The following is a 57,671-nucleotide window of genomic DNA, read 5'->3' as shown; positions in this document are numbered from 1 at the left end:
TACCTTTACCACGATAAAGATAAGCGGGCAAAAAGTGAAGCTGCAGATACACCTCCTGTGGTAGATCTCTTAAAAGCACGGTTGTTATACGACGGTGGATACTTAAATAAAGCCCTCCAAATATTGGATAATAAGAAAGCGGGCGATTTTGCTGCGGATAGAGATAAAACAGAATTCAGCTATCGTTTGGGGCGCATTTATGACGACCTGGGAAATGATGATCAGGCTTTAACCGCCTATCAGGCTGCCATTAATCAAGGCAAAGGGTTGAAATATTATTTTGCCGCTAATGCCGCACTGCAAATGGGCAAGATTTACGAGAAGAAAAAGAATGCAGCCAAAGCAAAAGAGGCTTTCAATACAGCTATTTCCATGAAAAATCACGAATTTGAAAGCAGTATCGAAAGCCAGGCCAAGGCCGGATTAAAAAGATTGTCTATTTAAAAACGGTACACAAAGGCATTGATGTGCATGCCCGCCCCTACCGAAGCAAATACCGCAACATCGCCCGCTTTAACTTTATAACCTTTAACTTCTTCTTTTAAAACCAGGTCTAACAGTGTTGGTACGGTTGCTACCGAGCTGTTTCCAAGCCAAGAGATGGTCATTGGTACTAAATTTTCGGGTACGGTATCTTTGCCGTATAACTTAAACAGTCTTTTCATTATGGCGGTATCCATTTTGCCGTTGGCCTGATGAACAAATACAATATTGATATCTTCTACGCCTAAGCCCGCTTTATCTATTGCCTTTTTAATTACCTGTGGTACTTGTACAACGGCAAACTCGTACAGCTTCCGTCCGTTCATTTTAAGGTAGAAATTTCCGCTGGTTTCGTCGGGATGCGATCCCTTGCCCATTGTTAACAGGTTGGCGTAATTCAGGGCGTGTGTTTCTGTTTTGTGGGCCAAAATCCCCTTTTTTTCTTCTTCGGCTTTGGCTTCAAAAATTACTGCTCCTGCACCGTCAGAAAAAATCATACTGTCGCGATCATGTGGATCGATAATGCGGCTTAAAGTTTCGGCACCAATTACCATAACACGTTTGGCATCGCCACTTTTGATGTAATAATCGGCCTGTATGGCACCCTGTACCCACCCCGGACAGCCAAAAATCAAATCGTAAGCCACGCAATCGGGGTTATGGATGCCCAGCTGCTGTTTTACTTTAGAAGCAAGCGAAGGTAAAATGTCGATCCGGTTACTGCCCAAAGGGATATCGCCAAAATTATGGCAAAATATAATATAGTCTAAGGTTTCCTTATCGATACCGGCATTTTCGATTGCCTTTTCTGCCGCTTTAGCCCCAATGTGGTTGCTCAGTTGCTCCGGACAGGCATATCGCCTTTCCACAATCTCTGTAATTTCCGAAAACTTATCAATAATCTCCGAATTTTCTTTCTCCAGGCGGTTTCCATTCTCAAAAAATGTCGAATTTAGAAACTCATTACCAGAAATAATATTCTGCGGAATATAACTTCCGGTACCGGCAATTACCGTATTTATTGCTTTGCTCATAATTATAATACCGCATACTAAAACGGTATGTAGTATAAAACTATCAATTATATTCGGTAATCGAAAATAAATTACATTTTAACGCAGCTTATTTTCGAAGGCAAATTTTAACAATCCTGCTTTTCCGGTTACGTTTAGCTTTTGTGCCATGTTTTTACGGTGCGTATCTACAGTATTTAAACTTATAAATAATTTTTCAGCAATCTGTTGTGAAGTATAGTCATCACTGATCAATTTTAGTATTTCCATTTCCCTTGTGGTTAAGTTATGGCTTTTTTGAAAATGATCGCTATCACTAAAAGCAGAAAAGGAATCTGCCGCTGGCTTAATTTTTTCGAAATACTTCTTCCCGTCCTGAATGCCGGTTATAATTTTAAACAAGGTATTGGCATCTGTATCCTTTTTAACAAAGGCCCTAACCCCTATTGTTTCGAGCTTGGTAAGCAGCTTGGTTGTATGGTACATGGATAAAACCATTATTTTTACCGATGGAAAGAACTGTCTTATTTTTTCGGAGGCTATTTCTCCATCCAGAACAGGCATATTCAGATCGATGATTAGAATATCGGGCTGCTGATGGTTTAACAGATGAAGCGTTTCTTTTCCATTTGCAGCCATCCCAATTACCTTAAAATTAGGCTGCTTAGAAAGGATTGCCGATAATCCTTCTGCAAATAGCTTATGGTCATCGGCTATGATTAAAGTGATCGGATTTTGAGTGCTGCTTTCCATTATTTTAGGGGTATATCTATTGTAGTTGTAGTACCGTTCTGGTTACTGTCTATCTGTATTTTGCCGTTCAGGTAATTTACCCGCGAAAGAATATTTTGCAGGCCAAGGCCCTTTTTATCGGTAACGGGATTAAAGCCAATGCCATTATCTTCAGCCATGATATTGATCCTTTCATCGAACGACAAGATCTGTATGGTTGCCTTCGATGCATATGCATGCCTTATAATGTTGTTTACCAGCTCGTTAACAATCCGGTAAATAGTAATTTCCATATTGCTATCAATGGGGTGCGCCAACTGAAATACAAAATCGAAAGCAATTTTGCCCGAATGGTTTAGGGATCTAAAATGCTCATTAAGGGTTTCAATTAAGCCTGTCTGCTCAAAGTTTTTGGGCATTAGGTTATGCGAAATTTCCCTCAAATCGGCGCAGGCTTTCTCAATCATACCAATGGTTTTATCGTAAAATATGCGCTCATCATCGTTTAATTTTAATGCCTTATGCTGGAAGGCCGTTATGTTGAGCTTAATGATCGAAAGTGTGCCGCCCAGGTCATCGTGCAGATCGCGGGCCAAGCGCGTTCTTTCATCTTCCTGGGCATGGAAAATACCATCGGCCAGATCTACCTGGTGCTTGCTCTTTTCTTCAAGTAAAATTTCTTTTTCCTTTTTTAAAAAGTTATACCGCTGGGTAAGAGCAAATGATAAAAATATAATCTCAGCGGTTAAGCCAACTACCAGGCCGTTGGGTTTTAGCAGGTTAAAGTTGGTAATGCCCAAGGTGTTGAAAACATAATTGAACACACCAAAAAGCAGCATCACCGTTGCAATAAAGTAATACCAGCCCAATTTATACCCTGCCCGTATCCGTTCTATTACGCAGATAATGATTACAATTACGGTTAACAGCGCTAAAAAGTTGTTGATGTAAAAAACTGTTTTTTCGAATATTATGAAGGATTTAAACAGCATGAGCACTGGAATTATGGCCATGGCCCAACAAAAGCGCTTGTAATAATTGGTAAACCTGTGCAGGCTGCTATTGGATGGGTTCTGATTAACAAAAAGCTGCATTACCTGTATCAGTAAACCACAACTTAAAGAGGCCATAATTAGCCTCATGTAATCTTGTAAGCCGGGTAAGTTTGGATAAAACCATTGAAAGGCCAAGCCTTCTTCTTCCAGGATAAAAATTAAGGTACAGAATATATAAATAGCGTAATATAGGTGGATAGTATCCCTGATCGATACAAAAAGCAGTAAATTAAATATCACCGCAAACACAAAAATGCCGGTGTAAAAACCAAAAAGGGTATGCTGGGGAATTTCGGCCTGAATGATATCAACATCGCGGCCTATAAACATGGGCATGTACATGTTCTGGCCCCTTTTATCGGCCCATAAGTAAAAGGAAGCTTTTTCGTGCGGTGAGAGTAAAATAGGATAAATGAAGCTCCGGTTGCGGTACGGACGCTGCTTAAACGGAAAATGATCGCCTGTTAAGCCTAAAGGATGTATTTTTCCTTGCTCATCTACCTTAAAAAGCTGGAGCCGGTTAATGCTCGAGCTCTGCTCTTTAAACATGAGGTGTACTGTATGGTTTAGCGTATTCTCCACGTCAAAAGCGATCCAATAATAAGATTGTGTGTAACCCTTACTAAAAACCTTACCTGGTATGAGCGGCGAAAGTTTATTGGCCTGTTTGTAGCGGATAACCGAATCGATAGTGAGGTTTAAATTCTGGTCTTCGTAAAAGTAGCCGTGTTTACTGATATTGAATTTAATGGCCGTATCTATTAATATGGGGTTATTGTGCTGCGCCGAGCAAATATTTGCATAGAAGCAAAAGAAGATCAAAATGCTGAATAAAATTTTATTCATTGTTGTGAGCGGTTTGATAGTAAAAATATCGATTAAAAAATGCTTTTGCCAATTCTGTTACAAAACTTTGGGCCCCATTATTCCCTTATCCGGAAAGTAGCTACATAGGCATAAAAGTAAGGGATAATGCAGGTAAAAAATATACCGCTTAGTAGGTATATAATGTGGTATGTGCAAGCGGTATTTTAGCAAAACCTTAGGCATTGCCATATCAAAGCCAGTAAGGAGAGTTTTTTAAAACCTATATTCGGAACAGCATATTAACAATTAACTGCTCTTATGAAAAATATTATTTTGCTGCTATGTACGGTTCTGGTAATTAACAGCGTGGTAAATGCACAGGGAACCGAAGATCCCATCCATCGTGTGGGGGCTATTCTTAATCAGGATTACTTTTTAAAATTTATCAACCCCAGCTTAAATCAAGATAGAAATTATACCATGGGCGCCGCCCTACCCGTTTTTCAGTACGCAAAAATGGGCGAAAAAGGCTGGGTATATGCGCCACATAGGTTCTTAGCCAAAGCGATCATAGGGAAATCGAAAGAGGATTACAAATTGATCGATGCGACAGTGATGCTTGCGAACACAACCTTTACCCCACTGTATCTTGGCAATCTTCATGATCCAGAAAGTGAGTATAAGCGCAAGAACGATAGGCCATTTGCCAGTTTAAATTTTATCGGTACAAGCTTAGGTCTGCAAAGCGAATCGGGCAACGAACTGTTAACCATCGGGATCAACATTGGTGCAATTGGACTAGATGTGTCCAAAGCAGTTCAAACAACAATTCACCGCGACCAATGGTTTGGCACCATTGCCCCAATTCCGTATGGCTGGGAAGACCAGATTTCTGATGGCGGCGAACCTACTTTATTGGTGTCGGGAAAGAAAGATTGGCTGCTTTTGGGTAAGGTAGATGGTATGAATAGCCGTAAATATTTTCAGTTAAGTGCTAATGCCGAACTCCGATTGGGCTATTATGTTAGTGGAGGTGTAGGCTTAAATACCAGGATCGGCCTTTTGGATAGCAGAAACTGGGGCATAAATGCTTTGCCCATGGCAAATGCCACGGGATTGATTGAAACAAAGAAAAATTTATTTGAGCTATTCCTGTTGGGTGGAATAAAAGGAAATGGCTGGCTGTACAATGCACTAATGATGGGACAGTTTAAAGACGGACCTTATCAGTTAAGTTTTAATCAGCTGAACAAAGGAACGCTCGATTGGAATTTAGGTATAGGAACAAAAATTCCGCTGTGTAAGAACCGCGCCATCAGAGCGTCTGTTATGGCTGTTGGCCGATCGCCAGAATTTAATACAGTTAAAGAATTCGAAAGGTGGCACTCATGGGCCGATATTCAACTGTATTACGAATGGTAATTAAGTAAAATCATCGATTAAAAACACAAATAGCTCCTTAGGACCATGCGCACCCAAAACCAGTGTTTTTTCAATATCGGCGGTTCTGCTCGGGCCGGTAATATTGCTGATCATGGAGGGGATCTGATTGCCATATTTGTTTTTCAGTAAGGCAAAGGCATCTTTCAAATCTAAAACCAACTGACTTGTTTTGGCAATTACAATATGGTGGTGCGGAAAAATACTCAACCTCCTGCCTGCTGCGCCCTGGTTGGTAACCATTACACTTCCGTTACGGGCAATTAATGCCTCGCAAAGGGTAATACCTACTTCAGCCTGTTCAAAATCTTTGTCTGTTTGGTAAAAAGGGAATTCGTATTTACTTAAAAATTGCTGCAGCTCAGGCTCCCAGCAATATATTTTGCGCCATTTAAACTTATCGGCAAGCTGTAACATGTTTTCAAAAAAATCTATCCCATCCTCGCAGAAGATAAAATTGCCAGAAATTGCTGTAAGCTGCTCGGCAAACAGCACTTCAAGCTCTTCTGTATTTTTTTTATACAGTATGCTTTCTTCTAAATTGGGATAAGGGTTTTCACGTTTTTCTAAAAGTGCTTTTCTTATCTTTTTTAGTATTTGTTCTTTCGCTGTCGTATTATCCTTCATTATAAAAAAAAAAAGCTACCCTAATGATGAACTAGGGTAGCAAATGTAATAATAGAAATTGTTTTTTATGCTTCTACAGGAGTAATATGTCCTGGAGTTCCGCTTTCTCCTTGGTTTTCGAATAAACGTTTTCCGAAAATCTCTTCTAAGTCATCCTTAAACAATACCTCTTTTTCAATTAAGATATCGGCCAATTGAACCAGTTTATCTTTGTTTTCTTCTAATAAATTAATGGCTCTTTGGTATTGTCCTTCAATTAACGAAGATATTTCTTTGTCAATCGTTAATGCAGTATCCTCAGAGTAGGGTTTAGAGAAATTATACTCATTCTGGCCTGACGAATCGTAATAGGTAATGTTACCTAATTTTTCGTTCAAACCGTAAATGGTAACCATGGCCCTTGCCTGTTTGTTTACTTTTTCAAGATCGCTCAGTGCTCCTGTTGAGATGGTATCGAACATTACCTTTTCGGCTGCCCTACCACCCATTGTGGCACACATTTCATCAAGCATTTGGTGCGGGCGAACAATTAAACGCTCTTCTGGTAAATACCAGGCTGCACCTAAGCTCTGTCCACGTGGCACAATAGTAACTTTAACTAAAGGTGCTGCATGCTCTAACAACCAGCTTACTGTAGCATGGCCAGCTTCGTGGATGGCAATAGCACGTTTTTCGCTTGGGGTAATGATTTTGTTTTTCTTTTCTAAACCACCCACAATCCGATCTACAGCATCCAAGAAATCTTGTTTATCAACTGCCGATTTGTTTTTACGGGCAGCAATTAAAGCGGCTTCATTACAAACATTGGCAATATCTGCACCAGAAAAACCCGGTGTTTGCTTGGCTAAAAATTCAGTGTCTAACTCTTCCGATTTTTTAAGTGGTGTAATGTGTACTTCGAAAATCTGTTTACGTTCAATAACATCTGGTAGGTCAACATAAATCTGTCTATCAAAACGGCCAGCCCTTAAAAGTGCTTTATCTAAAACATCAGCACGGTTGGTTGCAGCCAAAATAATAACGTGTGTATTGGTGCCAAAACCATCCATCTCAACCAGAAGTTGGTTCAGGGTGTTTTCGCGCTCATCGTTTCCGCCCATTACCCCGTTTTTACCACGCGCACGGCCAATCGCATCAATCTCATCAATAAAGATAATACAAGGCGATTTATCCTTAGCCTGTTTAAATAAATCCCGCACACGTGAAGCACCTACCCCAACAAACATTTCTACGAAATCAGATCCTGATAAAGAGAAAAATGGAACCTGTGCCTCGCCAGCAACAGCTTTGGCCAATAATGTTTTACCCGTACCCGGAGAGCCTACAAGTAATGCTCCTTTTGGTATTTTACCACCCAGATCGGTATATTTTTTTGGGTTTTTAAGGAAATCTACAATTTCCATTACCTCGGTTTTGGCTTCTTCTAAACCAGCCACATCGTTAAACGTAATGTTTACCTGGCTTTCTTTATCAAAAAGGGTTGCTTTCGATTTTCCGATACTGAAAATCTGTCCGCCACCGCCGGCACCGCCACCCATTCTGCGCATCATAAAAATCCAGAAACCGATTAAAAGCAATACCGGAAGGATAATGCTCAAGAACCAGCTTGCCAACGGATTGCTGCGGTTTTCAGAGCTGAAAGTAATTGCTTTTCTGCCTGCAGGCAATGCTTTTTGCGACTCGACCAAAGCAGCCCTTAAATCGGCAAACTTACCACCATAGGTAAAGTAAACCGTTGGTCCGTTTGATACGTTAAAAGAACTTGTGCTTTTGTATGCTTTATACTGAGGTTTGTTTAAGCTATCTTTTTTAATGTAAACTTCTGCCTTAACCAAATCTTCAGTTTGGTAAGCAACAATTTTATCTACATCACCAGTTAATAACATCTGGCTTTCGAAAGTATCGTATTTAACTTCTTTTCCACTATCGGTTGTAAATAGAAACTGGGCTGCAATAATGGCTATGATAATGGCAGCATAAACCCAAAAAATATTGAATTTTGAACCTTTTTGTGGTTTCTTGGGGATGTTGGGCAGTCTTTTTCCCTGCTTATTGTTTTCGTTGGTATTTTGATTGTCGTTCATTTGTCTTTGTCAAAATGGTTGTATAGGGTTATGCGCTCTGATAATTTGTGCTTTCGGCATCACCCCAAAGTTCTTCGATGCCATAAAAGTGGCGCTTTTCGGTTTTAAAAATGTGCACAACCACATCAAAATAATCGAGTATAATCCAATCGGCAGATTCAAAACCTTCTTTATGCCTTGGATCGGCCTGAGTGGCTTTATATATTTCTTTTTCTACACTATCTGCAATAGCTTTTACCTGCGTACCTGAATTGGCACTGGCAATAATAAAGTAATCTGCTACTGAGGAATGAATATTTCGAAGGTCTAACCGCACTATATCTTCTCCTTTTTTCTCCTGTATGCCATGCACGGCTAATTCAGAAAGGTATGTAGAAAGGGCTACTATTTTCTTTTTTACCATTAAAATGCTTTAATTTTGGAATTACAATATTATAAATTCAACACTTGCAAAATAACACTTTTTCGACACTATTTGTTGGTCAAAATTTAATCAAATTAAAAGAGGTTGATTCTACCAATAACTTTTTAAAAGATTTGGTGTCAAAATCCGAGCCATTAGCCGAAGGAACTGTAATTATGGCAGATAATCAGTTTGCCGGTAGGGGCCAGCAGCAAAGTGTTTGGCAAACACAGCCGGGTAAAAACATCAGTACCAGCATTTACCTAAAACCATCTTTTTTGCCGCTTGATAAACAGTTTTATTTAAATATAGCCGTTAGTTTAGCCGTTAGCGAAGCATTATCGTTTTTTGTACCCGCCGGAATACAGGTAAAATGGCCAAACGATATGTATTATTTAAGTAAAAAATTGGGTGGGATACTAATTGAGAACACACTGACAGGAAATTATATCAAATCATCGGTAATTGGCATTGGATTAAACATCAATCAGACTGAATTTGCTGAAGATATTAGCGAAAAAGCTACTTCGGTAATCCAAATTTTACATAGAGAAGTGTTTTTAATGGATATTATGGAGAAAATATTCATATTTATGGAAAAATACTACTTAATTTTGAAGGCAGGAAAGTACAGTATTTTACAAAAGGATTACCTAGCCAGACTATATAATTTTGATATTAAGGCTTTATATAAACAGGATGGAGAGATTTTTGAAGGTATAATAAAGGGTGTTGAAGAAAACGGAAGATTGATGGTAGCTACCACAAGCGGTTTAAGAACATTTAACTTTAAAGAAATAGAATTTACACACACAAAATAAACACATAATGAAAAAAATCAGTTTAATGCTGGCAATGGTGCTTTTTGCCGTTGTTGGTGCATTTGCGCAAATCGAAAAACCGGTTACCTGGTCTTATGGTGCTACAAAGATTAGTAAAACAGAAGCTATTTTATATTTAAAAGCTACTATTGAGGATAGATGGCATATCTATTCGCAAAATGTTAAAGATGGCGGACCGGTAAAAACAACATTCACCTTTGCACCATCCAAAGACTTTAGCCTGGTTGGAAAAACAATCGAACCAAAAGCAATTGTGAAATACGAAAGCACTTTTAAAATGAACGTAAGTTATTTTGAAAAGGTAGTTATCTTTCAGCAAAAAATTAAGCTCAACAGAAATACTACTGTTGTAAAGGGTAAAGTAGAATTTATGGTTTGTAACGATAAACAGTGCCTTCCGCCTGAAGAGGTTGAATTTAGTGTACCTGTTAAAGAAAAAAAATAATATTGAATTAAAAAGCTCTCAATTTGAGAGCTTTTTAATTATTCCATAATTATAGGATGCGTGTGCGATAAGTTAAATTATCCAAATGGGATAAAACAGCCGCTCCAGCCACCACCTGGACAAGAAGGATCCTCAACCCATTCACATCTTCCTTTTGCTTCTGCAGTTCCACACTCACTGCCTACAGCTAAACAAGTGCTTGAGCAAGCGCCGCTTCCCGTATCTCCACTCCCAGTACCACCCATTACTTTCTTTAATTGCGCTCTGGTTAACACTTCACCTTTATCAAAGGCATTAGGTTTTAAACTTAATTTTTTCATGTTTTGATTTTAAGATTTTGATAAATAATTGATTATAACTTGAAGTTGCGATTAGCCTCTCTTAAAATCAAACTTATTATGTAACCCCCCTCATTTTATTATTCAAACCCGATTAAGGAACTAATGTTAGCATTTTAAAATAAAACTAGGATACTGAAAGCGAAATTGAATTATAAGGGAATTATTCTTTTTAAAGTAAAATCTACGCGCGTTAGTGGTTTATAAAAAGCCGTTTATAAAATTATTCTTAATTTCACGGTTTCAAACACACACACACAATACACAAATGAAAAAGGTTTTATTATTGTTGCTAGCCGTTACAATGTTTATTGCATTGCCTGCGGTTAGAAGTTACGCCACAGTAACGCAAGATACCACAGCTACCGCCCCTCCTGAAGATATTGTTTTTACCGAAGTTGGCTCAGCGCAGGATAGCGCAGCAAACAGCGCCATCAAAGATTCGGTAAAGCAGGATACCGTTAAAGCAGATAAAGCTGCTGTTGTAGCTAAAAATGATGCGCCCAAACAATCGTTATGGGTTACTTTTGGTTTAGGCCTTTTGGCCGGTATTGCCGCATTCTTTCTTCCCTGTATATTTCCAATGGTTCCGCTTACTGTTGGTTTTTTTACCAAACGGGCCGAAAGCAGGGCTAAAGGAATTAGGAGCGCCATTATTTATGGCCTATCCATAATTGTGATTTATGTAGGGCTGGGTGTAATTATTACCTTAATCTGGGGCGCAAGCGCACTGAATGAAATATCAACTGATGGCTTCTTTAATATATTCATCTTCCTTATACTCATCGTTTTTGGGGTTTCTTTTCTGGGGGCTTTCGAAATTACGCTTCCGAGCTCTTTTGTAAACAAACTCGATGCAAAGTCGGATTCTAAAGGCTTAAGTGGCATTTTTTTTATGGCAGCTACTTTAGCTGTAGTATCATTCTCTTGTACAGGACCGCTCATCGGAACTTCGTTGGTTGCCATTAATACCGATCTGTTAACTCCTGTTGTGGTGATGTTCGGTTTTTCGTTATCGTTGGCCGTGATATTTACTTTGTTTGCCATTTTTCCAAGCTTGATGACAGGTTTGCCTAAATCGGGCGGATGGTTAAATTCGATCAAGGTTTTTCTGGGCTTTTTAGAATTGGGATTATCGCTTAAATTCCTTTCTACTGCCGATTTAGCTTACCATTGGGGAATATTAGACCGCGAAATTTTCTTGGCGATCTGGATTGTTTTGGCATTGATTCTTGGTGTTTACCTGTTAGGAAAGATCAAATTCTCTCACGATAGCGATCTTCCATATGTTTCTGTTCCAAGGTTATTTATTGCAACAGCAACTTTCGTATTTGCCATTTACCTGATACCGGGTTTGTGGGGAGCACCTTTAAAAGCTGTTAGTGCTTTGGTTCCGCCATTGTCTACACAAGATTTCGTTATTGGCCAGGATAGCGGATCAGGGTCAAATCAGGGTGCAGCTTCTGCCAGCCATTCGAAAAGAAAGTATGCCGATTTTCTGCACATCCCGCACAACATTGATGGTTTTTTCGATTATGAAGAAGCTTTAGCCTATGCCAAAGAAGTTAAAAAGCCTCTTTTCCTTGATTTTACAGGCCATGGCTGTGTAAATTGCCGCGAAATGGAAGCCAGGGTTTGGTCTGATCCACGGGTATTAAAAAAATTGAAAGAAGATTATATTGTGGTATCCCTTTACACCGATGATAAAACCGATCTGCCGGTTGCAGAGCAGTTTGAATCTAAAATACTGGGTACCAAAGTAAATACAGTAGGTAAAAAATTTAAACATTTACAAGCTGAAAGATTTAATACCATTTCGCAACCATATTATGTACTTTTGGGCACTGACGAAAAATTATTGGTTTCTCCACCAATTGGTGTAGAATTTAACATAGATACCTATTTGAAGTATCTCGATAATGGATTAGCAGAATTTGCCAAGAAACAAACAAATGAATAAGATTAAAAATATTGGTGTTTTAACCTCAGGTGGCGATTCGCCGGGTATGAACGCTGCAATCAGGGCTGTAGTTAGGGCCTCAATTTATTACGATATTGAAGTAACGGGGTTCATCCGCGGTTACGAAGGATTGATCAACAACGATTTTATCCCGATGGACCGTAAATCTGTAGCCAACATTGTACAACGTGGCGGTACCATTTTGAAAACTGCCCGTAGTGATGCTTTTAGAACTGTTGAAGGCCGCAAAACCGCCTATCATAACTTAAAGGATAAAAATATTGATGCTTTAATTGTAATTGGTGGAGACGGAACATTTACCGGCGCGAATATTTTTGCCAAAGAATTTGATTTCCCGATTGTGGGTTTGCCTGGAACAATTGACAACGACCTCGCCGGAACTGATTTTACCATCGGTTACGATTCGGCAATTAATACTGTTGTTGATGCTGTAGACAGGATCCGTGATACTGCCGAATCGCATGATAGGCTTTTTATTGTTGAGGTAATGGGCCGCGACTCTGGCTTAATTGCATTGAGAAGCGGTATTGGCGTGGGTGCAGAGGCTATTATGATTCCGGAAGCGAACATGAACGTAGATGATATCCTGCATAAACTAGAGCATAGCCGTAAAGACAAAGCCTCGAAAATTATTATTGTTGCCGAAGGCGATGATACGGGTGGCGCATTTAAGGTAGGCGAAATTTTACAGGAGCGGTACCCGCATTATGATACCAAAGTTTCGGTTTTAGGGCATATTCAGCGTGGTGGAAAACCAACCTGTATGGACCGCGTATTGGCCAGTCGCTTAGGTGTTGCTGCTGTAGAGGGTTTAATTAACGGAGAAGGCGGCGTAATGGCCGGCCAGGTAAACCGCGAAATAGTTTTTACACCTTTTGATCACGCCATAAAACATATCGATGCTGAAAAAGTGAGTTCTAAATGGCTAAAACTGATTGATATACTTTCGTTTTAAAAACACAATATAAAAAGAAAAGTCTTTCCCGCACCGGAAAGACTTTCTTGTTTTTGCTTAGTTTCGCTATAAGCAATTTCTTAATCTTCTAAAATTACGGCAGTGCCATTGGCGCTAACCATGAGCATGCTTCCGCCGCTGCCAACAGTTTCGTAATCTAAATCAACACCAACAATTGCATTTGCACCAAGGGCTGCTGCGTATTGTTGCATTTCATTAACAGCTGTATCTTTGCCTTCTCTTAAAACACGCTCGTACGAGCTCGATCGGCCTCCTACAATGTCTGTAATTCCTGCAAATAAATCTTTAAAAATATTTGCACCAATGATGGTTTCTCCGGTAACTAGACCAATATATTTTACAATTTTTCTGCCCTCAACAGTAGGCGTTGTGGTTACTAACATAGTTTCAGTTTTTTTATAATTAGAATACTATCTTTCTAAAATGTTACAGCTTTTTTTAACATTGGGCGCGTAAGGCTTTTTTAGCTTCAAAATAAATTTATGTAATTGTACAGGGTTTTGCATCACTATTAAAAATCAATAGTTATGAAACCATTTAAAACTTTGGCCCTCCCCTTTCTTTTGCTAATCACTCTTTTTGCTCAGGCGCAAATGCCTGTTCTTAAGGTTCAGCAGGCAGAAAACAATACACAAAGCGAGGCTGTAAAGCTTAAAAAGCTAAGCATTGATGTACAGATAACCGGAAATATTGCCACAACGGTAATGACCATGACTTTCTACAATAGTAGCAACCGCATTTTGGAGGGAGAGCTAACTTTTCCAATGCCAGAAGGTGTAAGTATTAGCCGCTATGCATTGGATATTAATGGCAAAATGCGGGAAGCCGTACCGGTAGAAAAAGCAAAGGCCACAGCGGTTTTCGAAAGTATTGAACGCCGGAGGGTTGACCCCGGTTTGATGGAAAAGGTAGAAGGAAATAATTTTAGGACCAGGATATACCCTTTGCCCGCCAACGGTAGCCGGACAATTGTTGTAGGATATGAAGAAGAGCTCAGCTTTAGCAATGGAAATGCACTCAGTTACCATTTGCCACTCGATTATAACCAGGCTATAGAAACCTTTGCATTAAAAACGACGGTTTACGAGAGTGTGCTTAAACCTGAACTTGCCGAGCAGCCCGATGGCAGTTTTGATTTTAAAGCCCGTGGCAACACCTATACAGGCGAAATAAATAGAACCGATTATTTACCAAAACATGGCCTAACCATCAAATTGCCTAAACGGAATGATCTGCCAGAAATACAGCTGCAAAAAGCATCAAGCGGCTATTATTTTCTGGTTAATCTTTTTCCTAAAAGCCAAAGCCGCGAAAAACAGTGGGGCAATAAAATCGGGTTGCTGTGGGATACCTCTTTAAGCGGTTTACAGCGAAATACCGAACAGGAAATGGAACTGTTGGATTTAATTATCAACCAAAAACAAAATTTAACCATCCAGTTGGGCCTGGTTAATCATACTTTTAAAAATGCAGGAACCTTTGTCATCTCAAACGGCAACTGGACCCAGCTAAAAGAGAAATTAAAAAACCTGGTATACGATGGTGGTACAAACCTGAGTGCCATAAATGCGAAAGCCATCCCTGCTGATGAATACCTTTTGTTCAGTGATGGCCTATCAACCTTCGGTAAAAATACAGTAAGCTTAAATAAGCCCGTTCATTGCGTTAATACCGCACTAAAAGCAGATTACAGTACTTTGAAATATGTTAGTTTAAAAACCGGCGGACAGTTTATAAACCTGAATGCACTTTCTGTTAAAGAGGCCTTTAATCAGTTAAATGTGCAGAACCTTCAGTTTCTGGGTATAAAAAATGGTGGCAATATCCGGCAAACTTACCCTGCAATGAAGGTAAATGTAAACGGTCATTTTTCTTTGGCAGGTATTATGAATGAGCTTAACACCGAATTTACCTTACAGTTCGGTTTTGGCAACACCGTTGTATCAGAACAGATAATCCGTTTAAATGCGAGAGAACATACGTTAAGCAGTATAGACGTAAGCCGGGTTTGGGCACAAAAGAAGATTGCCGAAATGGATATCCAGTACGAGGAGAATAAAGATGATATGGCTGTTTTGGGTAAACAGTTTGGTATTGTTACGCGCAATACGAGCCTCATCGTTTTAGAAAATCTGGATGATTATCTGCGCTATGATATTGCACCGCCCGTTGAACTGCAGCAGGCGTATAATTCGGTTTTAAAGCAACGAAGATTGGCTTTATTGGAGCAGAAGAAAAATTTATTGGATGCCGCTGTAGCCATGACCAAAGAACTGAAAACATGGTGGAATACTGATTTCAATTATAAAGAACCTGAAAAGAAAAAAGAAACTTATCCTGACCCTGGGCAAAGAGATGTTAAGGGAGATCCTACCGCAGATATTGCGATACCTGCTCCGGCTGGCCAGACCAGCAGAATAGAAATTGCAGCTAGTGAGGCCCGTGCACGGAGCCAGGCCAAATCGGTAAGCGAGGCGAGAGTGCCAGTACCCGCTGCCCGGCCGGACAGGGAAATGATTGGCAGCGGGAGCAATGCGCTAAATGAAGTTGTGGTAGTGGGCTATGGCACTCAAAAAAAACAAGTATTGGCAGGGGCAACGGTAACAATAAGCGGTAATGTTGCAAACAGTTTACAGGGCAGAGTTGCAGGTGTTGTAACTGGAAGTTCGGTAAGAACTGTTCGCCAACAGGCCGTCATTATTGTACCCGAATTTAAAAGCGATAAGGATTATATGAAAAGCCTGGTAGGAAAACCCGATAGTGCTTACCAGGCTTATTTAAAAATGAGGCCAAAATACATCACTACGCCAATGTTTTATTTTGATGTATCCAATTGGTTTTACCAGCAGAAAGATAGTGTAAGGGCCTTAACCATTTTAAGCAATATTGCCGATCTGGACTTAGAAAATGCAGATCTGTATAAAACGTTGGCCTATAAGCTAAAACAGGTGGGCAACTATGCAGATGAAATTTTTATTACCCAAAAGGTTGTACAGTGGAGGCCAATGGATGCACAAAGTTACCGCGATTATGCACTGGCCCTTGCCGATAATGGCCAATACCAGGCGGCGTTTGATAATTTGTATAAAGTGCTTACCCAAAGTTACAATGCGCAGATTTCAGATAGAGATGAGGGAATTGAAGAAATTGTAATTGCTGAAATGAATAACCTTATTACAAAACACCGCGATAAGCTGAGTACTAGAGGCATTGACCGCAGGTTGATACAACCATTGCCCGTGGATATACGCGTGGTGCTAAACTGGAACAAGAATGATACAGACATAGATTTGTGGTTAACCGACCCAACCGGGGAGAAAGGTTATTACGGCAATTCAAAGACTAAAATAGGCGGCAGGATCAGTAACGATTTTACTTCGGGCTATGGCCCTGAGCAGTTTATGATCAAGAAAGCCGCCAAGGGTAAATATAAAATCGAAGTTAATTATTATGGCGATAGGCAGATCAACATCAGCGGACCTACCACAGTAACCGCCGAAATTTACACACACTACGCCACAGACAAGCAGGAAAGAAAAATAATAGTACTGCCATTGGCTGCCGGATACTCTGGTGGCAATCTGGTTGGGGAGTTTAGTTTTTAAAAGATGATTACCCAAGATGAAAGGGTTACCCTGCTTGGGTAGTTCCATAATCTTAGCAATCGTCATTTCGACTGGATGGCAACGGAACGGAGAAATCTAATAAATGATTGAATTAGATTTCTCCGCTACGGTCGAAATGACGGCTCTCGGGCAACGTTGTTTTTTTAAATTACAGCAACAGCCCTGCTACCTCTTCCCAGGTGTTTACCCGTTCATAATCGGTAATTAAAAGGTTGTGCGGCGAAGTGAACAAAAGCGGCCGGCCTTTAAAATTGGCAAAGTTTTTAATCCTATCGTCGATCAGTATATCAACTTCAACAATTTTATTGCCGCAGAACATAATGTGCTGCCAATCGATAAAAGGAAAATGTTCGGCCAGCCAATCGTATTTATCGGTTAAGGAGTTGCGGAATTCCATTGCGGCCGAAACAATGTAAACATCGTATTTTTCCTGCAGCGCTTTAATTACGCGTTGGCTATCGCCAATTACTTCCAGATCGCGAAAAAAGCCGGGTTCGTTAATATATTCAAACCATTTCTGGTTGGCGTGCTGTGGTACATGGTGGTAAATTTCGTTCCCTGCATCTATTTTTAAATCGAGCGGAACACCGTAATCGCGGTTATAAAGTCTAATAAATTTTTCGAGGGCATCGGCAATTACCTCGTCCATATCAATGGCAATTCTCTTCATGCTGTATCTGCAAATATTTCGGCGCAAATATCCTGAAAACAAAGAAATTAAACTATGTTTTTAATTTACAGTATTTTAGTTATCTTTGCAGCCCCGCAGCATGAAGCTCCGGGAACTATGTTGAATACATAAATACGAAAAGAAATGGCAACTAAAATCAGATTGCAAAGATTCGGTAAAAAAGGAAAGCCTTTTTTCCACGTTGTGGTAGCAGATTCTCGCTCTCCACGTGATGGTAAATTTATTGAGCGTTTAGGTTCTTACAACCCAAACACCAATCCTGCAACCATCGAAATTAACTTCGAAAAAACTTTAGCTTGGGTAAACAATGGTGCACAACCAACTGATACAGCCCGTGCTATCCTATCTTACAAAGGTGTTTTATACAAAAAACACTTAGAAGGTGGTGTTAAAAAAGGTGCTTTAACTCAAGAGCAGGCTGACGAGAAATTTACAGCTTGGTTAGATGCTAAAGCAGGTAAAATCTCTGGTAAAACAGAAGGTTTAGCTACTTCTAAAGCAGATGCGCGTAAAGCAGCATTAGCAGCAGAAGCTAAGAAAAAAGAAGAAAGAGCAGCAGCTATCGCAGCTAAAAATGCACCAGTTGCAGAAGAAGTTGTTGAAGAAGAAGTTCCAGCTGTTGAAGCTGAGGCAACTGAAGAAGCTCCTGCAGCAGAAGCTACTAAAGAAGAAGGAGCAGAATAATTTTAATTATCCTGTTTTAAAAAATAGCGTTCCCATTTCCGGAACGCTATTTTTATTAATACCCCCTGCCCCTAAAGGGGGGTGTTAATAATTCCCCTTAGGGGATTTAGGGGGAATTATGAAACACGAAGAAGCATTTTACATAGGTTACGTTACCAAAACAAGGGGATTAAAAGGAGAGGTTCAGGTATTTTTCGAATTTGATGAATACGAACAGCTCGATTTTGATGTTGTTTTTGCAGATATGAACGGAAAACTGGTGCCCTACTTCGTGGCATCGGCAAAGTTACAGGCCAATAAAACAGGCTATTTTAATTTTGATGATGCCGATCATATTGATAAGGTACAGCCCTTATTAAAAAAGAAACTTTACCTCCCAATAGCGCAAATGCCTGAGCGTGATGAATCGGAGTTCTTTTATACCGATTTGAAAGGTTTTATGGCTGTTGATGAAACACTTGGCGAGCTGGGCGAAATTTTAGAGGTAAACGAGTACCCTCAACAGTTTGTAGCCACAGTGCATTATCAGGAAACCGAAATACTTTTTCCGCTAAACGAAGATTTCATAGTAGAAATTGATGATGAAGAAAAGGTTTTAACACTCAATCTTCCAGAGGGTTTGCTTGATGTTTATTTGGCATAATTTCTTTCAATATTTACCATGTTCATTTGATCAATATCCTACTGCTAAAAGTTAAAAGCGGTTTAATTATATTTTGTGAAATGCTTACTTTGCAAAGTAAACCTTCTGTTTGCAACATAGAAAGGAAAGAACAAGATCAATACTTTTAATAAGGGAAAAAAATGAAAAATCTATTAACAATCTCACTATCAATTTTTCTATTATCGGCAACTTCAGTTTATGCGCAAACATCTAAATTTTTTGGGACCTGGGAACTAATGAGACCACCCCTAACTGAAGAAAACAAAAACTTGATTTACCCAATACTTAGGAGTTATGATGAAAAAGGGAACTATACGCAGTTTGCAGTAACTAAGAATGGTACCTTTATTGAAGGCAAGGCAAGTTTTGAGCCCTTAACAGCGGATACAGTGAAAGAAGTAATTAATTTTGCTGCAAATGCGAGCCGCATTGGCAAAACCTTTACTTTTCATTATAAAATTGTAAATAATAATTCGTCACAATTTTTGATAACGGAAGGCAAGAAGAAAATAGTTGATGGCAAAGAAACTGTAGAGTGGCGGGAAGTTTGGAGAAAAGTTGAGGAGTTTAAAGGCAACTAATTTAAAGCCCTTATATTTGCGCATGCGTTTTGATATTATAACCGTTATTCCAGGCCTTTTAGAAAGTCCTTTTGCCCATTCTATTTTGCAAAGGGCCCAAAAAAAAGGCATTGCCGAAATTGTTGTCCATAATTTGAGGGATTATTCTACGCACAAGCAAAAAAGCGTTGATGATTATCAATATGGTGGCGGAAGCGGTATGGTAATGATGATCGAACCATTTGCCAACTGCATTGAGAAACTGCAATCGGAGCGTGAATATGATGAAATTATATTTATGAGCCCTGATGGCATAACACTCAACCAGAGCATCGCGAACGAATTATCCATTAAAAAGAATATCATCATTTTATGTGGTCACTATAAAGGCATAGATCAGCGTATACGCGATATCTATGTTACCCGGGAACTATCAGTTGGCGATTATGTTTTAAGCGGCGGAGAGCTTCCTGCGGCCATTGTGGTGGATGCCGTTGTACGTTTAATTCCCGGTGTTTTGAACGATGAAACCTCTGCCCTATCCGATAGCTTTCAGGGCGAGCTTTTAGATGCACCTGTTTATACCAGGCCAGCTGATTGGCGTGGCCACAAAGTACCCGATGTTTTACTAAGCGGGCATGAGGCAAAAGTGAACGAATGGAGGCACGAACAGGCGCTGGAACGCACCAAGGCCCGCAGGCCCGATCTTTTGGAATAAGAATCCCCTTGTTAATGATCAAGGTAAACCTTACTTTAGGAGAAACGTTCCAAGTTACAACCTTATGCCCAAACAGATCGTTATTTGCGACGACCATTTACTTTTTTTAAATGGCATTTCTGAATTGCTCAAAAATACCGGAAATAAGTATTTAATTACGAAATTTAGCAACGCACACTCGTGTAGGCAGCACCTGATGGAAAATAAAGCAGATGTGTTTATCTGCGATTTAAATATCAATAACTTCGATGGCTTCCTGTTGCTCGAAGAGCTAAAACCACAATTAAAGAACACCAAAACAATCATCCTCACCGCTTACTATGAGGATTTTCTGATTCAGAAGGCGAAAAGAATTGGTGTAAATGCATTCTTAAAAAAAGAAACTACCGCCGAAGAGCTTGTAGATGTAATAGAATCAGGATTAAATAAAGAGTTTTATACCAATAAAAGTTATAAAAAAGATGCTGGGGCCTACAGTAGCATTGATGATCAGATCATCAATAAATTCAGGATTTCTAAGCAGGAAAAGGAAATTATTAGATTGATTATTAAAGGTTTAACCAGTCAGGAAATAGCAGATACCTTATTTATCAGCAAAACAACAGTTACTACTCACCGGAAAAATATCCATAGGAAGCTGGAAATTAGCAACAGCAGTTCGCTTATCAAATTTGCCCATGAGAATAACCTGCTTCATTAGTTTTCTGCTACTGCCTTATTTTTTACATGCGCGGGTAATCAACAAACCGCCAAAGGTTACATCCAGTTATGCTATCGATACCCATTCCGGCTGGCATCTGGCCGATCTGAAACAGCAAAAATTCCTGTCATTTAAAGAAAATGATGATGTTAATATTGGTTACAACAAAGATGCTGCGGTATGGTGCGCCATCAAAGTTAAAAACACAGATCCATCGGAAAGCTTAAAAACATGGCTTTGCTTTAATAATAACCATATTGATAGCCTTACTTTTTACGACGGGGAAATCCTTAAAACAATCGGGGATAGAACTGTTGGCAAAAGCCCTTTTATTGAAACATTGGCGTTTGAGCTGAGTTTAGCGCCCGGCGAGGAAAGGCAGTTGTGGGTTAGGGTAAAGAAACAAACCTCCTACCTCTCTTTTTCCTACAGCCTCGAAAATACCGCATACCTTGAGGCCCGGTCTTCTCAAAAAACTGCTTTGGTTGCCTTTTTTATCGGCATCGTTTTTTTACTCTTAATGATTAACGGCATATTGTTTTTTATGACCGGCAATAGGTTGTACGTATACTATATCGCCTATTCCGTTCTGACCACTTTTTATGTCGCCATCAGCACCAATTTTGCCAAACATGTGCTTTTTCCCGGATTTAGGTTTTTTAGCGAAGGAAGGATTTATACAGGTGCGCTATGGTACATCGCATTAAGTTATTTTTTAAGTTTTTTTTTAAAACTGGCACACAATCAGCCCTTAAAATACCGGGCGATCAACTTTCTCAACGGTATAAATCTGGCAATTTTTTTAATGTCGATGTTCTTTCTGTTTTTCAATAAAGAATTTGATTTTAGGTACTTTTTTATCTTTGGTTATATTGTTTTTCTGATTTCTATCGTAACGCTTTTTTGGGCTTCTTTTACGCATTTAAAAATAGAGCGTACACAGGGCATTTATGCATTGTTTGCATTTGCGCCACAGCTTTTTTGGGGTGCCTGCCTAATTCTAAAAACCTTCGAAATTATTCCAAAATCGCTTGATGATAACTGGATGATGATGATAAGCCTTTACGAGGTGTTTTTGTTCGGCTATGTGCTCTCTAGAAACTACATACAGATTTTCGTCAAGAACAACGAGCTGATGCAGGAGGTAATTGCCGAAAAGGAAACCACGCTTATTGCCATCAGTGAAGTTCAGCTAAGGGAGCGGAGAAATATTGCCAATATTATTCACGACAATGTGGGCAGTAAAATAGCCCATATCCTTCATCTCTTTGATCTGAAAAATGCCGATCTGGCCAAGCAGCGAATGAGTGAGCTTGCAGAAGATATCAGGGAGATTTCTCATAAAATACTGCCTAAGGCGCTTGATGAGGGCGCATTGGAATCGAGCATACGCAGTCAGATCACCAACCTGAACGCGGGTTTTAAAGAGGCTGAAATCGAATTGTTTAATTACGGTTTTCCTGATCGGATAAACGAACCATGGATTTACGATGTATACCTCATTACCCTCGAAGTAATTAATAATGCCATTAAACATGGAAAACCGAAGCTCATCACCATCGAGCTGTATCAATACGATTCGCATTATCATTTTCAGTTTATTGATGATGGGAGCGGTTTCGATACTGGGCACACCAAAAAGGGTTTTGGGCTCGAGAACATGGAGAAGAGGGTAGCGTATTATGGCGGTAGTTTCGAAATCAGCAGTGCAAAAAATCAAGGTACCGTTGTTCAGATCAATATTCCCTCAAAACTTAAAACTTCTCACCATTTTTGTATTTGAAAATATACCCTTTATTGGGTATTTCTCTATGCATTTGTTTACTATAATTTAGGGTAGAAAATTGCCCGTTCTCTAAATTAAGGAATCAAACAAAATCGATATGAAAAATTTAATTGTACTACTTGTATTATTACAGGGATATTTCGCATTTGGTCAAACAAGTTTTGAAAACAAAAAATTAGCCCTTATCAACGATATTTTTTATAAAACAACAAGGCAGGATATCAATTCCTTTATGAAAGATAAGGGTTTCAAAAATGGAGAAGTTGTTGAAGGGGAAGGTGATGTTAAAGAAATATTGCCCTTTAATTCTCAGTTTGATATGATGGAGATCTCGTACGGAAAAGACAATAAAATTTCGAGCATATTATGCATTTTCGCTGGTGCGGTAAATACGGCATTTATTGAAATGGAAATAAAAAATAAAGGCTATAGCGCTAAACTGGTTAAGGAAATAATAGGTGGACAGCCGGTAAATAAGAATGTCTGGAGTAAATCAGGCAATAAGTTCAATTTTGTAACCTATGCCGATGAAAAAGAAAAAATTGGGGTTGTAGGCTATGGTGTGTTTTAAGATAGGGTATTGGGCCAACCTGTTTAATTAAAAAAATGAAACTCAAGGGCGCAGAAAAACATTTTTGGTGGCATTTTAGGCAAATTACCGATTCGAAGAACATTCCGGTAGAATTACCAGGCTTTACGAGTATAGATTCGGAAGTTGACGATGAGTTTATCGCGATGCTGGTGGCAAAAGTTTCGATTATACCCAGCATTTATTTGAAAGAAACCCAAATAACAGATGAAGGTGTAAAATTGATCAGCAATGTGAAGCAGCTAAAAGATTTAACCTTGATGAAGCATGAAAACATTACCAAAGAATGCCTCCCCTACCTCAACAAATTAACCGACCTGGAATACCTGGATGTTTGGAGAACCAAAATCAGGCTGGAAGATCTTGGTGCTTTAACCGACCTTAAAAATTTAAAAGAGCTTTACGTATCGGCCACTGATGATGACGATGAGTCAGATCGGGACGCGATTTTGGAGAAAATAATCAAAGCAGAAGAAACCTTGCCCGGATGCGCCATCCGCACTCATTATGTGTAGCGGAAGAAATAATTTTCGTGAAAATTTGGCGTTTAAATTGGAGGATAAGTGCGATCCTGATGTTTTGGAACATAAGCATTTAGATTCTCTCAATGTGGATTTCTAAAAGATTGTGGAAAAAATAAAAAAGGTTTTTTTAATTCAAAAAAAATCCCTAATATTGCAATCCGAATTTCACGGGTTGAAATATCGATTTAATAGCTTAAAATCATGGATTTAGTAAAATTTGTTGAAGAGCAGGCCATCGCGAAAAAAGATTTTCCTGCGTTCAAGTCTGGCGATACAGTGAGCGTACACTATAAAATTCGCGAAGGTAATAAAGAACGTATTCAAATTTACCAAGGTGTTGTTATACAACGCAACAGTGCAGGTGCTAACGAAACTTTCACAGTTCGTAAAATTAGCAACGGTGTTGGTGTTGAGCGTATTTTCCCTTTTAGTTCTCCAAACATCGAGAAAGTAGAAGTGAATAGCTATGGTAAAGTTCGTAGAGCGAAATTATTCTACTTACGTGCTTTAACTGGTAAAGCTGCTCGTATCAAATCTTTGAGAAAATAATATTCTTTATTATAAGATATAGCCTTCACGATTAATTTCGTGGAGGTTTTTTTGTTTATACCTTTGCTAAATGTTAGATTCTGCTTTTTTCGACCAGGTTTTTTGGGGTAATACTGTAAAAGCCTACTGCCTATTTGGGGGCATTCTTTTTCTGGGCCTCATATTTAAAAGAATTGTATCAAAGCTACTGAGCAAGCTTTTGTTCAAGCTTTTTAGAAACTTCTCCAGTCAATCGCACGATGAGGCTTTTGTTGCACTCCTGCTTAAGCCAATAGAGGTTTTTATCCTTTTCACCACACTTTATCTATCCATTAACCAGCTTAAACACCCCTTAGAGGTTGCTGTTTTTCATTACACCAAATTGGTCGGCAAGGTTAAGGAATCTATCCCTGTAAGTATCGGAGATTGTATAGACCGCATTTTCCTGTTTCTCATTATCCTCTCGTTTTTCTGGATCGTTTTAAGAATAATCGATTTCATCAGTCATGTGCTGCTGTATAAAGCCTCCTTAACCGAAAATAAGGCCGACGATCAGCTTGTGCCCTTTTTAAAGGAGCTGTTTAAAACCATTGTAATTTTTATCGGTTTCTTTACGCTTTTGGGCTTCGTTTTTGAAGTTAATGTTTTAACCCTAATTACAGGTTTGGGTATTGGCGGTATTGCCATTGCGCTGGCGGCTAAAGAGAGTTTAGAGAACCTGATAGGCTCCTTTACCATCTTTTTAGATAAGCCTTTTACCGTTGGCGATCTGGTAAAGGTTGATGGCGTTGAAGGAACTGTAGAAAAGGTTGGTTTTAGAAGTACCAGGATCCGTACATCTGAAAAAACGATGGCTACTATTCCAAACAGGGGGATGATCGATGGTGTGCTCGAAAACCTATCGCTCAGAAATTCGCGTAAGGTATCTTTTATCATTGGCCTTACCTACGAAACCAATTCAGGATCGCTGCGTAAAATTATTAGCGAAATAGAAAGTTATATCAATAACCACCAAGGCACCAGCGATGATGGGAATGCGTCGTTTAAAAGCTTTGGCGATTCGGGATTGAATGTGGAGGTTAACTATTTTGTAACCGTACTCAATTATGCCGAATTCCTTAAAATCAGGCAGGAAATTAACCTAGAGATCATGGATATTGTGATCCGTAATAAATCTGATTTTGCCTACCCTACGCAGCGTTTAATTAGCGATAGGCCGTTGGCAGCAGGTGATAAGGAAGAGGTAGGTAACGATACGACCGATTAAGCCTTAATCGTGATAAAACAAAAAAGCCTGCTTAGTTGATGCTAAACAGGCTTTTTTTATAATTTTATATGGCTTAGCTTAAAGTGGCCAGCGTGGTTATTCCGCCCTTTACAACCTGGTTAAGTTCTACGTTAACCTTTGTGCCTACAGGTAAGAAAACATCTACCCTTGAGCCAAATTTAATGAAACCGAACTGCTCGGTTTGCACTACCTGATCTCCTTCTTTTACATACCATACAATTCTGCGGGCCAAAGCGCCGGCAATTTGACGGAATAAAACGGGAGTACCGTTTTTGTGTTCAACCACAGTTGTGGTACGTTCGTTTTCTGTAGAAGATTTAGGGTTCCAGGCAGCAAGATATTTACCTGGGTGATATTTAAAGAATTTTACCACGCCAGAGATCGGGTTGCGGTTAATGTGAACATTGATCGGCGACATAAAAATCGACACCTGTAAACGTTTATCTTTAAAATATTCGCCTTCTTCCGTTTCTTCAATTACCACTACCTTCCCATCAGCCGGACATATTACCAGATTTTCGCCAGCAGCGAAACTACGGGTCGGATTGCGGAAAAACTGCAGTACGATAATAAACAGCGCAGCTGAAAAGATGTAGATAAACCAGCGCAGCCAGGTTATATCATGGTATTTATAATCAACTACTGCGTTGATCACAAAAATAAACAATATGCTCAAGGCAATAGTGGTGTAGCCTTCCTTATGTATGGTCATTGTGTTCGTAATTATTGGGCAAAGGTGCGAAAAATAAATTAATACAATCTAAAAATTATACCGCAGTTGCTCTATAAATATCGGTCAGGTTTCTGCCAAGGCCATTGTAATCCAGTCCGTAGCCTACAACAAACTCGTTGGGTATTTCAAAGCCCACATATTCAAGCTCTTCTATTTCGTGCTGTAGGGCGCTTGGTTTCAATAAAAGTGTACTTACTTTAATCGATGCTGGTTTCTTTTCTTTAATGGTTTTTAAAATGTGGCTAAGGGTTAGGCCGGTATCTACAATATCTTCTACAACAATAATATCCCTACCTTCAATATTTTCGGGCAATCCTATCAGTTCTTTTACCTTTCCGGTGCTGGCGGTACCCTCGTAAGAAGCTACCCGCATAAAAGCCACTTCGCAGGGCACATTAATTTCTTTAATTAAATCGGCCATAAAAAGAAAACTGCCATTCAATACGCCGATAAATAGCGGACATTTTTTCTCGTAATCTACATTCATCTGGATGCCGAGCAAACGGATTCTTTTGTTTAACGTATCGTTTTCCAAAAAAATCTCGAATTCTTTATCCTCTACCTGTATTTTGTGCATACTGCTTTGTTGTTGTTAGAAAAATGTTTTAATGTTGGAAGGCTGTAATGTTGTTACTGGTCATCGCTTTATTGTTCGATTGTTAGCAGAAATGGTTAATCGTATAAATTAGGTAACGGGTTAACTGTTTTAAGCAACTGTTAATTGTAAACTGTAAACCGGCCTCCCAACCCCAGCTCAAAACTACTGCCCCTGGCTTTTCTCCAGTTCCTTTTGCCTTCTCCGCTCTTCCCTCCGCTCCTGCCTCAACTGTTTTTTCGATTTTGTGGTATCTGTTGGCGTTGTGGTTTGCTTGCTGGAAGTATCTTTTTTAGAACCTCCGCCAAAAATACGGTCAAATAGACTTTTGTTTTTATCCTGCATGATTACCGGTGGCATGCCATCTTCATCATCATCAAAAGCAGCAGTATCAATTACAGCGGTATCAGGCGCCAGGTATTGGCGTAATCCTTCCCTTAAACGAACGTTATAAAAACCATAACCAGAGGTATCGCTAGGTGTTAGTCCCCTTCTGGCCATAATGTTGCCCATAAACCTAAAATAGTTAAACATGTATGGTTTTAAACTTCCATCGGCCATAAATTTGTACATAGATGCTTTTGGCTTGGGTACAATGCTGGCTAAAAACAAGCCATCGCCAATGGTTAAATCGGCTGGTTGCTTGCCAAAGTAATACCTCGAAGCCTCGCCAATACCATAAATGTTCTGGCCGAGTTCCATAATATTAAAATAGACCTCGAGCATCCGGTTTTTACTTACCAAATGGTTGTGCTCAATAAGCCACACAATTAAAATTTCTTCGGCTTTACGGGCCAAGGTTTTTTGACGGCTTAAATAAACGTTTTTAACCAACTGCATGCTAATGGTACTCCCGCCACGTTTAAATTTCTTCTCCTTAAAATTTACGGCAATTGATTTGCGGATGGATTCTTCTACAAAGCCGTTATGCGTAAAAAACGACGGATCTTCGGCCGTTAAAACCGCATTTATAAAGTTTTTAGAGATCGCCGTTAAGGGCGTAAAGTTCGGGTTTGACGGGCCAATGGTAATGTCGCGCATCGGTTTTCCGTACTCGTAAGGTGTGTATATAAAGGGGCTGTTAATTTTTTGAAGGTTGGTTTTGCCCCACTGCAGAATCTTAAAATCAACTGGGGTAAGGGTTGAGCTAAACCTTACGCTATCGGGTACTTTGGTATCCAGATAGAAATTAAGGTTGTATTTTACCTTACCCTGTACCTTTAAGCCTTCTAAAGATTCGAATAAGCCCTGTGGAAAAGCATTTAAAACAGATTGTGCATCTTGTTCCTCCGCATTTAATTTCAGCTCATAAATTTTATTTTTGCCCAGTGTATATTTAACATAGGGATGGATCTGCGCATTTTTTAAATAAGCAGTAGAGGTACTGTCTAAGGCAATGTAGTTAGGCCCGACTAAAATATCGGCATCTAGTTTAGCGCTTTGTACAATAATATCGTTCGATGCAATTCGCGGCTGGTTGATGAGCATATTCTTAACGGACCACGATCCCGAAATCTTATAATCATCGCCGCTATATTTTGCATTTTTAAGCTCAGTTTGCAGCGTATCGAAACTCAGTTTGGCATGCAGTTTATTGTTCAGGTAGGGTAACTCCAGTTTTTTCCCATCGGCATATGCCGTAAAGCTTAATTCTTTGCTGCCTGGATTTACATAGCCATCAACATGCCAGGTAGATTCGCCATTATTTACATTGATCCTCGATTTGAGGTCGCCCCCATCAATGGTAGCTTCCGTTGCGAAGCTTAATCTTGCCGTATCATGGTCGTTAAATTTAAACACCATGTTCTTTACGTCCATATCATCGGGTATTTTATACAGTACCTGATTTAGGATATTGCTGGCAATTTCTGAAAGATTAACCTTGTTTTTGTTCTCCGTGCTGTCTTTTTTCTTTCTTTTTAAGATAAAATCGATGTTTGTAGTCGAATCTTTAAGCACTACACTAACAAAACCATTATTTAACTTTACTTCCGAAAGTTTTACATTGCCAAATATGAGCGGGAATAATTTTACGCCCACGCTAAGTTCGCCAATGTTCGAAAGCGTGTCCCTATCTTTTGGAACCACAGAAATAGCGGTCATTTTTACTGTACTTAAGCCGGTAAAGCCTGCCGATCCAATTTTTACCGATAAACCATAATCTTTATCTGCCTTGGCTATTGCTTTGGCAACCATCTTTTTAAGGAGGGCTTCGCGTTTACTATACGCTACCGCACCCAAACCAATACAAACAACTAAAAAAACACCTAAAACCCAGGCTCCGATTTTTAAATATTTTTTGGGGATCTTAATTTTTGGTATTCGCATATAGTCGTAAAAATGGTTAATTGCTTAAACGTAACAATTAAATGTTTATTTCGTGTTAAAATTACAGTTAAAAAGGCTAAATAAAAGTATTTATGGCTATGTTTTGTTAATTTTGAATTTAAATTAATACGATGCAGATTAGCCCGCAACAAGTTTTAGATGCGCTTAAAAATGTTGAGGATCCCGATCTTAAAAAAGATCTGGTTACCTTGAACATGATAAAAGATTTACAGATCACGGATAACCAGGTCAATTTTACCTTGGAGCTTACTACGCCAGCATGCCCGATGAAGGATATGCTCAAAAATGCCTGCACAAATGCCATTAAGCATTTTGTATCGGCAACGGCAGAAGTAAACATCAATGTAACTTCGAGGGTTACCCAACCAACCAATTCATCATCATTGGATAACATCAAAAACATCATTTTGGTTTCATCAGGAAAAGGCGGTGTCGGAAAATCTACTGTATCGAGCAATCTGGCGGTTGTATTAGCAAAAGATGGTGCCAAAGTTGGTTTGATTGATGCTGATATTTATGGTCCATCAGTACCAACCATGTTTGATCTGGTTGATGCAAAACCTGGTGCAGAGGAAACGGCAGATGGAAAAACCAAAATTTTGCCGATTGAGAAGTATGGCATTAAATTGCTTTCTCTTGGCTTTTTTGCCGATCCGGGACAGCCTGTGCCTTGGCGTGGGCCGATGGCTTCGAATGCGGTAAAGCAGCTTTTTAACGATACGAATTGGGGCGAACTTGATTATCTGATTGTAGATCTTCCACCGGGAACGGGCGATATCCACATTACGATTACGCAGAGTTTCCCGATTTCGGGAGCGGTTGTAGTTACCACACCCCAACAGGTAGCCCTTGCCGATACCCACAAAGGTTTGGCAATGTTCAGGATGCCCGGAATTAATATCCCTATTTTAGGAGTTATTGAAAACATGTCGTATTTTACACCTGCAGAACTGCCAGAAAATAAGTATTACATTTTCGGAAAAGGTGGTGGAACTGAACTGGCGCAGCGTTTTGATGTGCCGTTTTTGGGCGAGATTCCGATTGTTCAAAGCATTTCGGAAGCAGGAGATCAGGGGAAACCCGTGGCTTTAAACCAAAATCCTTTGTTGGATGCTATATTTGGAGACATTGCAAGTAAAATTGCACAACAGATATCCATCAACAATGCGCAAATGGCGAATTGCTAAAAAATTACTATTTTTATACTTTAAAAAACATATAATGAATTTAACAGAGCAAGTAGAACAGGCATTGGAAACTATCAGACCGTATTTGAAGGCTGATGGAGGTGATGTTTCTGTTGAAGAAATTACATCTGACGGAACGGTTAAGCTTAAGCTATTGGGTAACTGTGGTTCTTGTCCTATGAGTTTCATGACCATGAAATCGGGCATTGAGCAGGCTATTATGAAAGCTGTACCACAAATTACATCGGTAGTTGCTGTAAACATGGCCGAGCAAGATTCACTTTAACACTATTTAACAAGGAAGTTTTATTAATAAAATTACTTTTGTCTTAATGAGATATTGTGTTGCCCTAATCTGTTTAATTTTTTCTGTTACCGCTTTTGCACAACAAAAGCCGGCACAGGATAAACTCATCCAGTTTTCTGGGATTATTACCGATATCGATAGTTCAAATGTAATTCCTTACGTTACCATAACCAACCTATCGGCCAAAAGCAAGCGTGTGGCGGCCGATTACAGGGGTTATTTTACTTTTATTGTAAACCCTGGCGATACCATTTTATTTACCGCCATAGGGTATAAAAAGTTTTCCACCGTAATTCCCGAAGGCACACCCGATAGTAAATATACCATTATGGTTAAGTTGAAATCGAATGTGATCGATCTGCCATCGGTACGCGTTTTCCCTTGGGCAACCACCGAAGAATTTACCCGCGAGTTTCTATCGATGAAACTGGCCGATGATGATATGGCCATTGCCAAAAAGAACCTTTCGCGTTCATCTATTGATGGCCTGATCCAAACGCTGCCACGCGATGGACAGGAAATAGGTAGCCAGAATTACCGCTATAATTTTGATAGGATGATCAATAAAAATATGGTGCAAACCAATCCCCTGCTCAATCCTTTCGCTTGGGGTAAGCTAATGCAGCAAATCTTTGACGGGGATAAAAGCCGTACCAATTAATTTAGAATCCTAAGTTCAGTACCTCTCGTCTAATTGGGTTTTTCGTTTGAATGACCATAACAAGCTTCGTTTCTTATACCTCTGCTTATGTGCTTTGTGCTTAAAAAAAGAGCAGATCTAAAGCATTTGTAAAAACTATAAATAAATAAAAATAAATAGTTTTTAACTATAAGGGTTTGTTTCCGCGCTTAAAAATCCCCTCAAAATGTTATGCTCCACCAATAGCGTAACGCGCAGATGTACCGCGTAATTTTATTTTTTTATTTGCATTCGGAATATAATCCTATATATTTACAAAAAACTTTAGGGGTGCCTAGTGCTGAGAAATACCCTTTGAACCTGATGCAGTTAGTACTGCCGAAGGGAAAAGTGAGCGCAATACCATTGCTGTCTTTTCATACTCCGTTACGGGGCAATCGCTATAGTTTTTCCAAATTTTTAACCTATGGAAGTAACTATAAACAACCAACCTTACCTGCTTGATGAAGCCAGTTCCATCGAACTGATGCTTGCTAAAGTTTCTGTTGCCGAAACCACTGGCCTTGCCATTGCGGTAAACCAAACCATTATTCCCAAATCGGGCTGGTCTACACATCCGCTGCAGCAGGGCGATCAGATTATACTCATCAAAGCCACTCAGGGTGGGTAACAAATACTTAAATGGTTGGATTTTGAATAACTGAATGGGATATGTAGTCCGATCATTCTTTCCTTCAATAATTCCTTCCCCCCACTCATTCAATCTATCATTTACTCAATCTACCATTCAATCATTTTAAATATGAAACAAGAAAAAACCCCAAATGCTGGAGTCATCAGCCGTAGCCCTTTTCCGGCATCGAGCAAAATTTTTGTGCCTGGCAAAATCCACAACATTCAGGTGGCCATGCGGGCAATTACCCTAACCGATACTAAAATCCACAACGGTTTCGGATTAACTGAACCAAATCCTCCGGTAACAGTGTACGATACCAGCGGACCATACACCGATCCAAATGCTGTTATTGATGTTAAAAAAGGGCTGCCGCGCCTACGCGAAAAATGGATAACCGACCGCGAGGATGTAGTGCAGCTCGATCAGTTATCATCGGCCTATGGCCAACAGCGTCTGGCAGATAGCAAACTCGATAACCTAAGGTTTAACCACATTAACAAGCCTTTCAAGGCAGAGCCGGGTGCAAACGTATCGCAGATGCACTATGCCAAAAAAGGCATTATAACCGCCGAAATGGAATACATTGCCATTAGGGAAAACCAACAGATAGAACTTTTAAACGAACAGCTGGGCAATCAGCATACGGTAATGAACCACCAGCATCAGGGCAATAGCTTTGGCGCCAATACCCCAAAAGGATATATCACCCCCGAATTTGTACGTGCAGAAGTAGCTGCAGGCAGGGCTGTAATTCCCTGCAACATTAACCACCCGGAACTCGAACCCATGATCATCGGGCGTAATTTTCTGGTTAAAATTAATGCTAATATTGGTAATTCGACTGTTACCTCAACCATAGAAGAGGAAGTAGAAAAAGCCGTTTGGGCCTGCCGTTGGGGTGCCGATACCATTATGGACTTATCTACAGGGAAAAACATCCACGAAACGCGCGAATGGATTATCCGCAATTCGCCAGTGCCGATTGGTACGGTACCTATTTACCAGGCACTCGAAAAAGTAAACGGTAAAGCTGAAGACCTTACCTGGGAGATTTTTCGCGATACCCTGATTGAGCAGGCAGAGCAAGGAGTTGATTATTTTACCATCCATGCCGGAGTATTGCTCCGTTATGTGCCATTAACTGCCAAAAGGATTACGGGTATTGTTTCCCGCGGGGGATCAATTATGGCCAAATGGTGCCTGGCCCACCACAAAGAAAATTTCCTGTATACCCATTTTGAAGAAATATGCGAAATTATGAAAGCTTACGATGTGGCTTTCTCTTTAGGTGATGGCTTGAGGCCGGGCTGTATTGCCGATGCCAATGATGCTGCACAGTTTTCGGAACTGGAAACACTCGGCGAGCTGACCAAAATAGCCTGGAAACACGATGTACAGACCATTATAGAAGGACCAGGCCATGTGCCCATGCACCTGATTAAAGCCAATATGGAAAAACAGCTGGAGCATTGTGCCGAAGCTCCATTTTATACCTTAGGGCCGCTAACTACCGATATTGCGCCGGGTTACGATCACATTACCTCGGCCATAGGTGCGGCAATGATTGGCTGGTTCGGAACGGCCATGCTTTGTTATGTTACACCCAAAGAACATTTAGGCCTGCCGAATAAGAAAGACGTAAAAGATGGGGTAATTACCTATAAAATTGCGGCACATGCAGCCGATCTGGCTAAAGGGCATCCGGGTGCACAGTATAGAGACAACGCGTTGAGTAAGGCCCGGTTCGAATTTAGATGGGAAGACCAGTTTAACCTTTCGCTGGATCCGGATACCGCTAAGGAATTCCATGATGAAACACTTCCGGCGGAGGGCGCCAAAATTGCCCATTTCTGTTCGATGTGCGGACCAAATTTCTGCTCGATGAAAATTACCCATGATGTACGCGAATATGCCGCACAGCAGGGATTGGAAACTGAAGATGCGCTCAGTAAGGGTATGGAGGAAAAATCGAAAGAGTTTACCGAAAAAGGAAGCGAAATTTATTCTTAAACCCTATGGAACTGATTGTAATTGCTAAGCCCAAAAGTTTTAATGGCGAAACCCAGATTGTAAATCAGCTTTTCGAAGCGGGCTTACAGGTTTTTCACCTGCGCAAAGAAATCAACGAACGCAGCACTTACCAAAAGTTCCTGGCGGGTATTTTACCCGAATATCACCATCGGATTGCGTTGCACCATTTCCATGAACTCGCCGGCGATTACGGGATCAAAAGAATCCACCACACCGAAAATTGTAGAAAGCGCAATGCAGGTATGGATTTTTCGGGGAACAGGATATTCAGTACTTCTATCCATCGGGTTGAAGATATTCCGTACATCGGCCAGTACCATTATAGTTTCCTTAGCCCGATATTCGACAGTATTTCTAAACCCGGCTATATGGGTATTATAACGCCAAAGTTCATGCTCAAGAAAACTCATCACACCAAACTGATTGCTCTTGGCGGTATTGGTTTAAACGAGGTGGCGCTTGTAAAAGATATGGATTTTGATGGACTTGCTCTTTTGGGAAGTATCTGGAAAGAGCCAGCACAAGCATTAACAAACTTTAAGCAAATACAATCCAAATGCGAATTTATAACCTAGCAAAATGATTAACCCATTACAATATATATCACAAAAGCCGCAAACCGGCACACACATAGATGCCATTGAACAAGTGCTCAAAGCCGGAGGAAAATGGATTCAGCTCCGTATTAAAAATCTGCCCGAATGTGAGATTTTGCCTTTCGCACAGGCCGCTCAGCAGCTCTGCAAAAGCTATGGCGCCCAATTGATTATCAATGATTTTCCACATCTTGCCAAAGCGGTTGGCAGTTATGGGGTACATTTGGGCTTACAGGATATGCCCATTGCCGAAGCCCGTAAAATAATCGGTCCTGATCAGATTATTGGTGGTACGGCCAACACTTTCGAACATATTCTTCAACGCGTTGCCGAAGGTGCAGATTACATAGGTCTTGGCCCGTTCAGGTTTACGCGGACCAAAGAAAACCTAAGTCCTATTGTAGGCTTGGAGGGCTATCAAAAGTTAATGGAAAAGGTAAAAAAGGCAGGGATAACTACGCCAATAATTGCCATTGGGGGCATTGAAGCTGCAGATATCTCTTCTATCCTCGAAACAGGTATTTATGGCGTAGCGGTATCAGCAGCGCTAACCAACCAAACGCAAACAGAGGCCATCCTCAGCCAGATCAACGATAAACTAAGTATCAACTCTATTCAAAACTAGTATGTTAACCATAGCCAATCAAACCTTTAGCTCTCGCCTTTTTACCGGAACAGGAAAATTCAGTTCGGCAAAAGAAATGGAGAGTGCCTTAATTGCCTCGGCTTCCGAGCTCGTTACGGTGGCACTTAAACGTGTTGATTTAAAAGGTAAAGACGACGATATCCTGCAGCACCTTAAATATCCGCACATTAACCTCCTGCCCAATACATCGGGCGTGCGCAATGCCAAAGAAGCCGTTTTTGCTGCACAGCTGGCACGCGAAGCTTTAGAAACGAATTGGATCAAGCTCGAAATCCATCCTGATCCTAAATACTTAATGCCCGACCCCATTGAAACCTTAAAAGCAACAGAAGAACTGGTTAAATTGGGCTTTGTGGTGCTGCCTTATATCCACGCCGACCCTGTATTGTGCAAGCGGCTGGAAGATGTGGGCACTGCAGCGGTAATGCCATTGGGTTCGCCCATAGGCAGCAATAAAGGATTAAAAACGATCGACTTTTTAGAAATTATCATCAGCCAGAGCAGTGTTCCGGTAATTATCGATGCTGGTATCGGCGCTCCATCTGATGCAGCAAAGGCGATGGAAATCGGTGCTGATGCTGTTTTGGTGAACACGGCCATTGCCATTTCTAAAAATCCCACGCAAATGGCTGCCGCATTTAAACTGGCCGTAGAGGCTGGTCGGATGGCCTTCGAATCGAAACTTGGCGCTCAACAACATTATGCCGCAGCAAGCAGTCCACTAACCTCATTTCTTGATGAACAGTTTTAACCAGGTATTCGAATCGCACAATTGGGACGATACCAAAGCCAGTATTTACGATAAAACAAGTGCCGATGTGGAAAATGCATTAGGCGCTCAAAACCGCAGCCTCGAAGATTTTAAGGCGCTTATTTCTCCCGCAGCTTTGCCCTATCTTGAAGATATGGCGCAGATTAGTCAGCGTTTAACCCTCGACCGTTTTGGCCGTACCATACAGATGTACATTCCGCTGTACCTTTCTAACGAGTGCAGTAATATTTGTACCTATTGCGGTTTCAGCTACGACAATAAAGTAAGAAGGAGAACGCTTACACCAATTGAAATTATGCAGGAGGTTGCGGTAATTAAAGGCATGGGCTACGATCATGTGCTGTTGGTTACCGGCGAAGCCAATCAAAGTGTACATACCGATTATTTTAAAAAGGTACTGGATCTGATCAGTCCACATTTTTCGCACATTTCTATGGAAGTGCAGCCCTTGGATGTAGCAGATTACGAAACCTTGATCCCGCATGGCTTAAACACTGTTTTGGTTTATCAGGAAACTTACCATCAGGACGATTACCGCAAACATCATCCCAAAGGGAAAAAATCGAACTTTTTATACCGTTTGGAAACTCCCGACCGATTGGGGCAGGCTGGCATCCATAAAATGGGATTGGGCGTGTTAATTGGTTTGGAAGACTGGAGAACCGACTCGTTTTTTACCGCTCTTCACCTCTCTTACCTAGAAAAGCAATACTGGCAGAGTAAATTCAGCATATCTTTTCCACGGTTGCGCCCTTTTAGCGGTGGTTTAGAGCCCAAAGTAGCCATGAACGATAAGGAACTTGTTCAGCTGATCTGTGCCTATCGCCTATTTAACAGCGAAGTGGAACTTTCTATCTCAACCCGCGAAACCGTTGCTTTTAGAAACCAGGTGATTAAACTGGGTATAACGGCCATTAGTGCAGGCTCAAAAACCAATCCGGGAGGCTATCACGTAGAGCCACAATCGTTAGAGCAGTTCGAGATATCCGATGAGCGTTCGGCGCAGGAAATTGCCGCAATGATTAGAAAACAGGGTTACGAACCCATCTGGAAAGATTGGGATATGGCTTTAATCCGCAAATCATGTTAGCAAAAGAAGAAATTGGCCGTTACAACAGGCAGATGATATTGCCTGAAATTGGCCTTTTGGGACAGCAGAAATTAAAGGCAGCAAGGGTATTGGTAATTGGTGCGGGTGGCTTGGGTTGCCCCGTGCTGCAATATCTTGCTGCTGCCGGCATTGGAGAGATTGGAATTGTAGACGACGATTTGGTGGCCTTAAGCAATCTGCACAGGCAAATTCTTTACCATATGGCCGATATTGGCAAACCTAAGGCAACCATAGCCAAAGAAAAACTGCTACAGCTTAACCCACAGCTCAGTGTAAATAGCTTTAACGAAAGGTTTACGGATACAAGGGCTACAGAAATTTGCCAGCAGTATGATCTGGTAATCGATTGCTCTGATAATTTTGATACGCGGTATCTGGTAAACGATACCTGTGTAGCCTTGGGCAAAACCTTGGTTTTTGGCTCTATTTTGAAGTTTGAAGGTCAGATAGCTGTTTTTAACCACCAAGGTTGTGCAAATTACAGAAACCTTTACCCTGAGCCGCCCACCGAAAACATCAGTTGCATTGAAGGTGGCGTTATTGGCATTTTACCGGGACTTATCGGCTTATATATGGCCAACGAAACCATTAAGCTTATCTGTGGAATCGGCGAAACCCTGGCTGGTAAATTAATGACGGTTGATGCACTAAACAATACCCATTATGTGTTTCAGATTAAACGGGAAAAACCTGTTGAAAAACCAGTAGTCCAGGCCTTAAAAAATAGTATATCGATAAAGGAAATCGACCAGCAAACCCTTTCCCTATGGATAAGCGAAAGTGCAGAAACTGTTTTTCTGATTGATGTACGCGAAGATTATGAACATGAAGAGCATCATATTGGCGGGATTAATATTTCGCTCTATAATTTAGCTGAATCGGTTGCCCTTATTCCAGAAAACAAGAAAGTGGTATTTTATTGCCAAACTGGGCAAAGGAGCCAAATGGCAGCTCAGCTATTACTTCCAATTTATGTTGGAGAGGTGTATAGCTTAAAAGGTGGATTAAGCACGGCGCGAAAAATTTAACTACAACAGCCCACTGCGTTTTGTACTGAGCATCACTTGCTGAATTAATCAACCGCTTTGGTTTCTCTGTGCCTTTTCTTTGTGCTCTTTGTGGTTAATGTGAAATGCTCATTCGATAATGACCATTTCAAGGCTGACGTTTTAATTAAATGTTTCGTTAAGCTGAATAGCATGAGATAAAAACAAAAAAGGGAAAACGTTTCCATTTTCCCTTTTACATCTTCCATCCAAGCCTATCTTTTCTTGCTTTTGTTCGGAAACTTCATTTTGTAATCTGTTTTGATATTTCCTTTCGAAATCGCATCCAGTTTACTTTTTAGCATCGTTTTGCGGAGTACGCTAACTTTATCGGTAAATAATTTTCCTTCAATATGGTCGTATTCGTGCTGAATAACGCGTGCAGGCATTCCATCCACATCATCCGTATGCTCTACCCAGTTCTCATCGAAATAGGTAATTTTAATATTTGGCTTGCGCGAAATATTTTCGCGGATATCGGGAATACTTAAACAGCCCTCGTTAAAAAACCATGGTTCGCCGGTTTCTTCTAAAATTTCTGCATTGATAAAAACTTTCTTGTATCCTGGCTTACCATCTTCATCTTCGCCGGTATCAACAATAAACAAACGTATTGGAAGGCCTATTTGCGGTGCAGCCAGTCCAACGCCATTTGCATGGTACATGGTATCGAACATGTCGCTGATCAGTTGCTTTAATTCTGGATAATCTTTATCGATATCGGTACCTACCTTTTTTAAAACAGGATCGCCGTAAGCTACTATTGGTAATTTCATTGTATTGTATTTTTTTTCAGATCTGGATCTGAATTTGTTAGTGTGGGCAAATTGTTATTCTGAATGCAATGAAGAATCTTCTTTTTAGCATTATCGAACAAGTTACCACTGTATTTAATAGAACTGCTGATCGAAATGAGATGCTTTGTTCCTCGGTATGACAGCAAATTCTTTACAAAAATAAGAATTATTCCTCTATTGGGCAGAAAGTAAAGATATTCAGTTGATCGATCGCTAACACTTCTTGTACCACATCGGCCATCTGAGCAGTATTAACGGCATTAATTTTCTCAAAAACAGTCTCCAGTGAATCTATTTTATCATGATCGATGAGGCTCTTGGCCATGGAAATGATTAAACCGATCCTGTTTTCTTCGCCGAGCGCTATCTGGCCTATAAATTTATTTTTGGCCTTTTGCAGCTGCAGTTCATTAAGCGGGTTTTCTTTAAGCTTTTTGATTTCCTTAAAGATCAACGAAAGTGCTTTTGCCTGCTTTTCCTTATCTGTACCAAAGTAGATCGAAAAGATGCCGGTATCGCTCAACGGCGAAAAATTAGATTCTATGGTGTAAGCAATGCCATATTTTTCTCTAATCTGCAGGTTCAATACAGAGCTCATTCCGTTGCCGCCGAAATAATTATTCAACAACATTAAAGGCACCTTCTGGTTTTCGTGTGTAGAGTAAGCCTGTGTGCCCAAAATACAGTGTGCCTGCATAATGGGTTTGTAAATGGTAGTGTTGGTTTGTGGCAAAATGCCCGGTTTAATCCTTTCTTTTGGCGGATTATTTTCTTCAACCCCAGCAAAATGCTTGCTCCCTTTATTTACGAAACTATTAAAAGTATAATTGCCTAAAACAGCAACCACGATTTCGCTGGTGCGGTAATTCGCCTTTCTGAAATTGATCACATCCTCGCGGGTAAATCCCTGAACAGAGGCTATTGTGCCCAAAATATTATTGCCCAGCGCATGACCAGCAAAAAGCATATCTTCAAAGTCATCGTTTATGGCTTCTTCAGGTTGATCGAGGTAGGAAGCAATCTCATCTAAAATAACACTTTTCTCTTTGTCCATTTCCTCCTCTGGAAAAGTAGAATGGAAAATAATATCGTTAAAAAGATCTAAGGTTCTATCTAAATACGGGTTTAAAAAAGAAGCATGTACGCAGGTGTATTCCTTGGTTGTATAGGCATTTAAATCGGCCCCAACACTTTCCAATCGGTTTAAAATCTGGTTGGTGCTCCGCTTTTCGGTACGTTTAAAAATCAGGTGCTCTATAAAATGTGCTAATCCAGCTTTATGAATGGGCTCATCGCGGGAGCCTGTATTGATAATGATGCAAGCATGAGATATTGCCGAAGCCGAAGGCACATGCAGTAAGCGTATGCCGTTTGGCAAAGTGTGAACATTGTATTCCATTGGTGGGCAAAGATAAGGCTAATTGCTTACAATGCCTCTGTATCTGGATATTGCAATTGTAAAGCGGATATCAATTTATCTTTGGTTGGCCTGTTGAGTACCATAAAAACGAAATTGCCGAGTGCAAAGATCAGGAAAAATGAATTGTGGGTAATAAAAAAGCCTACCAGGTTAAAAAGTGCACCTGCTTCCAATAATGCCGAACTGATGATAAACGCACTTTGATAAAGATTAATTTTTACATCAGCTGTAGCGGTTTTATCAATTTTTGAAAGGGTGTTTCTGAATAAAAAAATAGCCGAAGAGATAGTGATCAATCCCATGATCGGAAATATAGGGTTAAAAGGCGAAGTGGTTTTGGGATTGGCATCAAAAAACATGATTTCGCGGTTTAGGAATATGGTTACGAGTGCAAAAAGGAAAACGCCAGCGCATAAAGCCAGGTGAATAGTTTGAAGTGTTTTTAATTTAGTGTTCATTATATAGTTTAAAAAGTTTTATTGTTTGGTTTAAAAAGGTCCGTCATCTCGACCGTAGCGGAGAGATCTTTTTAGATTTATACTCGAAGATCTAGCTTTGCTGAGCACTTGGTGGTTCTCGACTTTGTTTCACCCGATAGCTATCGGGTCCGCTCGAAATGACGATCCTGATAAATTTATTTCTCAATCCCCTCCAATGCAAATAAAAAGGCCCATCTCAACGAAACATCTTTTAAGTAATCGAAGCGGCCAGAGGCACCGCCATGGCCAAATTCCATATTGGTTTTTAGCAAAAGCACGTTTTTATCTGTTTTGGTTGCCCTAAGTTTGGCCACCCATTTGGCTGGCTCGAAATACTGTACCTGACTATCGTGCAGGCCAGTGGTAACCAGGATATTTGGATAGGCTTTTTTCGCTACGTTTTCGTATGGCGAGTAGCTTTTCATGTATTCGTAAGCTGCCTTTTGCTTCGGGTTTCCCCATTCATCAAATTCATTGGTAGTTAATGGAATGCTTTCATCGAGCATGGTATTCACTACATCAACAAAAGGAACATCGGCAATAACACCGTTCCATAAATCGGGGGCAAGGTTCACAATAGCGCCCATTAAAAGTCCACCAGCACTTCCGCCGTGTGCATATAAATGCCCTTTCGAAGTGTATTTCTGATCGATCAGGTATTCGCCAGCCGCAATAAAATCGGTAAAAGTATTTTTCTTTTTCATCAGTTTACCATCTTCATACCACTGGCGGCCCATTTCCTGTCCACCACGGATATTGGCAATGGCAAAGGCAAACCCCCTATCCAACAGGCTCAGCCTTTGTGAAGAAAAATAAACATCAGAATTTGCGCCGTAAGAGCCATAACCATAAAGTAGCAGAGGTGATTTTCCATTCTTCTCGAAACCCTTTTTATATACCAAAGCAATAGGAACCTTGATGCCATCTTTAGCCGTGGCAAAAACACGCTCAGTAACGTAATCTTTAGGGTTATAACCGCCTAAAACCTCTTGCTGTTTCATCAGCTTTTGGTCTTTTTTAACCAGGTTATAATCGTAAATTGAATTTGGTGTGGTTAGCGATGTATAAGAGTAACGCAATGTACTGCTGTTATATTCCGGATTTGAACCTACACCGGCGTCGTAAACAGGTTCATCAAACTTGATATAATAATCGCTGCCATCTTTTTTTAATACCCTTAGCTCGGTAAGGCCGTTTTTGCGTTCAGATAAAACGGTATAATCTTTAAATTCTTCAGCACCTTCAAGCAAAACATCGGCGCGGTGTGCAATTACCTCTTTCCAGTTTTCTTTGTCGGTTTTATCTAATGGGCATTCCATTAAACGGAAGTTTTTGGCGTTCCAGTTGGTTAATATTAAAAATTTATCGTCAACAGCCATTACATCATACAAAACATCTTTAGCACGGGCTGCAAAAACCTTAAACGGTGTTTCTGGATGGTCGGCATCGATCAGTTTGTATTCAGACGTTAGTGTACCCTGCGATACGATAAAAATATACCTGCCGTTTTTGGATTTACCCACCCCGATGTAATTCGTATTGTCTTTCTCATCGTAGGCTACCACATCAGTTTTGGCATCAGCACCAAGCGTATGTTTTTTAATTTTTTCGCTTAATAAAGTTACCGGGTTTTTAGAGGTATAAAAGAAAGTCTTGTTATCGTTTGCCCAAGCTACAGCGCCTTCGGTATTGGCAATGGCATCTTTTAAAATTTCTCCTGTTTCTAAATTCTTGATGTTAATGGTATACTGGCGGCGCGATACCTGATCTACACCAAAGGCCAGTAACTTATTATCAGGACTAATGCTAAAACCTGTTGTACTGTAGTAGGCATGTCCTTCGGCAAGCTTATCTACATCCAAAAGTATTTCTTCGGGTGCAGTTAGGCTACCCTTTTTACGGCAATATTTAAAATACTGTTTTCCATCTTCCGTTCTGGAATAATAAAAGTATCCGTTTTTGAAAACCGGAACAGATTCGTCTTTTTCTTTAATCCGGCTTTTCATTTCTTTAAACAGATCGGCCTGAAACTGATCTGTACTTTTCATCATGGTACTGAGGTAGGTGTTTTCTGCTTTCAGGTAATCTACAACCTTTGTACTATCCGGACCTTTTTTAAAATAATCAATCATCCAGTAATAGTTATCTACAACAGTATCGCCGTGTATAACTCTTTTGTGTGGAATTACTTCGGCTACGGGCGCTTTGGCATCAGGCCATTTTATTGGTTTCATTTCTTCTTTTTGTGGTTGGTTACAAGCCGTAACTGCACTGAGCAATATAAGGGCAGGTAAGATACGTTTCATAGTGGTGGGATTTAGGTTCAATGCAATTTAATTAATTTTTTTGGTTCATTAGTTCATTGGGGGTTAATCAGATTGTTTGATTGTTGAATGGTTAAATTGTTGCTTGTAAATTGTTAATGGGGTTAATTGTTTAAATCGGTTAACTGTCTAAGGTATCCCGGGCTTCAACGCCAAACGCTTATCGCCATGCACCAAACCAAATTATCATTTTCGTAAAAATCCATTATGCCCATAGATAAATATCTTAATTATAAAAATTGATGGTAAATTGCCGCATCAAATTGCTTTTTAGGATAAAAATGAAACCGGGGTATAAAAAAATAGTTGTAAAGGTTGGTTCGAATGTAATTACGCAAGAAAATGGATTGCCTGATGAAGCGAGGATTAAACACCTTGTCAATCAACTGGCTGATATTAAACAACAGGGTATTGAAGTTATTTTGGTTTCTTCGGGGGCAGTGGCATCGGGCAGAAGCTTAATTAAAGTATCCGAAAAGCAGGATGCTGTAACTACCCGGCAACTACTGGCAGCCATTGGTCAGGTAAAACTGATTAATACCTATGCCAATTTCTTTGCAGCACATCGCATACAATGCGCACAGGTTTTAGTAACGAAAGAAGATTTCCGCGACCGTGCCCATTATTTAAACATGAAAAACTGCCTGCAGATTTTACTTCAGAACGAGGTAATTCCTGTGGTAAATGAAAATGATGTGGTTTCGGTAACAGAGCTGATGTTTACCGATAACGATGAACTGGCGGGCTTAATTGCTTCGATGTTAAATGCCGATGCCTTGATTATTTTATCGAATGTTAACGGAATCTACAACGGCGATCCGAAAATTGAAGGCTCAGAAGTGATCCAGGAAATTAATGGTTCGGTTGCTAGTTTGGCTTCGTTTATACAAACCGGTAAATCGCAGTTTGGACGTGGCGGCATGATCACCAAGTCTACCATGGCCCAAAAGGTGGCCAAACTGGGTATTACGGTTCACATTGCAAACGGCACACAGGATAGTGTACTTCTTTCTTTGCTCGATAACCAACTGGTGCACACCCGTTTTGTGCCCGAAAAAATTAAATCGGGTAAGAAAAAATGGATTGCCCATTCGGAAACCTCTGCTACTGGCATTGTTAAACTGAACGATGGTGCGAAAACAGTATTAACCTCAGGTAAGGCGACCAGTTTATTGCCTGTGGGGATTATCGAAATCCAAAGCGATTTTTTAAAAGGCGACATCATTAAAATTGTTGATGAAAAAAATAACCTGATCGGATTGGGAATTGCTGAATACGGATCGGATAAAGCCAGAGAACGTATTGGCCAGAAGAAACAGAAAGCTTTGGTGCATTACGATTATTTTTTTTCAGCTATTTAGGCTTACCAGTTCGTCATCCTGAACTTGTTTCAGGATCTTAAAACCAGATGCTGAACTAAATTCAGCATGACGGATCTTAAACTACTAAAATGGATTACAAACAATACTTCGAAAAGGCACAACAAGCTAGCCGAACCATGGTTAGCCTGGCTAAAGAAACCATCAACACGGTTTTAACAGATGTGGCTGCTGCTTTGGTGGCCAATGCTGATGAAATTCTGACTGAAAACGTTAAGGATTTAGCCAGAATGCCTATCGAAGACCCCAAATACGACCGGTTAAAGCTAAGTAAAGATCGCATCGCGGATATTGCAAACGATCTTAAAAACGTTGCGGGTTTAAATAGTCCGTTAGGTAAAATCCTTTCCGATAAAACGTTGGATAATCAACTGCATATTCAAAAAGTTAGTGTGCCGCTAGGCGTTGTGGGTGTAATTTACGAAGCGCGCCCAAACGTTACTGCCGATGTATTTTCACTATGCTTTAAAACGGGAAACGTAGCTGTTTTAAAAGGCGGTAGTGATGCAGAATTATCTAATTTAGCCATTACCAAGGTTATTCATGGCGTATTAAAAAAACATGGCATTAACCCTGATGTGTTGACTTTATTGCCGGCAGATAGGGCTGCTACCGAGGCTTTATTAAACGCAAGGGGCTTTGTTGATGTTTTAATCCCAAGGGGAAGTCAATCGTTAATTAATTACGTGCGCGAAAACAGTAAAATTCCGGTAATTGAAACCGGTGCAGGAATTGTACACACCTATTTTGATGAATCGGGCGATCTGGAGAAAGGTAAAGCCATTATTTTCAATGCAAAAACCCGAAGGGTAAGTGTTTGTAATTCTTTAGATTGTGTACTTATTCATGCAAACAGACTGACTGATCTTCCTGCACTTTTATCTCCACTGGCTAAAGGGGATGTGGAGCTTTATGCCGATGAGCAAAGCTATGGGGTTTTAAAAGCGACCTACCCTGCTAAACTGTTAAACCCAGCTAAACCCGAACATTTTGGCACAGAATTTTTATCCCTTAAATTGGCGGTTAAGGTTGTAGAAGATCTGACAGCAGCATTAAACCACATTGCTGATTATAGTTCAAAGCATAGCGAAGCGATTATTTCGGAAGATGTGGCCAATATTGCTCAGTTTTTAAATGAAGTAGATGCCGCTGCGGTATATGCCAATGCCTCTACCGGATTTACAGATGGCGCACAGTTTGGCCTCGGTGCCGAAATTGGCATTAGCACACAAAAGCTCCATGCCCGCGGGCCCATGGGACTGGAAGAACTAACCAGCTACAAATGGGTGGTAAGGGGCAATGGACAGGTGAGAAGATGAAAGATTGAAGATGTAAAATGGAGTTGAATAACCAATGATCAATTTTCAATAACCAATAGCTAAGCCATTAAGACCTTAATATTCTTAATTTCTTAATGGTCATAGGGTAGACGATTTAAAATGGAATTGAATAATCAATAATCAATTTTCAATAACCAATAGCTAAGCCATTAAAATCTTAATGTTCTTAATTTCTTAATGGTCATAAGATGTATGATGGAATTGGATAATCAATTTTCAACGACCAATAGCTACCATTTGACAACCTATCTATTACAGTTCAAAAACCTCGCCCCTTTCCGGCACTTCAACATGAAAACCATCTTCCTGCAATGCCAACGATAAACTTTGTAGGCTTTTATCTTCACCATGCACCAAGAAAACCTTTTTAGGCTGGCCCGTTTGTTTCACTGTTTTAACCAAGTCGTTATGATCGCCGTGACCACTTAATAAATCAGTTTGACGGATGGTAGCATACACCATCATTTCGCGGTCTTTGATGCGTACAATCGGCGCCCCGCTTAACAATTTATAGCCAAGTGTACCTTTGGCGCAATAACCAATAAAAAGAATGGTGCAGTAGTAGTTTTGGATGTTGTAATACAGGTGATCTTGTATCCTGCCCCCTTCGAGCATACCTGCCGAAGAAATAATAATGCAGGGATCGAAATAATTAGAAACATCTTTACTCTCTTTCATGGTTTGAACGTAAGCCAGGTGCTCAAATTCAAATTCATCCCCCATGGTCTGGTAAAAGTCTTTAGCTTCTTGGTTAACCAGATTGTGGTGCTTGCGGTAAACATCAGTAGCTTGTATAGCCATGGGGCTATCTACAAATATCTGTACAGGAGGAAGCAGTTTTTTGGTAAATATCTGGTTGAGTGCAAATACCAGCGATTGTGTCCGGCCGATACTGAATGCTGGGATAATTAAGCGCCCGGGTGTTTTAATGCAGGCTTCGGTTATTTCCTCTACCAGTCTTTCCTCTAGGGTTTTATCTTTGGTGTGCATCCTTCCGCCATACGTGGCCTCACTTACCAAATAATCCACTTCGGGCAATGGTTCGGGGTTTACCAGTACTGGGTAGTTCTCACGGCCTATATCTCCGGTAAATGCAATTTTCTTTTCTTCGCCATTATCATTTATGGTTAAAACTGCAGCTGCAGCACCCAATAAATGCCCCACAGGTATAAATGTTAAACTAATGTCGCCATTAATTTTAAAAGGTTTATTAAAAGCAATGGTTACAAACCGATCGATGGTATCCATTACGTGTTTGTGCAGGTACAAAGGTTTTGGTCCGCTAAAATTGCCTCTTTTAGTGCGCGGTTTACGACTTTGCTTGCGTAAAAAAAGCTCAACGGAATCAAATAACAATATAGAAGTTAAATCGGCAGTTGGTGGGGTACAAAGTACTTGCCCATCGAAACCAATGCGTACCAGTGTAGGTAAATTACCTGAATGATCGATGTGTGCATGTGTTAAAATAACCAGGTTAATTGTGGCCGGATCGAATGGAAAGTGTTGGTTTTCTTCCTGATAGGTTTCCTTTTCGTAATCCAATCCACAATCTATCAATATTTTATAATGCCCAACTTCGAGCAGGTGCATACTTCCTGTTACCTGTTGTGCAGCACCCCAAAACGTTAACTTCATCTTCTTTTCTTTCGCGTAAGTTCTTTAGGCGTAAAGTAATATAATTGATGGGATTTTTTAAACAATGTGAAGTAATTTTTTGAACGACATATTTTATCATCATCAGGGAGATAGTTTATCTTTGCAAGAAAACAGCAAACATGCAAGAACCTTTTGACATAGAAATCGGAACAGTTAACTATTCAGTTTTTCCGGAACGAAATGATTCGTATACCATTTTTAAGGATGGAAAAGAATATATTCAGATTCAAAAAGATACTTCATCTATCTGGCTAAAAATGGATTATAAAACAGAGCTTCCAATTTTTGAGGAAGATGAAGAAGTGAATGCCATTGGCCAGGCAATTGAAAATTATGTGCCTGAAGTGGAAGATGAGGAAGAAGACGAGCTTTAAGCATCTTTTAATACTGGCCGACAATGCCAGCCAGTATTATTCTGTTAAATTAGGCAATAAGTTTTAACAGCTCTTCGGCAACTTTTTCTGATGAGGCTGGGTTTTGTCCGGTTATTAACAATCCATCAACCACAGCGTAAGGGTTCCAATCTGCAGTTTTGCTATAATTTCCGCCATTTTTTACCAACATATCTTCTACCAGAAAAGGCACTATGTTTGTTAATTGAACAGCTTCTTCTTCGGTATTGGTAAATCCGGTTACATTTTTACCCTTTACCAAATACTCGCCATTTACTTTTACATCCTTGAGCACCCCTGGTGCATGACATACAAAGGCAACAGGTTTATTGGCCGCGTAAAAATCGGTAATGAGCTGCTGTGATGTTGTACTTTCTGCCAAATCCCACAACGGCCCGTGACCGCCTGGATAAAATATGGCATCATAATCATCCATATTTACATTGGCCAATGGGATGGTGTTTTTTAATTTATCTAAAAGAACAGCGTCTTTTTCCATTCTTCGGGTAGTATCGGTTTGGAAAGATGGATCTTCACTTTTAGGGTCAATTGGCGGCTGGCCACCTTTCGGCGAAGCCAAAACAATATCAATACCTTTATCGGCTAAGGCATAATATGGTGCAGCTAATTCTTCTGACCAAAAGCCTGTTTTTAAGCCTGTGTTTCCTAATTCGTCGTGGCTCGTAAGCACGAATAAAACTTTCTTATTCATATTTTTTATGCTAAGTGTATCACAAAATTAGGTCTATCTACTAGGCAAACAAAGGACTTGAATCACAGAATTAGTGTGCGTTAAATCACATTTTTGCAGAAAGCCGGCTAAGTGTTTCTCTCGAAATGCCCAGATATGCTGCAAGTATTGTTTTAGAAACCCTTTGCATTAGTTTTGGATATTGCTGTGCCAGTTGTTCAAAACGCTCTTTGGGGCTTGTGGTAAGCAGCGATAAAATCCTTTGCTGTAAAGCTACGTAACCAAAATTGCCTTTTACCCTAAAAAAGTGCTCCATTTTATGACTTTCGTTGCACAACCTATCCAAATTTTCTTTGGAGATATAAAGTAATTCTGAATTTTCAAGGCAGCTGATATTGGTGATGGATTTAAAATTACCGTAGAAGGCGCGGAAATCTGATAGCCACCAATTTTCCATTGCAAACTGGATGATATATTCTTTACCATTTACGTCGGTAAAGGAGGCTTTTAACAATCCTTTAACTACAAAATAGATATTGTTTACCCACTCATCTTCCTGAATAAGATACTGATGTTTTTTAAGGCTTTTGGGTTTGAAATGGGTAGATATATGTTCAAACTCCTGATCGCTGAGCGGAACGATTTCTTCGATGTGTGTTTTTAATTCAAAACTCATGCTATAAATTTAGCTAAATAAGCTTCAAACTTGTTTTATTTTTTGATTTGCTCACTGGAGCAATGGAAATAAATAAGGCCCGATGATTAACCGGGCCTTATTGTTTAATAATTATCTGGTGCAGTCTGCCGTCCAGATTTGACTATCTTTAGCTACCCTAATGGTTAGGTTGCTGGCATCGATACTAATGCCTGTTAATCCAGAACCGATACTCACGTAACTGTTATCGCCTTTCTTCTCAAATTTTACTCCAGTAATATCCGGAATGTTGTTGCCAAAATAAAAATTATACGTTTCGCCAACTTTACTCACGGTTACTTTTCCATCGCTGCTGGTAATGGTGCTTTCGCCATTGCGGTAAGAAACTGATCCTTTGTAAGTGCCTACAAAGAAATCTCTGTCAGCAGGATCTGTATCTTTTTTACACGATACCATTACGGTTAATGCTATTAAAAGCATGCTTAAAATTTGAACTGTTTTTTTCATCTCTTTCACTTTTTAGTTTTTTAATAGGTAATAAATGTAACAGTGCTATGACAATGACTATGCCAAAGAAGGCCGACACTCCTTAATAATAGTGCATTTTAACCTTCTTGAATAAATTTTAATTGTCTGGTATTAAGTGTTTTGTGTGATTTTCTATGTGAAATTTGTTTTTGTTTTCAGCAAGAGGCTGGATACGATTTTGCAGGAAGATTTCTTTTTGACAAATCGTAATTATAGGACAGTCGTTTTTAATATCTTTCTAATTTGGTTGGATCGCTTTCATCAAATCATTAACAAATGTTTTTTGTCCATCATTACAAATGTTTAGGCAGTTAAAGTTTATGATCAATCCCTGTGGCGCTTCAAATAACTTCATGTAGGTTAGTATTTGTGCCTCTACAATAGGTTTGATGGTTTTTGAGGCCTTTATCACCACTGTGAGGCAATTTTCAATGAGTAGATCACAGCGTAGCGTTGTTGCAACAGTGATATTTTTATAACTCACTGGCGTTTTCTATTTTATTTTCACGATATATTTGTTGATTTCTCTATATTGAGGGTTTCTCTTCTTCTAAGCCATATATATAGACCATATAGGTAGAGGTTTTTTCTAAGTCATGTAGATATATGGTTTTTAACTAAGCGGTATAAATTATCAGCTATATGTACTGTATTTCTATATGGCTAATTTGTAATTCAAAGCTTTAACCCGCCCAACCATCTCTATCCAAACTCCTGTAGTTAATCGATTCTGCCAGATGTTCTATTTCTACATTTTCGCTCCCCGCTAGATCGGCAATGGTTCGGGCTACTTTTAAAATCCTATCGTATGCCCTGGCCGATAATCCCAGCCTCTCCATGGCATTTTTTAGTAAAATTGTACCTTCATTACTGATCTGGCATACTTTACGCACCATTTTTGGGCTCATCTGTGCATTATAATGTAGGTCTGTTTTATCTGCAAAACGGATATCCTGAATTTGGCGCGCCCTGATAACCCTTTCTCTAATATGATCGCTTTTTTCTGCCTCCTGTGTGGAGGCCAGTTCAGTAAAATTGACCGGGGTAACTTCTACATGCAGGTCAATCCGATCCAGTAATGGCCCTGATATTTTACTCAGATACTTCTGAACAATGCCGGGAGCACATACACAGTCTTTTTCGGGATGGTTGTAAAAGCCACATGGGCAAGGATTCATCGAGGCTACCAACATAAAACTGGCCGGATACTCAACCGAAAACCTTGCCCGTGCAATAGCAACTTTCCGATCTTCTAAAGGTTGCCGCATTACCTCCAAAACCGTCCGCTTAAATTCGGGCAGTTCATCCAAAAACAGCACACCGTTATGCGCGAGCGATATTTCTCCCGGCTGTGGATTTATTCCTCCACCAACCAAAGCTACATCGCTAATGGTGTGGTGCGGCGAACGGTATGGCCTAATCGTCATCAGTGCATCTGCTGCCGAAAGTTTACCCGCTACCGAATGGATTTTGGTGGTTTCTAAAGCCTCATTTAAATTTAGTGGAGGTAAAATGGTAGGTAGGCGTTTGGCCAGCATGGTTTTTCCTGCCCCCGGTGGACCAATTAAAATAACATTGTGGCCACCTGCTGCTGCAATTTCTAAAGCCCTTTTAATATTTTCCTGCCCCTTAACATCTGCAAAATCATGCTCGTAGTTATTGATGTTTTTTAAAAACTCTTCTTGGGTATTAATTTTTACAGGTTCAATTATTTCAGTTCTATTAAAGAAAGCAATTACCTGGGCGAGGTTTTCTACTCCAAATGCATTCAAATCATTAACAATAGCTGCCTCGCGAACATTTTGCTTGGGCAAAATAAATCCGGTAAAACCATCCTGCTTGGCTTGTATGGCTATTGGTAAAGCGCCCTTAATAGGTTGAATAGTGCCATCCAAAGAAAGTTCGCCCATGATGAAATACTTTTCCAGTTCGTCATGCGGAATTTGCCCTGAGGCGGCCAAAATACCGATGGCAATTGGGAGATCATAAGATGAGCCTTCTTTTTTGATATCGGCTGGTGCCAGGTTTACCACAATTTTTTGCTTGGGCATCCTAAAGCCCGAAACATTTATGGCACTGGCCACACGCTGTAAGCTCTCTTTTACAGCGTTATCTGGCAGGCCCACCATGTAATATTTGGTGCCAGAACTGATACTCACTTCGATGGTTATGGTTAGTGCATTTACGCCATAAACAGCACTCCCGTATGTTTTTACAAGCATTTAATTTTTTAATTAAAATAAAGTGGGATGTAAATTTATTCGGGATGAATATTATTGACTAATATAAGAATTGTTTTAATAAAGTAATTACCATACTTTAGTTAAAAACACTTTTTTTACCATGAAAAAAACATTGATTACTTTTTACTTATTAATCCTGACACTTTGCAGCTTAGCTCAAAAAAAGAACGAATTTATTGGAGTTACCGGACATATTTTTTTAGATGGTAAAAACACTTTAAAAAATAGTTCAATTAGATTATTAGGTTTGAGGGATAGGAAGAGCGGTATAAATGAAGACGGTACTTATTATTTATTGGTTCCAAAAAACATGGATCTTTTTGTGATAGCAGATGAAAAATACGTTACAAAAATTAATGCCAAAGATAAAAATGTCGATGTGTTCTTTTTTTCTGGAGAGAAAGATTTAACTAAACAGTATCTAAATGAATGGAATAAGACAAAAACTTTTTTTGATAATGTATATAAAAGCCTACCACCAGAAGAAGATTCAAATATTATTGGATCGCCAAGAGTAGATATTGCCATTCCAAATACAGCTACTAAAAATACACCAGTAGATTTTGGGAATAAAGTTTTTGATTTTATTAGTCTAGATTCCCAGCCTGAGTATCCAAAAGGCTATACTGAATGGAATAATTACATTAAAACGAATCTAAAATATCCAAAAGAGTCTGAAGCAAAGAATATTAAAGGAACTGTAATTATGTCATTGATTGTCGAAAAAGACGGTAGCTTTTCTGATATTAAAGTTAAGAAGGGACTCGATATCTATTGTGATAATGAAGCCAAACGATTACTAACAAGTTCTGAGAAATGGAAGCCAGGTGTTTTTCAAGGGAGTAAAGTTAGAACTCAATTAGATATCGCAATCAAATTCAATTAGTCACTTTTTGGAATAAGAGTTCGTTAACTTTATTATATGGAACGGCTTTTTACCTGCGTTACTGGATTAAGCCTGGGGCAAGGCTTTAAATAAACAAGAATGTATAGCACATAAAAAATCCCAACCATTTCTGATCGGGATTCTTTTCTACAATATTCTTTTCGCTTTCAGCTTTGGTTTTTAACCTTTCAGCTAAAGCCTATCTTCCAAACGGCATTTTAGGCATACCTTTCATCATGGCTGCTGCTGCGGCCGGGTTAGAAAACTGCTTCATCATTTTGCGCATATCTTCAAACTGTTTAATCAGCTTGGTTACTTCCTCAACTTTGCTTCCCGAACCTTTTGCAATACGTAAACGGCGGCTCTGCTGTATGGCATCAGGGTTTTCCTTTTCAAACGGGGTCATCGAATTGATAATTGCTTCGATTGATTTAAAGGCATCATCCTGGATATCCACGTTTTTCATCATTTTACCCACACCCGGAATCATCCCCATCAAATCTTTCATGTTACCCATTTTCTTGATCTGTTGAATCTGGTTGTAGAAATCGTTGAAATCGAATTTGTTCTTGCGGATTTTTTTCTGAAGTTCTGCAGCCTCTTTCTCATCAAACTGCATCTGCGCACGTTCAACAAGTGAAACCACATCACCCATACCCAAAATACGCGAAGCCATACGGTCAGGGTAGAAAACATCAAGTGCTTCCATCTTCTCGCCGGTACCGATAAATTTGATTGGTTTGTTAACCACCGATTTAATCGAAAGAGCCGCACCACCACGGGTATCACCATCCAGTTTGGTTAATACCACACCGGTAAAGTCCAATCTGTCGTTAAATACTTTTGCCGTATTTACCGCATCCTGGCCCGTCATCGAATCCACAACGAATAAAATTTCGTGTGGCTGTGTTTTGGCTTTAACTTCAGATATTTCGTTCATTAAAGATTCGTCAATCGCCAAACGACCGGCCGTATCAATAATAATTACGTTATTTCCGTTTTGTTTACCATGTGCAATACCTTCTAAGGCAATACCTACCGGATCATTCGATTCGCGGTTAGCATAAACCGAAACACCAACTGAAGTTCCCAATACCTCCAATTGATCTACCGCTGCCGGACGGTACATATCGCCTGCAACCAATAAAGGTTTTTTGCCTTTGCCTTTCAAATGCAAGGCCAATTTACCTGCAAAGGTAGTTTTACCCGCACCGTTTAAACCTGCAATTAATATAATGGTTGGGTTTGCTTTGGTATCTAACTCCGTAACTTCACCACCCATTAAGGCAGCAAGTTCATCGTTCATTATTTTGGTAAGCAATTGGCCTGGCGAAACGGCTGTAAGCACATTTTGCCCCAAAGCTTTCTGCTTTACATCATCGGTAAACGATTTTGCTGTTTTATAGTTAACATCGGCATCCAATAATGCTTTACGGATTTCTTTCATGGTTTCTGCCACGTTAATTTCCGTAATGCTGCCTTGTCCTTTTAGTACTTTAAATGCTCTGTCTAGCTTGTCCTGTAAATTATCAAACATCTTTTTTTAAGCTAAAAGCCTAATGCCATGGGCAAAAAGCCAGTTGTTTTTAATAAAGGGCAAATGTATCAAATTTTGCTTGTAAATCTTAGCAACTCAAAGTCAAAACTTTAGGTTAAATGAATATTATATTTCTGCCGGGGTGCAACATTTTCGTATCCCTAGAGTCTTATGCTTAACTAACCTAAACCAAATGAAACGCTGCATCCCACTGTTTTTGATATTTATCTGTGCTTTTTGCCACGCTCAGGATGCTACCAAGCAAAAACAATTAGCCGCTAAAAGAACACAGCAGAGCCCTAAAATAGATGGTATTCTGGATGATGAATGCTGGAACGGTGTGCCAATAGCGACCGATTTTTACGAAATCAGACCCGTTCCGGGGCGCCTTGAAAGAAATGATAGACGTACGGAAATGAAAGTGCTTTACGATGATGTGGCCATTTATGTTTACGCCCGCATGTACGATAGCCCCGATAGTGTTTCGCACGAACTGGTTTCGAGGGATAATATTGGAAATGCCGATTTCATCTCGATCATTGTCGATCCCTTTTATGATAAAATGAATGGTAACGGTTTTTTTGTTACCGCTGCAGGTGTTCAGTTCGATGCCAAATATTCGCAGGTGGGCGATGAAGATCCCAACTGGAATGCGGTATGGGAAAGCGCCGTTAAATTAGATAATAAAGGCTGGACCTGCGAAATGAAAATCCCCTATTCTGCTTTGCGTTTTTCGGGCAAGGATGTACAAAACTGGGGATTGAATTTTAGCCGGAGGATACAGCGTAAGAATATACAGACCTTTTGGAATTTTGTTGACCCAAAGGTAAATGGTTTTATCAATCAGGAAGGCTTGTGGATGGGCATCAAAGACATTAAGCCGCCACTTAGGCTCTCGTTCTCGCCCTATATTTCGGCTTATGTAAACCATTACCCCGTTAATTTGCCGGGGGTTAAAAATACAACGGCCCGTTTTAATGGTGGTATGGACGTAAAGTATGGTATTAACAATAGCTTTACGCTGGATATGACCCTGGTGCCCGATTTTGGCCAGGTACAATCTGATAACCGCATTTTAAACCTCACGCCTTTTGAAGTAAAATTTAACGAAAACAGGCAGTTTTTTACCGAAGGTACAGAGCTGTTCAATAAAGGCGATTTATTTTACTCAAAGCGTATCGGTTCTATTCCATCATATTATAATTATAGCGGAGTAGGTAGCGATAAAATTGTTAAAGACCAAACCGAGGCCAAGGTGCTAAATGCAACTAAAATATCGGGCCGAACCGCAAAAGGCCTGGGCATCGGAATTTTTAATGCCATAACCAACAGCATGCAAACCGAAGTGGAAGATGCGCAGGGCAATTTGCGGCAGGTAGAAACACAGCCCTTAACCAATTACAATATCCTGGTTTTCGATCAATCTTTAAAAAACAACAGCTCGGCCACTTTTATCAATACCAATGTGCTACGGCAAGGTTCTGCCTACGATGCAAATGTAAGTGCCCTCTTGTTTAACCTCAATAATAAAGGCAATAAATATTTTGTAAATGGCGGGGCCAAAATGAGCTATTTACGGGGCGAAGAAAGCAGTACAGGTTATAGCTATACCCTCCGGTTCGGAAAACAGAGCGGCAATTTTACCTGGAGCTACAACCAGGTATATGCCGATGATAAATTCGACCCATCAGACATGGGCTTTTTTACCAATAACAACTTTTTAGATCAGCGCATTGGCATTGGTTACAACATATACAAACCCAGTAAATGGTATAACCAGTTCGAAAGTTGGTTTAATTTAAACTATTCGCGCAGGGCAAAGTCGGCGGCTTACCAAAAATTAGGTTTTAATGGAGGATATTGGGTGCAGTTTAAAAACCAGTGGTCGGCAGAGGTAGATTTGAGCTGGGATAGAAAAGGTAACGACTTTTATGAAGCACGGAACGGACAGCTTTACCACACCCCTGAAAATTATGGTGTGAGCCTGTACATTAACCCCAACCGCGCCAAAGCCTATAATTTTGGCGGAAACATCCGTTTTTTGGAACAACAGCTTTTTAAAGGGAAAATGTATAATTTTTACTTTTTTCAGAACCTAAGGGTAAATGATAAGCTTGCTTTTGGACTTGATTTAAACTTTAACCCGAACTACAATTACGTAAACTGGGTAACGGCACAGGGCGGCCAGGCTATTTTTTCGAAGTATGACCGCAGAACCGTAGAAAACTCGTTCGATGCCAAATATACCTTTAGTAATTTAATGGGATTTACAGTAGTGCTGAGGCATTATTGGAGCGATAGGCGGAACAAAGAATTTTACCTGCTTAAGCCTGATGGCAATTTAACCGATTATACCGGGACGCCATTAAACGGACTGGATAGAAACTATAATGTGTTCAACATCGATTTAATTTATACCTGGCAGTTTGCACCGGGCAGCACTTTATCTGTTTCGTATAAAGATGCGGCAGAAACCTACGACACCTATTACACGCAGCGTTACAATAAGAACCTAAACGGAATTTTGAATGCACCGCAAAATAACAGCCTATCGGTTAAGGTTTTGTATTACGTTGATTATTTAGACCTTAAGAAAAAACGGAAAAAAAGTTAAAAGACTATTTTCCTTGAGTTTAATTTAAGGAAAATTACCTTGCCTTACCTGGACTTACGCCAAATTTCTTGCTAAAAGCTTTGTTAAAATGCTGTACCGATGAGTAACCCAGATCGTCAGAAATGTTTTTGATATCGATATGCCCGCTGGCCAAAAGTTCTTTGGCTTTCATTAAACGGTAATCGCTCAAATAGCCGAAAACCGTATTTTGAAAGGTTTCTTTAAAGCCCTGTTTTAATTTAAATTCATTGATGCCCGCAACCTTTGCAAGCTCGGTTAGAGAAGGCGGCTTACAGGCATTTTGCAATAAATATTCTCGGGCATAATAAATCCGCTCCTTATCATAAGCCGATTTAACCGCAGGTTTTTCCGGTTTCTTTGCCGCCATTTCGAAGGCCTGTGCCTGCAGGGCCAGAAGCTCAAGGCATTTAGATTGAAGAAACAACAATTTTAAACC

The 57,671-nt window shown here is 40.0% G+C and carries 56 protein-coding genes and 1 riboswitch (2 of these 57 only partly in view); of the genes, 32 read left to right on the top strand and 24 right to left on the bottom strand.

Translation table 11 applies throughout. The annotated features are described in order from the left end of the window. Positions 1–444, top strand: the end of a protein-coding gene (locus ACS5PU_RS08685) for a tetratricopeptide repeat protein (protein ID WP_439458895.1). Its footprint begins 1,044 nt before the window's first position; 444 of the gene's 1,488 nt are visible here — the last part of the coding sequence; the start codon falls outside the window, past its left edge; its stop codon occupies positions 442–444. Here the strand turns inward: ACS5PU_RS08685 and ACS5PU_RS08680 are convergent. From ACS5PU_RS08680 to ACS5PU_RS08670, 3 genes are all read right to left on the bottom strand, one after another. Then, positions 441–1,517: a 3-oxoacyl-ACP synthase III family protein gene (locus ACS5PU_RS08680; RefSeq protein WP_439458894.1), complete on the bottom strand. Its 1,077-nt coding sequence runs from the start codon at positions 1,515–1,517 to the stop codon at positions 441–443. The genes ACS5PU_RS08685 and ACS5PU_RS08680 overlap by 4 nt on opposite strands. A 78-nt stretch (positions 1,518–1,595) precedes the next feature. After that, complete coding sequence (locus tag ACS5PU_RS08675) at positions 1,596–2,249, bottom strand: response regulator (RefSeq protein ID WP_439458893.1); 654 nt, start codon at positions 2,247–2,249, stop codon at positions 1,596–1,598. After that, positions 2,249–4,129, bottom strand: coding sequence for a sensor histidine kinase (locus ACS5PU_RS08670; RefSeq protein WP_439458892.1), 1,881 nt, complete (start codon positions 4,127–4,129; stop codon positions 2,249–2,251). The genes ACS5PU_RS08675 and ACS5PU_RS08670 overlap by 1 nt, the downstream gene beginning before the upstream one ends. A gap of 279 nt (positions 4,130–4,408) precedes the next feature. On the opposite strand from ACS5PU_RS08670, the gene ACS5PU_RS08665 reads away from it, so the two are divergent. Continuing rightward, the gene (locus ACS5PU_RS08665; RefSeq protein WP_439458891.1) at positions 4,409–5,512 is read left to right on the top strand and encodes a lipid A-modifier LpxR family protein; all 1,104 of its coding nucleotides are present in this window, start codon (positions 4,409–4,411) and stop codon (positions 5,510–5,512) included. Here ACS5PU_RS08665 and ACS5PU_RS08660 read toward each other — a convergent pair whose 3' ends face one another. The 3 genes from ACS5PU_RS08660 to rsfS form a co-directional block, all read right to left on the bottom strand. Continuing rightward, on the bottom strand, positions 5,513–6,157 hold the full coding sequence (locus ACS5PU_RS08660) for a LutC/YkgG family protein (RefSeq protein WP_439458890.1): 645 nt from the start codon (positions 6,155–6,157) through the stop codon (positions 5,513–5,515). It lies immediately after the preceding gene. A 65-nt stretch (positions 6,158–6,222) separates the two neighbouring features. After that, complete coding sequence (gene ftsH / locus ACS5PU_RS08655) at positions 6,223–8,241, bottom strand: ATP-dependent zinc metalloprotease FtsH (RefSeq protein ID WP_439458889.1); 2,019 nt, start codon at positions 8,239–8,241, stop codon at positions 6,223–6,225. Positions 8,242–8,269: 28 nt separating this feature from the next. Next, positions 8,270–8,644, bottom strand: coding sequence for a ribosome silencing factor (gene rsfS / locus ACS5PU_RS08650; RefSeq protein ID WP_439458888.1), 375 nt, complete (start codon positions 8,642–8,644; stop codon positions 8,270–8,272). 44 nt (positions 8,645–8,688) lie between these two features. On the opposite strand from rsfS, the gene ACS5PU_RS08645 reads away from it, so the two are divergent. Then, the gene (locus ACS5PU_RS08645) at positions 8,689–9,465 is read left to right on the top strand and encodes a biotin--[acetyl-CoA-carboxylase] ligase (RefSeq protein ID WP_439458887.1); all 777 of its coding nucleotides are present in this window, start codon (positions 8,689–8,691) and stop codon (positions 9,463–9,465) included. A 7-nt stretch (positions 9,466–9,472) separates the two neighbouring features. After that, positions 9,473–9,931 (top strand): protein-disulfide reductase DsbD domain-containing protein, encoded by a 459-nt coding sequence (locus ACS5PU_RS08640; protein WP_439458886.1) that lies wholly within the window; start codon positions 9,473–9,475, stop codon positions 9,929–9,931. A gap of 77 nt (positions 9,932–10,008) precedes the next feature. Here ACS5PU_RS08640 and ACS5PU_RS08635 read toward each other — a convergent pair whose 3' ends face one another. Further along, entirely contained in the window at positions 10,009–10,251 is a 243-nt protein-coding gene (locus tag ACS5PU_RS08635; protein ID WP_439458885.1) for a hypothetical protein, read from the bottom strand. A 286-nt stretch (positions 10,252–10,537) separates the two neighbouring features. Between ACS5PU_RS08635 and ACS5PU_RS08630 the strand changes: the two genes are divergently transcribed. After that, on the top strand, positions 10,538–12,229 hold the full coding sequence (locus ACS5PU_RS08630) for a protein-disulfide reductase DsbD family protein (RefSeq protein WP_439458884.1): 1,692 nt from the start codon (positions 10,538–10,540) through the stop codon (positions 12,227–12,229). Then, positions 12,222–13,205 (top strand): 6-phosphofructokinase, encoded by a 984-nt coding sequence (gene pfkA / locus ACS5PU_RS08625; RefSeq protein ID WP_439458883.1) that lies wholly within the window; start codon positions 12,222–12,224, stop codon positions 13,203–13,205. Before ACS5PU_RS08630 ends, pfkA begins: the two co-directional genes overlap by 8 nt. A gap of 80 nt (positions 13,206–13,285) precedes the next feature. Here pfkA and ACS5PU_RS08620 read toward each other — a convergent pair whose 3' ends face one another. Beyond that, a complete protein-coding gene (locus tag ACS5PU_RS08620) occupies positions 13,286–13,609 on the bottom strand; it encodes a heavy metal-binding domain-containing protein (protein WP_025141635.1) in 324 nt (107 codons plus the stop codon). Positions 13,610–13,753: 144 nt separating this feature from the next. On the opposite strand from ACS5PU_RS08620, the gene ACS5PU_RS08615 reads away from it, so the two are divergent. Then, complete coding sequence (locus ACS5PU_RS08615) at positions 13,754–16,831, top strand: VIT domain-containing protein (protein ID WP_439458882.1); 3,078 nt, start codon at positions 13,754–13,756, stop codon at positions 16,829–16,831. 169 nt (positions 16,832–17,000) lie between these two features. Here the strand turns inward: ACS5PU_RS08615 and ACS5PU_RS08610 are convergent, their stop codons facing one another. Then, positions 17,001–17,522: a 5' nucleotidase, NT5C type gene (locus ACS5PU_RS08610; protein ID WP_439458881.1), complete on the bottom strand. Its 522-nt coding sequence runs from the start codon at positions 17,520–17,522 to the stop codon at positions 17,001–17,003. Positions 17,523–17,666: 144 nt separating this feature from the next. On the opposite strand from ACS5PU_RS08610, the gene ACS5PU_RS08605 reads away from it, so the two are divergent. From ACS5PU_RS08605 to ACS5PU_RS08560, 10 genes are all read left to right on the top strand, one after another. Continuing rightward, on the top strand, positions 17,667–18,227 hold the full coding sequence (locus tag ACS5PU_RS08605) for a 30S ribosomal protein S16 (RefSeq protein ID WP_439458880.1): 561 nt from the start codon (positions 17,667–17,669) through the stop codon (positions 18,225–18,227). Between the two features lie 118 nt (positions 18,228–18,345). After that, complete coding sequence (gene rimM, locus ACS5PU_RS08600) at positions 18,346–18,870, top strand: ribosome maturation factor RimM (protein WP_439458879.1); 525 nt, start codon at positions 18,346–18,348, stop codon at positions 18,868–18,870. A 161-nt stretch (positions 18,871–19,031) separates the two neighbouring features. After that, positions 19,032–19,472 carry a hypothetical protein gene (locus ACS5PU_RS08595; protein ID WP_439458878.1) on the top strand — a complete coding sequence of 147 codons (441 nt, stop codon included), beginning with the start codon at positions 19,032–19,034 and terminating at the stop codon, positions 19,470–19,472. A 22-nt stretch (positions 19,473–19,494) separates the two neighbouring features. Then, positions 19,495–20,169: a tRNA (guanosine(37)-N1)-methyltransferase TrmD gene (gene trmD, locus ACS5PU_RS08590; protein ID WP_439458877.1), complete on the top strand. Its 675-nt coding sequence runs from the start codon at positions 19,495–19,497 to the stop codon at positions 20,167–20,169. Between the two features lie 64 nt (positions 20,170–20,233). After that, positions 20,234–20,869: a response regulator transcription factor gene (locus ACS5PU_RS08585; RefSeq protein WP_439458876.1), complete on the top strand. Its 636-nt coding sequence runs from the start codon at positions 20,234–20,236 to the stop codon at positions 20,867–20,869. Then, on the top strand, positions 20,847–22,652 hold the full coding sequence (locus ACS5PU_RS08580) for a sensor histidine kinase (protein WP_439458875.1): 1,806 nt from the start codon (positions 20,847–20,849) through the stop codon (positions 22,650–22,652). The genes ACS5PU_RS08585 and ACS5PU_RS08580 overlap by 23 nt, the downstream gene beginning before the upstream one ends. Before the next feature lie 100 nt (positions 22,653–22,752). Further along, the gene (locus ACS5PU_RS08575; RefSeq protein ID WP_439458874.1) at positions 22,753–23,226 is read left to right on the top strand and encodes a hypothetical protein; all 474 of its coding nucleotides are present in this window, start codon (positions 22,753–22,755) and stop codon (positions 23,224–23,226) included. Between the two features lie 35 nt (positions 23,227–23,261). Next, on the top strand, positions 23,262–23,759 hold the full coding sequence (locus tag ACS5PU_RS08570) for a hypothetical protein (RefSeq protein ID WP_439458873.1): 498 nt from the start codon (positions 23,262–23,264) through the stop codon (positions 23,757–23,759). Positions 23,760–23,969: 210 nt separating this feature from the next. Continuing rightward, positions 23,970–24,317, top strand: coding sequence for a 50S ribosomal protein L19 (gene rplS / locus ACS5PU_RS08565; RefSeq protein WP_047799728.1), 348 nt, complete (start codon positions 23,970–23,972; stop codon positions 24,315–24,317). 70 nt (positions 24,318–24,387) lie between these two features. Then, positions 24,388–25,563, top strand: coding sequence for a mechanosensitive ion channel family protein (locus ACS5PU_RS08560; RefSeq protein ID WP_439458872.1), 1,176 nt, complete (start codon positions 24,388–24,390; stop codon positions 25,561–25,563). A 73-nt stretch (positions 25,564–25,636) separates the two neighbouring features. Here the strand turns inward: ACS5PU_RS08560 and ACS5PU_RS08555 are convergent, their stop codons facing one another. The 3 genes from ACS5PU_RS08555 to ACS5PU_RS08545 all read right to left on the bottom strand — a co-directional run bounded on the left by ACS5PU_RS08555 (position 25,637) and on the right by ACS5PU_RS08545 (position 29,240). Next, a complete protein-coding gene (locus ACS5PU_RS08555) occupies positions 25,637–26,296 on the bottom strand; it encodes a phosphatidylserine decarboxylase family protein (protein WP_439458871.1) in 660 nt (219 codons plus the stop codon). Positions 26,297–26,351: 55 nt separating this feature from the next. Further along, a complete protein-coding gene (gene hpt / locus ACS5PU_RS08550) occupies positions 26,352–26,894 on the bottom strand; it encodes a hypoxanthine phosphoribosyltransferase (protein ID WP_439458870.1) in 543 nt (180 codons plus the stop codon). Positions 26,895–27,077: 183 nt separating this feature from the next. After that, positions 27,078–29,240 carry a transglycosylase domain-containing protein gene (locus ACS5PU_RS08545; RefSeq protein ID WP_439458869.1) on the bottom strand — a complete coding sequence of 721 codons (2,163 nt, stop codon included), beginning with the start codon at positions 29,238–29,240 and terminating at the stop codon, positions 27,078–27,080. Positions 29,241–29,371: 131 nt separating this feature from the next. On the opposite strand from ACS5PU_RS08545, the gene ACS5PU_RS08540 reads away from it, so the two are divergent. The 10 genes from ACS5PU_RS08540 to moeB all read left to right on the top strand — a co-directional run bounded on the left by ACS5PU_RS08540 (position 29,372) and on the right by moeB (position 38,255). Then, the gene (locus ACS5PU_RS08540; protein WP_439458868.1) at positions 29,372–30,448 is read left to right on the top strand and encodes an Mrp/NBP35 family ATP-binding protein; all 1,077 of its coding nucleotides are present in this window, start codon (positions 29,372–29,374) and stop codon (positions 30,446–30,448) included. A gap of 34 nt (positions 30,449–30,482) precedes the next feature. Next, positions 30,483–30,734, top strand: a complete 252-nt coding sequence (locus tag ACS5PU_RS08535) for a NifU family protein (RefSeq protein WP_439458867.1) — start codon at positions 30,483–30,485, stop codon at positions 30,732–30,734. Positions 30,735–30,780: 46 nt separating this feature from the next. Further along, positions 30,781–31,416, top strand: coding sequence for a hypothetical protein (locus ACS5PU_RS08530; RefSeq protein ID WP_439458866.1), 636 nt, complete (start codon positions 30,781–30,783; stop codon positions 31,414–31,416). A gap of 295 nt (positions 31,417–31,711) precedes the next feature. After that, positions 31,712–31,799: riboswitch (TPP riboswitch) on the top strand. A gap of 62 nt (positions 31,800–31,861) precedes the next feature. After that, the gene (gene thiS / locus ACS5PU_RS08525) at positions 31,862–32,065 is read left to right on the top strand and encodes a sulfur carrier protein ThiS (protein ID WP_439458865.1); all 204 of its coding nucleotides are present in this window, start codon (positions 31,862–31,864) and stop codon (positions 32,063–32,065) included. Positions 32,066–32,197: 132 nt separating this feature from the next. Then, positions 32,198–34,081 carry a phosphomethylpyrimidine synthase ThiC gene (gene thiC / locus ACS5PU_RS08520; RefSeq protein WP_439458864.1) on the top strand — a complete coding sequence of 628 codons (1,884 nt, stop codon included), beginning with the start codon at positions 32,198–32,200 and terminating at the stop codon, positions 34,079–34,081. A 5-nt stretch (positions 34,082–34,086) separates the two neighbouring features. After that, a complete protein-coding gene (locus ACS5PU_RS08515) occupies positions 34,087–34,677 on the top strand; it encodes a thiamine phosphate synthase (protein ID WP_439458863.1) in 591 nt (196 codons plus the stop codon). A 4-nt stretch (positions 34,678–34,681) separates the two neighbouring features. Continuing rightward, positions 34,682–35,323, top strand: coding sequence for a thiamine phosphate synthase (locus ACS5PU_RS08510; RefSeq protein ID WP_439458862.1), 642 nt, complete (start codon positions 34,682–34,684; stop codon positions 35,321–35,323). Between the two features lies 1 nt (position 35,324). Then, on the top strand, positions 35,325–36,095 hold the full coding sequence (locus tag ACS5PU_RS08505) for a thiazole synthase (RefSeq protein ID WP_439458861.1): 771 nt from the start codon (positions 35,325–35,327) through the stop codon (positions 36,093–36,095). Beyond that, entirely contained in the window at positions 36,082–37,206 is a 1,125-nt protein-coding gene (gene thiH / locus ACS5PU_RS08500) for a 2-iminoacetate synthase ThiH (protein WP_439458860.1), read from the top strand. Before ACS5PU_RS08505 ends, thiH begins: the two co-directional genes overlap by 14 nt. Next, on the top strand, positions 37,200–38,255 hold the full coding sequence (moeB, locus tag ACS5PU_RS08495) for a molybdopterin-synthase adenylyltransferase MoeB (protein ID WP_439458859.1): 1,056 nt from the start codon (positions 37,200–37,202) through the stop codon (positions 38,253–38,255). Before thiH ends, moeB begins: the two co-directional genes overlap by 7 nt. 233 nt (positions 38,256–38,488) lie before the next feature. Here the strand turns inward: moeB and def are convergent, their stop codons facing one another. The 4 genes from def to ACS5PU_RS08475 all read right to left on the bottom strand — a co-directional run bounded on the left by def (position 38,489) and on the right by ACS5PU_RS08475 (position 43,275). Then, positions 38,489–39,049 carry a peptide deformylase gene (gene def, locus ACS5PU_RS08490; protein WP_439458858.1) on the bottom strand — a complete coding sequence of 187 codons (561 nt, stop codon included), beginning with the start codon at positions 39,047–39,049 and terminating at the stop codon, positions 38,489–38,491. A 187-nt stretch (positions 39,050–39,236) separates the two neighbouring features. Beyond that, a complete protein-coding gene (locus tag ACS5PU_RS08485; RefSeq protein WP_439458857.1) occupies positions 39,237–40,469 on the bottom strand; it encodes a M16 family metallopeptidase in 1,233 nt (410 codons plus the stop codon). A 26-nt stretch (positions 40,470–40,495) separates the two neighbouring features. Continuing rightward, entirely contained in the window at positions 40,496–40,948 is a 453-nt protein-coding gene (locus tag ACS5PU_RS08480; RefSeq protein ID WP_439458856.1) for a hypothetical protein, read from the bottom strand. Positions 40,949–41,124: 176 nt separating this feature from the next. Next, the gene (locus ACS5PU_RS08475) at positions 41,125–43,275 is read right to left on the bottom strand and encodes a S9 family peptidase (protein WP_439458855.1); all 2,151 of its coding nucleotides are present in this window, start codon (positions 43,273–43,275) and stop codon (positions 41,125–41,127) included. Between the two features lie 299 nt (positions 43,276–43,574). On the opposite strand from ACS5PU_RS08475, the gene proB reads away from it, so the two are divergent. Next, on the top strand, positions 43,575–44,654 hold the full coding sequence (proB, locus tag ACS5PU_RS08470; RefSeq protein ID WP_439458854.1) for a glutamate 5-kinase: 1,080 nt from the start codon (positions 43,575–43,577) through the stop codon (positions 44,652–44,654). A gap of 89 nt (positions 44,655–44,743) precedes the next feature. After that, positions 44,744–45,991: a glutamate-5-semialdehyde dehydrogenase gene (locus ACS5PU_RS08465; protein WP_439458853.1), complete on the top strand. Its 1,248-nt coding sequence runs from the start codon at positions 44,744–44,746 to the stop codon at positions 45,989–45,991. 273 nt (positions 45,992–46,264) lie between these two features. On the opposite strand, the gene ACS5PU_RS08460 is transcribed toward ACS5PU_RS08465, so the two are convergent. Then, complete coding sequence (locus ACS5PU_RS08460) at positions 46,265–47,647, bottom strand: MBL fold metallo-hydrolase RNA specificity domain-containing protein (protein WP_439458852.1); 1,383 nt, start codon at positions 47,645–47,647, stop codon at positions 46,265–46,267. 140 nt (positions 47,648–47,787) lie between these two features. Here ACS5PU_RS08460 and ACS5PU_RS08455 point away from each other — a divergent pair, with 140 nt between their 5' ends. Next, on the top strand, positions 47,788–48,042 hold the full coding sequence (locus ACS5PU_RS08455) for a hypothetical protein (RefSeq protein ID WP_439458851.1): 255 nt from the start codon (positions 47,788–47,790) through the stop codon (positions 48,040–48,042). Positions 48,043–48,091: 49 nt separating this feature from the next. On the opposite strand, the gene ACS5PU_RS08450 is transcribed toward ACS5PU_RS08455, so the two are convergent. The 5 genes from ACS5PU_RS08450 to ACS5PU_RS08430 form a co-directional block, all read right to left on the bottom strand. Further along, positions 48,092–48,772, bottom strand: coding sequence for a type 1 glutamine amidotransferase domain-containing protein (locus ACS5PU_RS08450; protein WP_439458850.1), 681 nt, complete (start codon positions 48,770–48,772; stop codon positions 48,092–48,094). Positions 48,773–48,857: 85 nt separating this feature from the next. After that, complete coding sequence (locus tag ACS5PU_RS08445) at positions 48,858–49,427, bottom strand: Crp/Fnr family transcriptional regulator (protein ID WP_439458849.1); 570 nt, start codon at positions 49,425–49,427, stop codon at positions 48,858–48,860. A 111-nt stretch (positions 49,428–49,538) separates the two neighbouring features. Then, on the bottom strand, positions 49,539–49,913 hold the full coding sequence (locus ACS5PU_RS08440; protein ID WP_439458848.1) for a hypothetical protein: 375 nt from the start codon (positions 49,911–49,913) through the stop codon (positions 49,539–49,541). Between the two features lie 259 nt (positions 49,914–50,172). After that, complete coding sequence (locus tag ACS5PU_RS08435) at positions 50,173–50,418, bottom strand: GxxExxY protein (protein ID WP_439458847.1); 246 nt, start codon at positions 50,416–50,418, stop codon at positions 50,173–50,175. A gap of 199 nt (positions 50,419–50,617) precedes the next feature. Next, positions 50,618–52,156 carry a YifB family Mg chelatase-like AAA ATPase gene (locus ACS5PU_RS08430; RefSeq protein WP_439458846.1) on the bottom strand — a complete coding sequence of 513 codons (1,539 nt, stop codon included), beginning with the start codon at positions 52,154–52,156 and terminating at the stop codon, positions 50,618–50,620. Between the two features lie 121 nt (positions 52,157–52,277). On the opposite strand from ACS5PU_RS08430, the gene ACS5PU_RS08425 reads away from it, so the two are divergent. After that, positions 52,278–53,063: an energy transducer TonB gene (locus ACS5PU_RS08425; RefSeq protein ID WP_439458845.1), complete on the top strand. Its 786-nt coding sequence runs from the start codon at positions 52,278–52,280 to the stop codon at positions 53,061–53,063. Between the two features lie 199 nt (positions 53,064–53,262). Here ACS5PU_RS08425 and ffh read toward each other — a convergent pair whose 3' ends face one another. Beyond that, a complete protein-coding gene (gene ffh, locus ACS5PU_RS08420) occupies positions 53,263–54,600 on the bottom strand; it encodes a signal recognition particle protein (RefSeq protein WP_439458844.1) in 1,338 nt (445 codons plus the stop codon). A 193-nt stretch (positions 54,601–54,793) separates the two neighbouring features. Between ffh and ACS5PU_RS08415 the strand changes: the two genes are divergently transcribed. Then, a complete protein-coding gene (locus ACS5PU_RS08415) occupies positions 54,794–57,214 on the top strand; it encodes a DUF5916 domain-containing protein (protein ID WP_439458843.1) in 2,421 nt (806 codons plus the stop codon). 34 nt (positions 57,215–57,248) lie between these two features. Here the strand turns inward: ACS5PU_RS08415 and ACS5PU_RS08410 are convergent, their stop codons facing one another. Continuing rightward, positions 57,249–57,671 carry the 3' end of a helix-turn-helix transcriptional regulator gene (locus ACS5PU_RS08410; protein ID WP_439458842.1) on the bottom strand. It continues 567 nt past the right edge of the window, so the window shows 423 of its 990 coding nt (coding positions 568–990); its start codon lies beyond the right edge, outside the window — the gene reads right to left on this strand; it ends in the stop codon at positions 57,249–57,251.

This window comes from Pedobacter sp. GSP4 (genome assembly GCF_051857575.1).
Lineage (GTDB): Bacteria > Bacteroidota > Bacteroidia > Sphingobacteriales > Sphingobacteriaceae > Pedobacter.
Note: the sequence above shows the minus strand (reverse complement) of the source record. Positions and strands in the feature narration are given on the sequence as shown.

Bases quoted from the DNA above. Each gene is read 5' to 3' on its own strand.
- ACS5PU_RS08680 (WP_439458894.1), bottom strand. From the start codon at position 1,517: ATGAGCAAAGCAATAAATACGGTAATTGCCGGTACCGGAAGTTATATT.
- ACS5PU_RS08675 (WP_439458893.1), bottom strand. From the start codon at position 2,249: ATGGAAAGCAGCACTCAAAATCCGATCACTTTAATCATAGCCGATGAC.
- ACS5PU_RS08670 (WP_439458892.1), bottom strand. From the start codon at position 4,129: ATGAATAAAATTTTATTCAGCATTTTGATCTTCTTTTGCTTCTATGCA.
- ACS5PU_RS08665 (WP_439458891.1), top strand. From the start codon at position 4,409: ATGAAAAATATTATTTTGCTGCTATGTACGGTTCTGGTAATTAACAGC.
- ACS5PU_RS08660 (WP_439458890.1), bottom strand. From the start codon at position 6,157: ATGAAGGATAATACGACAGCGAAAGAACAAATACTAAAAAAGATAAGA.
- ftsH (WP_439458889.1), bottom strand. From the start codon at position 8,241: ATGAACGACAATCAAAATACCAACGAAAACAATAAGCAGGGAAAAAGA.
- rsfS (WP_439458888.1), bottom strand. From the start codon at position 8,644: ATGGTAAAAAAGAAAATAGTAGCCCTTTCTACATACCTTTCTGAATTA.
- ACS5PU_RS08640 (WP_439458886.1), top strand. From the start codon at position 9,473: ATGAAAAAAATCAGTTTAATGCTGGCAATGGTGCTTTTTGCCGTTGTT.
- ACS5PU_RS08635 (WP_439458885.1), bottom strand. From the start codon at position 10,251: ATGAAAAAATTAAGTTTAAAACCTAATGCCTTTGATAAAGGTGAAGTG.
- ACS5PU_RS08630 (WP_439458884.1), top strand. From the start codon at position 10,538: ATGAAAAAGGTTTTATTATTGTTGCTAGCCGTTACAATGTTTATTGCA.
- pfkA (WP_439458883.1), top strand. From the start codon at position 12,222: ATGAATAAGATTAAAAATATTGGTGTTTTAACCTCAGGTGGCGATTCG.
- ACS5PU_RS08620 (WP_025141635.1), bottom strand. From the start codon at position 13,609: ATGTTAGTAACCACAACGCCTACTGTTGAGGGCAGAAAAATTGTAAAA.
- ACS5PU_RS08615 (WP_439458882.1), top strand. From the start codon at position 13,754: ATGAAACCATTTAAAACTTTGGCCCTCCCCTTTCTTTTGCTAATCACT.
- ACS5PU_RS08610 (WP_439458881.1), bottom strand. From the start codon at position 17,522: ATGAAGAGAATTGCCATTGATATGGACGAGGTAATTGCCGATGCCCTC.
- ACS5PU_RS08605 (WP_439458880.1), top strand. From the start codon at position 17,667: ATGGCAACTAAAATCAGATTGCAAAGATTCGGTAAAAAAGGAAAGCCT.
- rimM (WP_439458879.1), top strand. From the start codon at position 18,346: ATGAAACACGAAGAAGCATTTTACATAGGTTACGTTACCAAAACAAGG.
- ACS5PU_RS08595 (WP_439458878.1), top strand. From the start codon at position 19,032: ATGAAAAATCTATTAACAATCTCACTATCAATTTTTCTATTATCGGCA.
- trmD (WP_439458877.1), top strand. From the start codon at position 19,495: ATGCGTTTTGATATTATAACCGTTATTCCAGGCCTTTTAGAAAGTCCT.
- ACS5PU_RS08585 (WP_439458876.1), top strand. From the start codon at position 20,234: ATGCCCAAACAGATCGTTATTTGCGACGACCATTTACTTTTTTTAAAT.
- ACS5PU_RS08580 (WP_439458875.1), top strand. From the start codon at position 20,847: ATGAGAATAACCTGCTTCATTAGTTTTCTGCTACTGCCTTATTTTTTA.
- ACS5PU_RS08575 (WP_439458874.1), top strand. From the start codon at position 22,753: ATGAAAAATTTAATTGTACTACTTGTATTATTACAGGGATATTTCGCA.
- ACS5PU_RS08570 (WP_439458873.1), top strand. From the start codon at position 23,262: ATGAAACTCAAGGGCGCAGAAAAACATTTTTGGTGGCATTTTAGGCAA.
- rplS (WP_047799728.1), top strand. From the start codon at position 23,970: ATGGATTTAGTAAAATTTGTTGAAGAGCAGGCCATCGCGAAAAAAGAT.
- ACS5PU_RS08560 (WP_439458872.1), top strand. From the start codon at position 24,388: ATGTTAGATTCTGCTTTTTTCGACCAGGTTTTTTGGGGTAATACTGTA.
- ACS5PU_RS08555 (WP_439458871.1), bottom strand. From the start codon at position 26,296: ATGACCATACATAAGGAAGGCTACACCACTATTGCCTTGAGCATATTG.
- hpt (WP_439458870.1), bottom strand. From the start codon at position 26,894: ATGCACAAAATACAGGTAGAGGATAAAGAATTCGAGATTTTTTTGGAA.
- ACS5PU_RS08545 (WP_439458869.1), bottom strand. From the start codon at position 29,240: ATGCGAATACCAAAAATTAAGATCCCCAAAAAATATTTAAAAATCGGA.
- ACS5PU_RS08540 (WP_439458868.1), top strand. From the start codon at position 29,372: ATGCAGATTAGCCCGCAACAAGTTTTAGATGCGCTTAAAAATGTTGAG.
- ACS5PU_RS08535 (WP_439458867.1), top strand. From the start codon at position 30,483: ATGAATTTAACAGAGCAAGTAGAACAGGCATTGGAAACTATCAGACCG.
- ACS5PU_RS08530 (WP_439458866.1), top strand. From the start codon at position 30,781: ATGAGATATTGTGTTGCCCTAATCTGTTTAATTTTTTCTGTTACCGCT.
- thiS (WP_439458865.1), top strand. From the start codon at position 31,862: ATGGAAGTAACTATAAACAACCAACCTTACCTGCTTGATGAAGCCAGT.
- thiC (WP_439458864.1), top strand. From the start codon at position 32,198: ATGAAACAAGAAAAAACCCCAAATGCTGGAGTCATCAGCCGTAGCCCT.
- ACS5PU_RS08515 (WP_439458863.1), top strand. From the start codon at position 34,087: ATGGAACTGATTGTAATTGCTAAGCCCAAAAGTTTTAATGGCGAAACC.
- ACS5PU_RS08510 (WP_439458862.1), top strand. From the start codon at position 34,682: ATGATTAACCCATTACAATATATATCACAAAAGCCGCAAACCGGCACA.
- ACS5PU_RS08505 (WP_439458861.1), top strand. From the start codon at position 35,325: ATGTTAACCATAGCCAATCAAACCTTTAGCTCTCGCCTTTTTACCGGA.
- thiH (WP_439458860.1), top strand. From the start codon at position 36,082: ATGAACAGTTTTAACCAGGTATTCGAATCGCACAATTGGGACGATACC.
- moeB (WP_439458859.1), top strand. From the start codon at position 37,200: ATGTTAGCAAAAGAAGAAATTGGCCGTTACAACAGGCAGATGATATTG.
- def (WP_439458858.1), bottom strand. From the start codon at position 39,049: ATGAAATTACCAATAGTAGCTTACGGCGATCCTGTTTTAAAAAAGGTA.
- ACS5PU_RS08485 (WP_439458857.1), bottom strand. From the start codon at position 40,469: ATGGAATACAATGTTCACACTTTGCCAAACGGCATACGCTTACTGCAT.
- ACS5PU_RS08480 (WP_439458856.1), bottom strand. From the start codon at position 40,948: ATGAACACTAAATTAAAAACACTTCAAACTATTCACCTGGCTTTATGC.
- ACS5PU_RS08475 (WP_439458855.1), bottom strand. From the start codon at position 43,275: ATGAAACGTATCTTACCTGCCCTTATATTGCTCAGTGCAGTTACGGCT.
- proB (WP_439458854.1), top strand. From the start codon at position 43,575: ATGAAACCGGGGTATAAAAAAATAGTTGTAAAGGTTGGTTCGAATGTA.
- ACS5PU_RS08465 (WP_439458853.1), top strand. From the start codon at position 44,744: ATGGATTACAAACAATACTTCGAAAAGGCACAACAAGCTAGCCGAACC.
- ACS5PU_RS08460 (WP_439458852.1), bottom strand. From the start codon at position 47,647: ATGAAGTTAACGTTTTGGGGTGCTGCACAACAGGTAACAGGAAGTATG.
- ACS5PU_RS08455 (WP_439458851.1), top strand. From the start codon at position 47,788: ATGCAAGAACCTTTTGACATAGAAATCGGAACAGTTAACTATTCAGTT.
- ACS5PU_RS08450 (WP_439458850.1), bottom strand. From the start codon at position 48,772: ATGAATAAGAAAGTTTTATTCGTGCTTACGAGCCACGACGAATTAGGA.
- ACS5PU_RS08445 (WP_439458849.1), bottom strand. From the start codon at position 49,427: ATGAGTTTTGAATTAAAAACACACATCGAAGAAATCGTTCCGCTCAGC.
- ACS5PU_RS08440 (WP_439458848.1), bottom strand. From the start codon at position 49,913: ATGAAAAAAACAGTTCAAATTTTAAGCATGCTTTTAATAGCATTAACC.
- ACS5PU_RS08430 (WP_439458846.1), bottom strand. From the start codon at position 52,156: ATGCTTGTAAAAACATACGGGAGTGCTGTTTATGGCGTAAATGCACTA.
- ACS5PU_RS08425 (WP_439458845.1), top strand. From the start codon at position 52,278: ATGAAAAAAACATTGATTACTTTTTACTTATTAATCCTGACACTTTGC.
- ffh (WP_439458844.1), bottom strand. From the start codon at position 54,600: ATGTTTGATAATTTACAGGACAAGCTAGACAGAGCATTTAAAGTACTA.
- ACS5PU_RS08415 (WP_439458843.1), top strand. From the start codon at position 54,794: ATGAAACGCTGCATCCCACTGTTTTTGATATTTATCTGTGCTTTTTGC.